Here is a 57,671-nt window from a genome sequence, read left to right on the forward strand (position 1 = left end):
TCCAGTCGTTGCCCTGTGCTCCCGGAGGCACCTCTAAGCCCAGACCATCATAGATGACCTTACCGCTATAGGTATTCTCCTGCATCAGCGAGAAGGACTTGTCCGAGATGAGCATGATGGCTGCACTCTTACCGGCTGTTTGGTTCTGGAGTGCGGACTTAATGTCTGCAATTTTGCTGTCGTATGCCTGAAGAGCTTCTTTGGCTTGTGTGGCCCGATTCAATAGATCGCCAAGGGTGAGAAGCGTCTTTCTCCAGTCTTTGGTCGCGTCCTGAAAGACATAGGTCGGAGCGACTTTCGCGTATTTATCATACGCTCCATCTTGTACCCGTACCGCGAACGGCACGATGAACAAGTCCGGTGTGAAGCTCAATACAGCTTCGGGGTCCAGGCTGACAAAGTCCAGCTTAGGTACATCCTGCAGTTGTGGCTGCAGATACTTCAGGAGCAAATCACCCGCTGACCACTGAGCGACTGGTTTGACGCCAAGGGCCAGCAGCGCGTCCTCCAGATAGGGGGCAACGATACGCTGAGGGTTGGCAGGTATGACCACGTTATTGCCCAAGTCGTCCTTGACCGTGCGGGGAGCGTTCTCCGTAGACGAATTGGTTGTTTCCGGGCTAGCTTCTGGTACCGCTGAGCTCGTAGCCTCTGTCTGCGCCGCGGTTTCCTTGGCTGCAGTAGAAGCAGGGTCTGTGTTGCTGCAGCCGTATAACGCCACAGACAAGAGTAGAACCACAGTGGCTAGCTGGAATTTTTTAATATAAAACATGCTTTCCCTCCTGAGACTGAGAATCAATATCACTCAAAACAGCATACCCGCTAACCCTGCCAACTGACCATAGTCAATGTTAGGAATTAGGATGGACGATCCAAGGAAAATAACTTGATTACTGCTCTGAGTATCCGCTCATGTCCCATCGCCGAGTAGTCGAACCACGGGTCCGGCTGGATCTGCTGTACCTGTCTATTGCGGACGGCTGTCATGTACTGCCATTCGGGCATTTGGGTAAGGTCTTGCCAAAGCGTTCTGGCTTGTGGATCGCTACCAATAGCTACAAGCAGGCGATCGGGATTAAGAGCAATCAGCTGCTCAATGGACAATATCTCGTAGGCAGGTTCGGCACTTTGCGAGTCGGGAAGCCTTAAGCCCAGGTCCCCGTAAAGCACAGCCCCTAGATTGCGACCGCCGAAGCGGTGGATTGACCCATTCAATATATGAATCGCCAGAATACTGCTGTCCCGAAGTCGCTCCTTCAGTTTGCTGCGGATCGTCGCCGCCTTGATCTCGTATTGAGTCAGCCAGCGCTCCGCTTGAACGGTCTCCCCGAGGAACTGGGCAACGATGAGTAAGTGTTGCCGCCAATCCTTCTCCCACCAAGGCACATAAAGTGTAGGAGCAATTCGTTCCAGTTCCCCCCGTCCAGCTTCGGGCAGCCAGTCACCCGCGATGATAAGATCTGGTCTGCCCGCCTGCAGTGCCTCCAGGTTGAAGAGCATATTATTCTCCATGGAAGGGTCCTTGAGGTGAACCGGAATTTGTTGCTCGTATTTGTGTTTATAGAAGAGGCAGAATTCCCGATCAAGTGGCGCCGCGTAGGGGATGTTCTGCAGTGCCAGCATTTGCCCGGTCATGGGATAGTGGAAGGCTGCGATCCGGTTGCGATCCCGCTCAGCATAGCGGGAGGGAGACATTCCCGTCGCTTGCTTGAATTGGCGGCTGAAATAGAACGGATCTTTATAACCGACCGTCTCTGCAATCTGATGGGCGGGCGCTTCAGTCTGCTCCATCAGCCGCTTGGCGGCATTGATCCGTACGGAGGTCAAATATTCTATCGGGCTTCTGCCGACAATTTTTTTGAACAACTCCAAATAGTAGGAAGGGCTGATGCCAGCCATTTCGGCAAGGCTTTTGACAGACATGACTTCTGCATAGTGACTCTCCATATACTCTCTGGTATGCTCCACTGCGGTCCTGGCATCGTGAACAGCTTGTCGGTCGATCCGGTACAGCTCATACAAAAGCTCTTGAAAGTATATCTGTCCACGGAATTGCAGCAGTGGATCATTCGCTTCGGATAGATCTACGACATGTTCACAAAGCCTTATATATGAGGCTGCCGCTGGAAGAGAAATGGACCACTTCACCGGTTTGTTTTCCTGCTCTATTAGAAAAAGGTAACCCTCCAGAGACGCCCCAGCAGATTGAAGCGAGTCGATACTTTGGGTATCTAGTACGGTAAAATAGGCTGTATTCCCTTGCCACCGGGAGGACTGGGATTTGGTAACGACAAGAAGCATGTCGACAGAAGGGTCTTGGGCTGGCAGGTTGCCCGTGGTTGCAGCCGGGTCGCCTTTTATTCTGGCAGCACGAAGCAATTTACGTAAGACGGGTGAATAATCAGGCTGTTTTTTCAAGTGAGGGCCCCCTTTCGAGATAAGCTACTAATGAATGATAATATTTCTCAATTAGCCTGTCAAAGTCGAAATTTTGTTGCCCTTGTGCGAAGTGGAATCTTCTTTCGATGAAGGGACTATGAATATATTAATTCCAATGGGAATACTGAAAATAATAATTGACATCCTTATGTCGCGATTATAATATTTCAATATAATATTAGATTATCACATGATAATAATATCGAGACTGACCTGACAAACGGAGGTCTCATTTTCCCTACGGTGGGGAGAGTGAGATCTTTTTGTTGTGTATAATTCCGATTATACAAATTAATTTAATGTATTTTGAATAGAAAGGCATGGTGATTGGATATGGGTGTGAAAGTGAATGCGGTGGAATTATTCAAAGAGGTCAGAGTACATACGCAGAAAGGCTTACGTCAGCAGAACAAAGGTGGAATATGAAAATAACTCGAGTAACGGCCAACTACTATTCCTGGCCCCGCACACGGGTGATTTCGAACGGTTCGCATACCTGGAGCGATGTGGTGCGCTGCGTACTCAAGATAGAGACGGATGAAGGCATCACCGGCTATGGCATTGGCAGCGCGTCAGATGGAGAGCGGCAGCTACGTGAAGCGTTCGCCGTACGTCTGATCGGGATGGACCCGCTGATGACGGAGCGAATCTGGTCGACGCTGTGGGACAGTAAACTGTACGGACGGCGGGGTCATGAGACCGCTGCATTGTCCTCTATTGATATGGCATTGTGGGACATTAAGAGCAAGTACGCCGGTCTGCCTTTGCACCGATTGCTTGGCGGCTACACGGACAAGATGCCTGTCTACATCGCCGGTGGCTACTATATGGACGGTGAGGGCATTACAGAATTGCAGCGAGAAATGTTGTCTTATGTTGAGCTGGGTGCACGTGCTGTAAAAATGAAAATTGGGCGCCTGACCATCCGCGAGGATGTCCAGCGTGTACGCGCTGTCCGCGAAGCCATAGGGCCGGACATTACCCTTATGGTGGATGCCAACGCCTCGTACCGTTATTTTGAGGCTATTCAGATAGCCAAACGTCTTGAAGAATACGATCTCTTCTGGCTCGAAGAGCCTGTAGCTCCCGACGATTATGCAGGGTATGAAAAGATTGCTGCGCGTACGAGCATCACACTGGCCGCGGGAGAGCAGGAATACACCAAATACGGCTTTCGGGACTTGATGGAGACCGGCGCAGTCGGCATTCTCCAGCCGGACGCCCGCTGGATGGGTGGAGTTACGGAGTTCAGGAAGGTGGCAGCTATGGCTGAGGCCAGTGGCCTAGCCATCTCGGCGCATGGCGATCACCAGATCAATCTGCCGCTGATGGCCTCGATCCCTTGCGGGATCTGGATGGAATATTATCCGGCTGCGTTCGATCCCATGCTGGCAAGCTTTTATACTGAAGGCGCCGTTCTGGATACGGATGGTTGTCTTCAAGTGCCGGAGGTTATCGGCAACGGGTGTACACCGGACGAGACCCGGCTTGCTCCTTATCGGTTGAAGCTGTGAGGTACTGACGTCTTTGGATATCTATAGGCACGATCGATCAAGATTGCAACAAGGAGGTAGATGACGCGTTACATAGAATGAGTGAATGTATGGGACTGGCATAGAATGGTTAAAATTACGCTTTTGGAGGGTGAGGAAATGAGCAAGACAGCGGCACACCGAGGTCATGAGATTGTCCGGGTGGAACCGATTTTGACCGATATGCATGCTTTTGTGGAGATTGAGACGGCAGGCGGCTTGGTCGGCGTCGGCGAGATAGGGGTATGGGCACATCTGGAGGCTGCGGCTACACTGGCAGAGAAGGCCGGACGTTACTTGATTGGGCAGAGTGCTGACCCGATTGAATATCACTGGCAAGCGTTAACAAGGTTTGGCAGCTATCATGGCTCCATTCTGATGGGGGTCGTCTCCGCGATTGATATCGCGCTATGGGATCTAAAGGGACAACGACTTGGGGTGCCTGTGCATGAGTTGCTGGGTGGAGCATTGCGCGACCGCGTCAGAGTGTACGGTCAGATCAGAGGAGCAAACCAGGAAGAAGTGATACATAATGTAACAGCGCTTAAGGCGGCAGGCTTCACCGCAGCAGGCCATCTGAATCCGTTCCTGGATGTCTCCTCGGACATTCCGCTGAACGCCACTTATGCCAAGCGGATGTCCTCGGCGCTGGGGGTGCTGCACGCTGTACGTGAAGCTGTAGGCGATGATCTTGACCTCGGTATCGAGTTACACCGCCGTTTATCGCCTGGAGAAGCGATCAGCTTCGCGCGGTCATTGGAATCCGTGCGACCGCTGTTCCTCGAAGATCCGATCCGGCCCGATTCCATAGAGGCCATGGCTGAGGTCCAGCGCGCGATCGGCGTGCCGATTGCCACTGGAGAGCGGATCTACTCGCTCCATGAGTTTCAACGGCTGCTTCAGGCAGGGGGTGCCCGCTATATCCGGCCCTGCATCGGATTATGCGGTGGCTTCACCGGACTGCGCAAGATTGCTGCGCTGGCGGAAGCTTACGATGTGCAAATTATTCCGCACAATCCGTTCTCACCGGTTATGCTAAACGCCAATCTGCATGCGGCAGCGGCGTTGCCGAATTTTCTAATCCTTGAATATCCGACGGCAAGCTATATTGACCATACCTTCGGCACGTCTCTGCGCGGCACCTCGATGGTTACTTCTGCTCCAACATTCGATGCCGGGTATGTGACCGTCCCCGTCTCACCAGGACTTGGCACGTCTCTTGCCCCGAATCTTAGGGCGGAACATCCTCCCAGAGAAATACCGATCAAGTTGCGTCATCATATCGACGGTTCGCTGGTGGAGCATTAGGATAGCGGTTAGGCAACCCATTAGCGGCGAAAGGAGGGTTGACCGTGGCATTAGGCTGGCATCCTGATCAAGTAAGATCAGCGTCTACATAGAAATCATTAAAATAACAAACAAAGTCTAGAAGCTATTTCCAAAGTGTAATTAACGGCATTTTTGTACCCTAAATACTTAGCAGCTAAGTGTTAATGGTAATTAAGTGCAATATTGTATGTTAAATCCTCTGCGTTGCCCCTTTCAGCTCTCTTTTTGGAAAATAAGATACAATAATGATCTTATTTCCTTTATCCACCTCTTTTTCGGAAATATAAGGTACAAAAATGTAGTTAGTTGAGGAGGCAGATCATTCTTCATTGTTAAGAAGACTGCATGAATCTTAAATTCACTTAATATAGACAGGTAAAGACCCATGAAGGGGATTGTCTGTCTTTGTCTTTTCACATAGAGACTTGACGGATGCATACCTGCTGTTTATGTTTAAGTCATTTGACGACGAACAGCGCCGGAACGGAGGAGGAAGCCCTACGTGAAATTACAGCAATTCAAATATGCAGTGGAGATTGCCGATAAAAGCTCTTTTAGTGAAGCCGCCAGAAGTCTGTTCATCTCCCAGCCCAGCCTCTCCAACGCTATTAAGGAACTGGAGGAGGAGATTAATCTCCCGATCTTCATCCGGACCCATAAAGGGGTGAGCGTGACGAAGGAGGGGGCGGAGTTCCTGAGCTATGCACGGCAGATGCTGGAGCATTATCAGCTCATGGAAGAGAAATATTTGCATTCCAAGCCGGCCAAGCAGCATTTTTCGGTATCTACCCAACACTTTACGTTCGCTATTAATGCATTTGTGAATCTGATCAAGGACTATGGCGCTGATGAATATGAATTCACGATTAGAGAGACGAAAACCTATGACATTATCGAGGATGTCAGAAGCCTCCGCAGCGAGATCGGGGTGCTATATATCAACACCTTCAACGCTCGTATCATCTTGAAGAATCTCAAAGAAAATGATCTGGTCTTCTCAGTGCTGTTCACTGCTCGGCCGCACATCTTTATCAGCACTCAGAACCCATTGGCCCAGCGGACAAGCGTTACGATTGAGGATTTGGAGGAGTACCCCTACTTATCCTTTGAGCAAGGCGACAATAATTCTTTTTACTTCTCGGAAGAGATTCTCAGCAATCTGGAGCGCAAAAAGAGCATTACAGTGACCGACCGGGCGGCGATTGTCAATCTACTTATTGGCCTAAACGCATACACGATTTCGACGGGGATTATTGGTGAGGAGATTCATGGCGATGATTTTATCGCGATTCCGTTGGAAGTGGATGAGGAGATACAGATTGGGACCATCAGGCATAAGAATATGAATCTGAGTCGTCTTGGTGAACGGTATTTGGAAGAGTTACAGCGCATGGTCAAAGACCTGGTGTAGCGCATGCAGAAAAGTTTAATGGCTACCGTTGCTTCAAGGTATAGCTTTTAGCTATGGATAACCATAGTAATTGGGATTTACCTTATATAGTAAAAGGCCGTCTATAATTTCTTGTACATGAGCCGCAGGCTGAAAGTTGTCTTTCGGATACTGAAGCTCGGGACGAGAAGGGATGGTACGGCATGAATAGGCAACATAGTGTAAAGGAGAAGAAGCTTGGCGTATGGACTCTCAGCGGTCTGATTATCGGCCCCATTCTGGGCTCGGGTATCCTGTTGTTACCCTCTACAATCTACGAACTGGTCGGGGAGTGGGCGATTGTTGCTTGGCTGATTATTATCGGGGTCAGTTTGCTGACGGCTTATATTTTCGGGGCGATCAGTATCCGTTATCCCGGCGATGCCGGTGTTGCCAATGCGGTGAACCGTGCGTTCGGGGGACAGATCAAGGTGCGTTCCTCCTTGTATTTGATTATGGGCGTGTCGGTCGGAGCGGCAGCTGTCTTACTGACAGCGAGTGAGTATTTGGCACAGCTTGGGTGGGGAGACCCTTTTTATATCGGATACGGTTTGACTGCGGTATGTGTGCTGCTGCTGTTTTGCAGAATTACTTTTGTCGGAAAAATATCGCTGCTGATGTCCACGGTCTCTGCCGTGGTTCTGTTCACAGGTTCAGCCGTGAGTCTGACCAATCATTCTAAGGTTTTCGCCATTACGGATGCCTTTCAGCCCCAGCCCTTCGGATATGCGGTGCTCATTCTCTTCTGGGCGGTCTTCGGGTGGGATATCATCGGGAATTACACGAACGAGGTGAAGGATATCCGCAAGACGACCAGCAGAGGAATGATTCTGAGCTTTATGGTTATTGCTGGTGTGTATCTGGTAGTGGCGGCGGCTATGCAGTGGAGTGACCCGGCCGGTGATGGGGGAGCACATTCCCTTGGAGGCATTATGTATCCGTTGTTTGGAGACCGAGGGCAGCAGATCATTGCCGGGCTTGGCGTCTTCCTCTGTGCCTCTACCTATCTGCTATACGTAGGAGGAATATCGCGGCTGACTGCTTCCTTGTTCAGAGACAGGATTTTGCCGGCTTTTCTTGGACAACGTACGAAGCATAACACCCCTTTTGCGGCTATTGGTGTCATCGGGTTGGTGAATGCAGCGGTTATTCTGTTTATGCAGCTTGGGGCTTATGATATTAGCGTGCTGGTTCTGGTCGCGAACAGCTTTCTGGGAATGAACGCGTTAATCGGGATTCTGGCAGGAATCAAGCTGCTGAAAAGCAGAGTGGTTGCTATATTGGGAACTATTCTGTCGCTATTCCTGATCGTCGTCATCGGGATGTATTCCTCCCGCAGCTTGCTGTTGATCATTAGTGTCCTCTGCGTCTTCTTCATCTACAGGGAGTGGAGGAGTAGGGGGATGCATTCTCAACACTAATTAGGGCTTGCTGAACGTTCAAAAACTCACTAAAAACCGCGTAATAACAAGGGATTTGGAACTTTAGTGTCGAAATCATATGCAAAGGAAAGCCCGGAAGTACGGCGAAAACTTTGCAGATGGAGTGACCGGCCGTACGATTCCTTACGTCGGAATTCCGATGGAAACGTTCCGTCATCATAACAAAATCTTGGCCAGCGTTTTTCAATGGATAAGCGATGGAGGGCATAAGGTCGATATTTTAGACGTGCGCAAGAGCTACCCTCCATTAATGGACTTTGATGCATGGATAAATAAGCAAGGAAAAGCGAAGGTTGAGGCCTTATTCTAAACGGAACGTACATGAGCTTGTTCATGCATTGAGTGCGCGGAAATCCAAGGGATTACGTTGAGCAGCCATGCATTTACTTACAGGACGTATCCATTAGATTTCCGCCGCACCTTCAGATCGTAAGTACAGCTTTGCCCGTAAAGCGGCGATCAATGAGTTGACGCGCCACGGTGTCGATATGCTCCCAGGATTTTTGCACCTCAATAACCGGCCGCAATTTCCCTGCTTTAACCAACCGAGCGAGCATGGCAAGATCTTGCGCAGGCGCATGGCGGTTCATTTCTTCGCCGAGAAAAAAGCTATACAGCGTCCTTCCGCCTAAACCGAGCATGTGCAAAGCAGAGGTATCTGAAGAAGAATGTCCCAGGGAAACGCAGACGCCTTGCGGGATTAATTGCGGGAAAAGAGCGGCGAGCGTAACTCCGCCAACTGAATCAATGATAAAATCATAGGGACCATTCGCGGCGATGGCTTTCGTCACGTCATCCCCGACAAGGACTTCATCTGCGCCATAAGCCATAGCTTGTTTTGCCTTGGATTCGGAACGGGCAACGCCGATTGAATAAGCGCCAGATAAGGCGGCCAACTGATGAGCGAATGCACCGACACCTCCGGTTGAACCTGTAATCAACACTCGCTTGCCTAGCAAGAGCCCTCCTTTACGCAAGGCGTATAGAGCCGAGAGGCCGGCAACCGGCAAGGTCGCTGCTTGTTCGAAGGTGATCTCGTCAGGAATTTCAGCCAATGTGAGGGCAGGTGCAACGATTTGCTCCGCCCAAGCTCCCGTAAGCAAAAAACCGACCACACGACTTCCTTTCTTTGGGCCAACGCCGTTTAAGGCCTCTTGTCGTACAATACCGGAAAAATCCCAGCCGGGCCTGCTCATTTCCTTACGCTGGATTGCGTCGACGACTTCGCCGCGATTAATCGAAAAAGCTTTAACTTCCACAATTGTCTCCCTAGGTTGCGCTTGCGGTGCCTCAACTTCCTGAATAGTGAATGGCTCTTTGATGTGCGGGTCGACAACAATCGCACGTATCATGATGATTTCCCCCTTTTCAATACATGGCGAGTTGATAAATTGCGAGTTGGTATATTTTGCAGTATATCCGCGGCCACTTCATTTCTCAAGTGCAAAACTACACCTGTTTTTTTGAAAGGGGCGCACACATGACGACATCGAATTCAAATAAAGGCGTCGCCGAACTAATACGTGTACTGGACACGATTGAACGACTTCGGATACAGCGGCAGCAGACCACGGACAGGAATTCTTCCCGGATTCAGAACAAGAAACGTTTTACTCAACAGGAATTGAATGATGAGGTTTGCGGCACATACAAAAATTTGCTAACGGGACGATCTCGGCGCATGCCCGACCGTCAGACCCTTATGGAAATTGCTGATTATTTGGAATGCACAAGCGGGGAACGCAACGATCTGCTTCTATCCGCAGGTTATGTGCCGATCCCCTTGCCTTTATCTGACCGAAAATTCGGCCGAGTACTGGAACAAGCCAGATCCATTATGCAGCAGTTGCCTTATCCGGCGATGATCGTAACCGATATGCTGGATATAGTCGGGTATAATGAGTCTTTCTGTGACTTGTTTGGACTGTCCGATTTTTCTTTTACGGCTAACCAGACTAATTTGTTTGATCTTCATTTCAACGAGGAGCTGCCGATCCGTCCGGGTTCTTCCTTTGACGAGAAGTCGCAGTCCCGCTGGGAATCCCATGGGATTGTCGGCATTCAATCCTTTAAGAACCGTCACCCGGCTCTATTCGTGGATTCTAGATATGCGCGTTTCCATGAGATGATGGAGAAATACGCAGAAATTCGCGAATTTTGGAATAGAGAGGCATGGACGGACGAGCAGGATTTGGAGACGCCGAAATACTTCTTGGCGCGGCTGCCATGCTCTGTAGAACGTAAACCCATACGTTATAACCATCTGCACCTTTCCGTGACCGATCAAGCTTACCCGCGAATCGAATTCTTTGTACCGGCGGATGAATCCGCACGGCAAGTGTTTGCCGCATGGGGTTGTGCTATTGATTGCTCATTTAAAAGTTGGCGCAGGTAAAAGGCAAATCCTAGTTGGGTCCCCTTCAGCAGTTAAAGCGTAACCATATGGGCATTACAGCAACGACTCAAATTAACAAGTTAACTACCCGGCAAGACTATGCTCATTGATGCATGCTCTTCGATGTATTGAACAGCAGGAAGGGTACATACAAAGTGAGCCCGGCAATTTTATTCAGCTATCCTTAATTAGGGCTTGCTGAACGTTCAAAAACTCACTAAAAACTGCGTAATAACAAGGGATTTGGAGCGCAGACTCCGCGTTCTTTTTCTCTTCTTTTTCGCAATGTTTTCACGCCGGCGCCTCACCCTAAATTTCGCATAAACAATCGTTCAGCAAGCCCTAACTAGAACATACTCATGCAAAAGCGTCCTCTGCAAGCAAATGCTGCCGAGGACGCCTTTTTTTCGTTACCGTTTAACCTCTGGAGAGATTGCAAGTCTGGATGCCAGCGCCAGGATCATCTCTCTGACGTCGTAATAACAAGCAGAACACTGGGTTCGGACGCCAGTGGCTTACGCTCAATTAAGCCTCGTTTCTGCATTCTCGTCAGATGATGGGATAATCGGCTCTTGGACCATTTCATAGCATCAATCAGCTCATCTGTGTCACAAGGTGACGGATCGTATTTTATTACGGATCAATCTGAAGACATTTTATCTGTCCGTTCCGCCAGCTTCGTAATCGACTCAATGTCTTGACCTGTTAAATGATCAAGAAAATATTTGCGTACTGCTTTTGCGTATACGGGACGAGAAGCATCGACTGCTGATTTTCCAGCGGGAGTGATGATGACTTGAACACCATTGCCTGTGTCTAATGGTTTCCTTAGAACAAGTCCACGTTGCTCCATCCGCGTCAGATGATGAGACAATCGACTCTTCGTCCACTCCATCGAGTCGACTAATTCCTGTTGGCGAAGGACACCATTCCCTAAATCAACTAACCTGACTAATACTCCAAAATCACCCTCTTCTGATAGTCCTGTTTTCTCGGACAAGTCTTTTACTACACGATCCATGATTTTCTTATAGTTGGATTTCCACGAATACCATAGCTGCATTTCCTCTTCATTTAGCCAGTCTTTATCCATTATCACATATCCTTTTCATTTAGTTTCGTTATGACCCATAGGGAAATTATCACTAGCGTTGCAAAAAAAGCTGAACGCATGAAGCTGTTTCATCCACTTGAAAAACGTCTAGATAGCCGGTCGTTTACGATACATCATACCGATTTTATTAACATCTAAGTCAAAACGATTCACTCTAACGCACGAAAAAGGATTCAGCACATGGACAAGGATACCCTATTTTTTTTATTTGGTAAATGGTCATTACCTATTCGGAGTTGATGTGTCAACTTAAATATATTATAGTGAACTAACCACCTGGTTGACGCGTCAACTTAGGTGTGATATAGTGAACCCATCGCCAAGGTTGACATGTCAACCTGATGATAGAGCAGATATATTACAAAGATTGCACATTGCTGCAAGAAAGGATGGTACTACAATGCATAATAATCGTGTCGCCCTGATTACCGGGGCAAATCAGGGAATCGGTCTTCAGGTTGCAAAGGAGCTTGTGGCAAACGGCCTCACAGTGCTGGTCGGATCGCGTAATTTCGAGCGAGGTGAGGCTGCAGCCAAGGAGATTGGGCCGGGTGCCATCGCACTCCAGCTGGACGTGACCGATCAGGCTTCAATCACCGCAGCAGCAGAGCGCATCCGCAAGGAGCTTGGCCGCCTCGATGTGCTCATCCAAAACGCGGCGATTTCAAATACAGGAATGGGCTCCATGTCCGCCCAGGAGTACGCTAAATTAACCCTTCCGAGCAACGTATCCCTAGATGAAGTACGTGCAGTGTGGGAAACCAACGTGTTCGGCGTCCTTGCTGTTTACCAGGCGATGGTACCGCTTCTGCGCGAGGCGCCGCAAGCAAGCATAGTCAATGTATCAAGCGGCGTGGGCTCGCTGACGAGTAACGCGGATCCGTCCTATGCCTTCCGTTCGTACTTCCGCCCCGGCTATCCTGCTTCCAAGACGGCTCTCAACGCTATGACGCTCGCCATGGCGATCGAGCTGGAGTCGACTGGAATCAAGGTCAACGCAGTCTCTCCGGGCTTCACCAAGACGGCACTCAATGCAGAGGGTACGCAGACTGTCGAGGAGGGTGCTTCCGAGGTCGTGCGTGTTGCGCTGCTCGGGCCGGACGGGCCAACAGGCACGTTCATGAGTGCAACATTTGGAACGATTCCGTGGTAATCAGTAAACCATGATTGTTACATCAAGTGCATTCATGCATAAATACAAGTAATTTGCTTCTGTGTATGAAGCACCTGTCTATTAACATCACTTAATAGACAGGTGCTTTATTTATATTAACGAAATATGCAACTGTTATTAAAATACATATCATGTACAGCTTATTGGTTAACCAATAAACGCGCCGGAGGAAGGGACGGCCACTGCTATTCATCTAGCAAAACTCAATGATAAAGGGTCAACAGGCGGTTTTTTGATGATAAGAGTAAGGATGAGTGGACCTCCAAAATGTACAAAAAAAGCTTGGATTTCCTGTGTGTGTAATCACAACTTGAGGCCTTGGCGCTCTGGTACGCTGATACGGACGATTGATTATTTATTAGGAGGATAACGATATGTTTTGTTATCAGTGTGAACAGACGCCGGACGGCGGATGTACTGTAGTGGGTGTGTGCGGCAAGAACGAGACGATTGCGAGCCTGCAGGACACGATGATTTTTGCATTAAAAGGAATTGCCGCCTACGCGACACATGCAAGACAACTGGGATATACCGATCCTGAGGTGGATCGCATCACTCATGAAGCGCTGTATATGACCCTGACCAATTCCAACTTTAATGTGCAGGAGCATCTGGAAATGGCGATGAAGGTTGGTAATGCCGCGGTACGAATTATGGATGTGCTGGACCGCGCGCATACGGATCGGTTTGGTATCCCGCAGCCGGTTACAGTCAGTCAGAATAAAATTGAAGGCCACTCGATTGTGGTGACCGGGCATAACCTGTATGCTCTCGAAGAGCTGCTGCGGCAGACAGAAGGCAAGGGAATCAACATTTACACTCACTCTGAAATGCTGCCTGCCCACGGCTATCCGGCACTGAAGAAGTATAGTCATCTGAAAGGAAATATCGGTAAAGCCTGGTATGACCAGCGCCGACTGTTCGAGAAGTTTCCGGGCGCGATTCTGGCGACTACGAACTGTGTGTTGCCGATTAAAGGGACGTATGCAGACCGCTTTTTCTCATATGAAGTAGCAGGGCTGGAAGGTGTGGAGAAAATCAGAGGGGAGGACTTCACCCCGCTGATTGAGCGTGCGCTGTCACTGCCAGCGGCAGACGTGGAGTCGGATCTTGTGCTTACCACAGGGTACCATCATGAGACGGTGCTGGGGCTTGCGCCTGAGATTATTCAGGCAGTCAAGGACGGTCATATCCGCCGCTTCTTCGTGATTGCAGGCTGTGATGCACCAGGCAAAGGGGGAGAATATTACCGTGAGCTGGCTACCTCGCTGCCAAATGATACGGTTATTCTAACCACGTCTTGCGGTAAGTTCCGCTTCAACGACGTAGATTACGGGACAGTAGGGAATACAGGGATTCCGCGTTATATCGATCTTGGTCAATGCAATAATTCCGGCTCCACTGTAAAAATCGCACTGGCCCTCGCCGATGCCTTCGGGTGCAGCGTGAACGAGCTTCCGGTCAGTATCGTATTGTCCTGGTTTGAGCAAAAGGCAGTAGCCATTTTACTAGGTCTGTTCAGTCTCGGCATTCAGGATATCCGCATCGGGCCGAAGCCGCCTGAGTTCATTTCAGAAGGTGTGCTGGATGTGCTTGTTGAAATGTTTGGGCTGAAGCTGATTACAACTGCCGAGGCAGACATGAACGCGATGCTGGCACTATCGTAAGCGTACGCCGTCTGTTTGGCAAGGCGAACTAAGGATAGAATAAGGAGTTGCTTCGCACTTTAGGGTGCGATGCAGCTCTTTTTTTTGCGGAAGAAATTCACGATTTCCATGACCTGCATGCGGGATGCCGTTATAATAGTAGAAGATTGAAGAGACAGAGGAGCGAGATTATACACATGACAGAAAAAACAGAGAACAAGACACAATTTCAACAGGTGCGTGAGTTTCACCTTGGCTTTAACTGCCCGGCCCCTGAGGCGCCGGACAAGCTATCGGACAAGCTTGCGGTTAACCGGGCCTCTTTTATTATGGAAGAAGTAATCGAGCTGTTGCATGCTACTGCCGGTAATGACGAGCGCTTTGCCGCCTTTTACGAGGATCTTATGACCCGAGCCGCTGAGTCTTATCGCAAGCAACTGCAGAAACCCTATCCTGACGACCAGTTGATTGGGCAGATGGATGCGTTCACGGATATTTTGTACTTTGCCAATGGCGGATTCGTAGAAGCGGGTGTGGAGCCCGAACCGATCTTTAATATCGTCCACGCAGCGAACATGGGCAAAATCTTCCCGGATGGCAAGCCGCATTACAACGAGGTAGGGAAGGTCATTAAACCGGATAACTGGGAGCGCGACCATGCACCAGAACCTAAAATCCAGGCTGAGATCAACCGTCAAATTGAGCTGGGTGGCAAACGGTTCGAGTAGAGAATACTTGGATGTAACATTGTGTTAACAACAGCATAGTATGCTTAGTTCCCAAAACAACAATGTATATTTCGTGGGAGGGGGTGTCTGTATGCCACAAGTCATGAGAGTGCTCAGAAACCGCTGGTTTCAATGGATAGCCGGTATTTTTCTGATTGTGATTATTGCTTTTTCCACAGTATCTTTTCTACTAGTGAACTCCGTATCTGCTGCTTATACAAAGGGAAGTATCGAGGAGAAATATGCGTTACCCGGAACGTATTCAGTCCAAACGGCGGAGATCAAGGGGAGTAAGGGAGAAAGGCTGTACAAAGTCTACTACCCGGAGTCCAAGAATACCAGACATCCATTGATTGCGTGGGGTAACGGAACGGGAGCACTGCCCAAACAATATGATGCATTGTTCCGCCATCTCGCAGGCTGGGGATTTATCGTCATTGACAGTTACAGCACAACAACCGGAACAGGAAAAGAAATTCTGGCCTCGATTGAATATCTGCTGGCTGCGAATAATGACCCCAAAAGTCAGTTCTATCACAGGGTTCAGCCCGATCGAATAGGCGCAGCGGGTCATTCCCAAGGCTCCACGGGCGTCATTAATGCCCATACGAATTATGAGCGTGGGAAAGTGATCAAAACCGTTGTATCCATCGCGCTTCCGAAGCTGGAATTTTGCGAACCAAAGGATGCTTATGATACATCTGCGCTGAAGGTGCCATTTTTAGTGCTGAGCGGCACCCGTGATTTTATCATCTCACCTGCCTCTTCCAACAAGCTGGAGATCAGCAAAGCTAAGCCGGATCTTCCGGTAATGATGGCCATGGCTAAAGGGGCTGCGCATACAGCGATTGAACAGGATGGCGGTCAGCATAGAGGTTATCTGACGGCCTGGATGAGATACCAGCTGATGAATGATGCAGAGGCCAAGCGCGCTTTTATCGGCAAGGATGCGGAGATTGTCACGAATAGCAATTGGAAGGATGTCACTTCAGCCAATATGCAGAAATGATTCAACTGGGGACGAGAAACAGAGTTATGAAATATAAGAACGGAGAGACCTGGTCTGACATGACATAGGTTTCTCCGTTTTTTTGTTAATTCAACGCTAGTGATTTGAAATCAAAGATAGATTCTCTTCTAGTAATTTCCCGACTTGTCTGGCTATATGTTCACAATCAGAATTGATTTCATCCATAACAAAGGATTCCACAATACCTAGAACGGCTGTGCTCAGGAAACGAATCGTCAGGTCTCGATCTTTATTGCTGTCTACATTAGGAATTTCTCCGCCGATTTGTTCCATAAGACAATTGAGAAGTTGTTTTCTAAAAGAGACAGTGCTTTCACTTTTAAATAAGGCATAGAAAAAATCTTTCTTTTGTTCAAAGTAATGAAACCAAATGATTGTACTTTCTATAAAATCAGTTGCTTTACTTTCGGCGCAAGTCGATTTGAGTTCTCTGATTTGTTCTTGAACGATCACATCTAATAAGTCATTTTTATCAGTAAAATGTAAGTAGAAGGTTTTTCTGCTGATATCAGCTTTTTCAGTAAGAGTCTTCACAGTAATACTATCAAATCCATCATGAAGTAGAAGTGTCAAAAATGTGGATTGAATTGCTTTTCTGGACTTTTTGGTTCTCCGATCTAATTTTTCTTCCATATCAAGCTCCGTTTCATACACAGTTTAGAATAAATGAGTATTACTACATGAATTAGTAAATGTGGTAATTGTTTTGTCCATCATTCTATTTTAAATTAAATATACAGGAGAGTATTAATACACACAAGGATCGAAATTGATTTTTGTGAAAGATACTTATTCTATTATAAAAGCAGTAATGATAAGGAGAGAAAAATATGAATAGACCTCATGTTATTTGCCACATGATGACATCCTTGGACGGGAAAATAGACGGGGATTATATGAACACAGAAGAAGCACAATCTTTGTATTTGAAATATGTAGAAATCCAGGAAAGCTATAATCCTAAGGCCTGGATGTGCGGCAGGGTGACTATGGAGGGGAATTTTGCCTTTGGAGAAAAGGTGGAATTTAAGGGAGGTATCACCTTAGCAGTACCAAGGACAGATTTCATTGCTGATGCTCATGCTGAAAGATATGTCATTGCAGTAGATCCTAAAGGGAAATTAAGATGGACTCAAAACACAATACCGACATCGTTTCAGTTAAAAGTGGAATCACATATTGTAGTGGTAATCACTGAGGCTGTAGCAGATGAATACTTAACATATTTACGCGATTTAGGGATTTCTTATATTTTTGGCGGTAAAGATCAACTGGATTTGCATGAAGTATTAAGAAAGATTAATACCTTATTAGGTGTCCAGGAAATGATGTTGGACGGGGGAGCTTATTTGAACGGTACTTTTCTAAATGAGGGACTCGTTGATGAATTAAGCTTATTAATTACTCCAACAGCCGATGGGGATACAAGTACACAAGCATTATTTGCCAAACCGGATTCTCTGGTGAAACAACCAGCGGCACGATTTACATTAAGAGAAGTTCGGAAATTAGAGTCTAACGGCATATATTTAAATTATGCGATTAATAGATAATATTCATAGCAAGAATCCACTTGAGGAGAGACTTAAGTGGTTTTTTTGCGTTAGAGTGTACAGCAGATGAATGTTGCAGAGACCAAGCGCGCTTTTGTTGGCAAGGAAGCGGAGATTGTCATGAGTAGCAATTTGGGAACGGAAAACAAACTATTCAACTAGCAAGGCAACCCATATAAATATTACATATAGGAGTATCGCTACCGCTAAAGCGCTGAGTGGAATAATCCAAATTAAATGTGTTTTGAGTGGCCGCGCTATTATTTTCAATCTTTCTCTTTTGGATAGTACACCCTTATTTGCTTTTTTGATAATTTTGGTAGCTTTTTGTTCATTAATATTAAGAAGATTATCCCATAGTTGATTGTATTGCTCTTGAACCTTATCTTTATCAGGACTTTGTTTTAATAAAACCATAGTACCCTCCCATTATTGAGGCTTCACTCGTGTCGAACCACTGTTGGGGCTATCAGAGACCATTTAATTCTACCAAAAAATTGAAATTACCGGAAGCTTGAAAAAAATGTTAGTGTAGATGATACTTATTTTGATCCTTATCAATATGAAAGGACGGAAAATCAAATGCTTAAATTAGTTTCCTTTATATTTGAATTACTCCGGTTATGTATTTTACTTGCTTTGACGCTGTTGGTTTTAGGGGGAGTGGAAAAGGTCATATATCAATGGATATTTGGCCAGCCGCTGTATCATTGGAGTATGACATTGGGGAATATGATTTTATTTTTAGTGTTATACCGAAATTATTTTCAATTTAAAGGCTGGTATAAATCAGAGAATAATAAAAAATTGAATAAGGTCTCGACAAGGAGTTTAACTTTAATCTCAATAGGGCTATTATTAATACCAATTTGGATAGGCTAGTAGAGTACGGAGAGATTATTATCATAGTATCATAGAAGATACAGATCTTTTGCGATAATACATTCGGTAAAGCAATAGTAAAAAAGTATTCCATAGGAGTGTTAATCGATGGATTTTGAAATGGTAATGCAGGAGCTTGAAGACCTGGGCAAAGAACGAACTAAGAAAATTTATCAATCCAATGGCGCACATGAACCGCTTTTTGGTGTGGCTACAGGTCAAATGAAGCCTATTTTTCGAAAAACAAAAATAAATCAAGCGTTGGCTGAGCAACTTTATGCAACAGGGAACTACGACGCCATGTATTTTGCCGGAATTATTGCCGATCCCAAAGCAATGACAGCGGCAGACTTTGAACGTTGGATCGACGGCGCTTATTTTTATATGCTATCCGATTTTGTGGTGGCGGTAACGTTGGCAGAGGCAGATATTGCCCAAGAAGTGGCTGACAAGTGGATATCAAGCGGCGATGAACTGCGAATGTCTGCGGGCTGGAGCTGCTACTGCTGGCTTTTGGGGAATCGCCCGGACGCTGAATTTTCCGAGAGCAAAATTGCCGACATGCTGGACCTTGTTGAAAATACGATCCATGACGCTCCCGAACGCGCAAAATACGCTATGAATAATTTTATCTACACAGTAGGGGTGTCCTATGTGCCTCTTCATGATAAAGCGTTCGAAACGGCTAAAGCGGTAGGTCCGGTTGAAGTTGATCTTGCGAAGAAAAAAAGCAAAGTTCTTGTCGCATCTGAACGCCTTCAAAAGGCGATAGATAAAGGGGAGCTTGGTTTTAAGCGCAAGCATGTAAGATGTTAAGTGCGTTATGAATCTCTAACCGTTACCGGGACTGAAAACGCAGAAAACATTTGCAATCTATTAATTCGAAACGCAAATAATCCATCTGGCAGTCCTGGCACAGCAGAATGGATCGGAGCCTGCCCAAGGAGGAACGTTATGAACATTACCGAAGATTTCATTGATGAAAGGTTCAAAGCGTACATTCTGGAAACCTTTTGTGCGAATCGTGAAGGGATTCTAACTAGCGATGTGGATACCATCGCATCCCTGCAGCTTGCGAATCATAAATTTTCTAGTCTGAAAGGGATTGAACATTTTGTATCTCTGAAAGAGCTGAATTGTTCATACAATACCCTGACGGAGCTAGACATTAGCAAAAATATCAACCTTGAGAGGTTGAATTGCGCGGGGAACAAATTAATCCAACTGAATCTCCATTGCAATCCTTTGCTCATAGAGCTTAACTGTAACAAAAACGAGATTCATGCCTTGGATTTGACAGGCAATGTGAAGCTGGAGACGCTGGATTGCGGGTTTAACCGGATTCGCAATTTGGATGTCAGTCATAACACCAAGTTATCCAAGCTGGACTGTTATTGGAACATCCTGTCGGAATTGCATGTTGATCAGAACACCAGTCTACATGAGCTTAACTGTGGTTACAATTCCTTGTTTGAGTTGAATATAGGGCAGAACACACAACTCACACATCTCGATTGCGGTAACAATTATTTAATCAGCTTGAACCTAACGGGCTGCTCGAATTTAGTTGAAATCCGCTGTAATCATAATCATCTCACCCATCTGGATGTGACCGGAATTCCTGCCTTGCAAAGCTTAAGATGCTTCAATAATCACATAACAGACTTGGATTTGAGTCATAATGCTCATTTAGAGGAGCTCTATTGCTCAGAAAATAAAATCTTGAAGCTGGATACCGTCCATAATCCCAAGCTGGAGCGATTGAATTGTTCGAATAATCTCATTACCCAGCCAGACCATACGGTCGGAGGGATTGGGACTTTTAGCTACGATACCTCACTCACTTGCTATACAGCAACGCTTAGTTATCAGGGGATAGAGCTTCCTGTTCAAGCGAGCATCTCCACCGAAGCCGATATGGAACGGTTGTCGCCCATCATTAAGCACGCATGGAAACACTTTGGAGAGTTGAGGGATAAAGCACTTGACTTGATTGCCCAGCTCCATCCCGATGAAGATGTGAATGAGTTAGTGCTGAGTGGGCTAGAATTTGAAAAAGACAGCACATTTCGCTTGGGCTACGATGCAGGTGATACCCCGGCAGGGCAGCTCTGCATTTACGTGAGTTTTAATGAAAATCTTGATATAAACAACGATCTTGTCTATGAAACTTATTAATAGTCATAAAAAATCAGGGTGAACCTAAGAAATGGTGATAATGCTGGCACATTCCGTCCGAATGCAGGAAGTTACACGTGCGGAGATGGCAGTGATGAATGATCGCGCTATGAGCCTGTCTACCGAAATAAATGCCGTAACTAACTTCGAGACGACAAGGATATTCCTGCGTGGGCGAAAAGTAGTGCTGCTAACGTGAAGCAAGCAGGTATTGTGCAAGGTAAAGGCGGAAACCAATTCGCCGCTCAAGACCATGCAACGAGGGCTGAAGCCGTAGCAGTGCTGTTGAAAATGTTGGGTTCAACAGGGTAAGTAAAGTAACAGAGCTCAAGCGGAGATACCGCTTGAGCTTTTTTTCAGTTGAAATATTTACAGTGAAAAAATCTAAGGCGATTTCAAATTGACAATGAATAGAATGACCGGAATGCTTTTTTTACTAAATTAACAATTATATAGAAAATTGATATACAAGCCTACTCCTCGTGACGCAGCCTTAACATACAGGAATTACACTAACTAGGACAAAGATTTCCAGTTACAAAATTTTCTAAATTAAAAGGAGGCCTCGTAATGAGTGAGCTTGATAATCAGCTCAGCTTGGCGATCCATGGAAAGCCCACAGCGGCGGTTACCTATAATCGCACGGCATCGCTGAAAAAAATGAGATTTCGGGAAAATGTGCTTGCTTATACGTTTTTAGCACCCTCTTTGTTCCTGTTTGCCATCTTTTTGTTTTATCCCATTCTAAAAAGCGTTTATCTCAGTTTGCACAGTACAGACCCAACCGGGCAGGTGGCCGCGTATGTCGGACTGGATAACTTTAAGGAGCTTTTTTCTTCCGGTTTGTTCTGGAACGGCATGAAGGTTACGGCCATGTTTTCACTGCTCACGGTTCCGACGAGCATTTTGCTAGCTTTATTACTAGCGGCGTTAACCCACAATTTACGCTGGGGAAAAAGAGGATTCCAATTTGCGTTCTCACTCCCCTTGGTGCTCGCAGTAGGAACGTCTTCGATTATCTGGAAATTTTTATTTCACCCGTCACTCGGGATGCTGAATTATTTTCTCGGGCTTGCTGGAGTAGCGCCCATTCCCTGGCTTGTCAGCCCTGAATGGGCGCTACTGTCCGTTTCCCTCATGACAGTTTGGATGAATCTAGGGTTTAATTACATCATTTTATCCAGTGGCCTGCAAGGGATTCCCGATGAGCTGTATGAGAGTGCAAAAATAGACGGTGCCGGAGCAGTCACGATGTTCCGGATCATTACGATGCCACTTTTATCACCAACCCTGTTTTTCGTAGTACTTGTTTCAATCATTAGCGCCTTTCAATCGTTTGGTCAAATCAATATCTTGACCTCCGGCGGTCCGATGGACAGTACCAGTGTATTCGTTTTCTCAATTTTTCAGGAGTCCTTTATCAATTTCCGGTTCGGAGCCGGCAGTACACAAGCCCTGATGCTGTTTCTGGTTATTCTCTTGCTTACCTATATTCAATTCAAATGGGTAGAAAGGAAAGTGCATTATCAATGAAAAAGCTTACTGCCGGACAAGCGGCTTTGTACATTGCGTTAGCCATCATGGCCGTGCTTGTCCTTTACCCAGTAATATATACCTTTTTTATGGCTGTGATGACGCCAGCTCAGGCCAGTGCTTATCCTCCATATATCGTGCCGCACTCTCTGAATTTGGCCAATTTCATTCAAGTATTTGATCTTGTACCTGTCGGCACCTTCGTTGGGAATACGTTTTTGGTTTCAGCCATCGTCATGATTGGACAATTGGTCACGGCCAGCATGGCTGCTTACGCATTTGCCAAAATGGAGTTTAAAGGAAAAGCGCTTATGTTCAGCTTGTTTGTCTCTACTATGATGATTCCATGGGAAGTAGCAATGATCCCCAATTATTTGGTTATCCGGAATCTGAACTGGTTGGATACGTACCAAGGCTTGATCGTTCCATTTCTGGCCACGGCATTTGGCACGTTCTTGCTGCGCCAGTTCTTTCTCCAACTGCCTAAGGAGCTGTTTGAGGCAGCTAAAGTGGATGGATGCGGGCACATCCGGTACTTTTTATTTCATGTGCTACCGCTGTCCCGGCCGGCGCTGGGGACTTTAGCCGTATATTCTTTTCTGAATATGTACAACTCCTATTTGTGGCCCTTGCTGATTACGAACAGTGATAAGATGCGCACCGTGCAAATTGGAATCTCCATGCTGCAGTATCAGGAATCGACTTCGTGGAATCTGGTATTTGCCGGGATAAGTATCGTGATATTGCCTTCGTTGCTATTGCTGGTGTTTGGATTGAAGCAACTTGTTAGAGGGATGGCGGCAGGGGCGCTGAAAGGCTGAAATATCCCTTAAGGAAGTCAACTGCCACTGGCGGATGATGATATAGAAAGAGCTTCAAATGGATGGACAATATGTGTTGAAAAGGAGAGATTGTGAAAATGACGGGGTTTCGATTCAAACACGGAATGGTTCTGTCGACAGCAATTCTGATGGTAGCTCTGGCCGGTTGTAACAACAGCTCAGATGCCAGCGGGTCTAATGGCAGCACGAGCAGTCCAAGCGCTGGAAGTAATAGCACCAATGCAGAGAAACCGAAAGATGATGTCAAAAAACCGGTTACGATCACCTGGTGGCACTCCATGTCCGGAACGAATGAAAAAGCAGTGGATAAAATCGTTACTGATTTTAATGCCAGTCAAAGCGATGTTCAGGTACAGGCTATATACCAAGGTACTTATGATGAAAGCTTAAACAAGCTTAAAGCTTCGATTGGCTCTAACAGCGGCCCGGATCTGATTCAGACCTACGAAATCGGCAGTAAATTTATGATTGACTCCAAAATGATCACACCTGTTCAAACATTCATCGACAAAGACGGCTTTGAGTTATCCCAATTGGAGCCTAATATCACTCGTTATTACACGATCGACGGTAAATTAAACGCTATGCCGTTCAATACGTCCAATCCGATCCTTTATTATAATAAAGATGCGTTTAAAGAAGCGGGGCTTGATCCGGAAAAACCGCCGAAAACTTATGAAGAATTTGAACAAGCTGCTAAGGCTTTGAGCAAAAATGGCAAGCCAGGCGCCTCGATTGCTATCTACGGCTGGTTTATGGAGCAGTTCTTCGCGAATCAAAACGCCGACTATGTTAATAATGGCAACGGCCGGGATTCCGCCGCAACCGAATCGCTCGTGAATTCCGAAGCCGGTGTGAAAACACTGGAATGGTGGAAACGGATGCTTGACGAAGGAGCCGTCAGCAACCTTGGACGCAAAACGGCCGACACAAACAGTGCCTTTGCCGCCGGGCAGATTGCCATGACACTCGACTCTACTGCAGGTCTTCGCAACATTGTAGAATCTGTTGGCGGGAAATTTGAAGTGGGAACCGGCTTCTTGCCTAAACCGGCGTCTGCAGACAAAGGTGGGGTAGTAGTCGGTGGGGCAAGCCTGTATATCATGAACAGCAAGCCGGAAGAACAGCAAAAGGCTACTTGGGCATTTATCCAATACTTGGCCTCTCCGGAAGTTCAGGCAGAGTGGAGCGTTAACACCGGTTACTTCCCGATCACCAAGGCTGCTTATGACCAGCAAGTGTTGAAGGACAACATGGTGAAATATCCGCAGTTTCAGACGGCCGTGGATCAATTGCATGCTTCCACGGAGTCTACAGCGACTTCCGGCGCCGTAATGGGTGTATTTCCGGAAGCGCGCCAACTCGTGGAAGGCGGGATTGAAGCCGCTTTGAACGGCCAAAAGCAGCCTAAACAGGCACTTGACGAAGTGGCTCAGCAAATCACGAAAAAAATTGCCGATTACAATAAAACCCTTAAATAAAGTACAGCTTCCAATGGAAGGGAACTAGTCAACGCCAAGGATTCTTGATGGTCCAGGGAAGCGTTTGAACATGCTTAGGTTTAGCAACTCGTTGTAAAAACCGGATCCTTAACTACAGGGGAATCCGGTTTTTGCTTTTCCTTCACGTTCTTTTCGAAAGAGGCTCCGCTAAATTTTGCCCCGGAATTTCTGTCGTCGTTCTAACGTGACTATGTATACTCCTGGTTACCGACTCGACTCATTGTTGAGAGTCTGATGGATATCTTTTACTTTGCGAAGGATTTTAGCTTCGGCGGCTCGATTGGGTGTATTGCTTTCGATTGCAGTTGTCGGTATCTTAGTATTGTTCAGTTCAATCATTGCGATAAATTAAGATCCCCTAACCCCTAAAGGAGAAAAACTAGATGACTATTATCAGCAAATTAGCAACCTCACTCAACCGCAAAGACGAAGGTCCTAATCAGGAGCTGGCGAAATATATTGCCGACCGGGAGGATAAGGAAGCTGTGAAAGAACTCGTTGATAATTTGCATAACAGAGATAAGAATATTCAAAGCGATTGTATTAAAGTTCTCTATGAAATCGGAGATATGAAACCGTCATTAGTTGTTGATTACAGCAAAGAGTTCGTAACATTGCTTGATCATAGGAACAATCGGCTTGTGTGGGGGGCTATGACCGCACTAGATGCGATAACTCTTGAAAAACCGGAAACCATTTATTTATCACTTGCAAAAATTGTTGAAATTGCTGACAGAGGATCGGTGATCACAAAGGATCACGCAGTAAATATCCTGATTAAACTTTGTTCTGTCCAACAATATGCTGATAATGCATTCAGCTTACTCATTGAACAGCTTAAGAAATGTCCGACAAATCAACTCCCAATGTATGCGGAGAATGCAATGTCCATCATTAACGATAACAACAAAGCCGTATTCATAGAGACGCTGATCTCACGATTTGACGACATTGAAAAAGATACAAAGCGAAAACGAGTGGAGAAGCTGATTAAGAAAATGAGTTGATTCTACCATGTATGTTAAAAAAACAAACATAGCTAAAAAAAAGAGAGCTTATATAAAAAGGATCGAAGTGTAATTAACGGCATTTTTGTACCTTAAATCCTCTGCAGCTAAGGGTTAGCGGAGATTAAGTGCAATATTGTACCTTAAATCTTCCAGAAAGCCTGTCCAGTGTGCTTTTTCGAAAAGTAAGATACAATAATGCCCTTATTTCCCTTATTTGGCTATATTGAAGAAAAATAAGGTACAAAAATGCTGTTAGTTGGTGAGGTGGCCCCTCTTTTCACTGTTAGGGTCAGCGCCCCCTCTATTTCTTCTTGAACCAACTAATCATCGACAACAGCAGCGATAACACGATGAACATGATAGAGATTGCCCAAGGATGCAGGATGAACACATGAGACTGCCAAGGCCACAGGTATTCACTCATAGTGCTGTCCCTGCTTTCTTGCGAATCCAGGCCACCATCAAGAGAATAGCTGGAATCACGATAAAGAGGGGAATCCATAAGTTGTAAGGAAGGATCCGGGTCCCCACGAAGATGTGATCAGTCACATTCCGTGCCATATTGCTGCCAATCCATAGTGTGGTCACGGTAACGATAAGAATCGGCAGACGTAGTGATTTGGCGGAGGTAAGCTTCTGGATAGCCAGAACAGCAGTCATCAGATGAAGGGATATTTTTAAAAAGATAGTCGTCATAAAGTACATCACGCCCAGAGCATCGAGGTTATCCAGAAAATCACTGATACTTAGCTGCCTCAACAACACCAGCAGAGGATAGATATTGCGTTGGAAGACGCCTTCGCCCAGCACCATAATCGCTAACATATCAAACACGGCGATAGTAACGCCGGTGACCAGCACGGCAATGATATTTATTCCGGCCAATTGCCCCGGTTTTCTCAGAAAGGACCATAACATCGCGAATTCAATGGTTTCGCCGAAGGTCTGCAGAATGCCAAAGGGCCAGACGGTCTTCCAGACTCGCCCCCAGCCTTCGCCCAAGAGGGGCTGAAGATTGTCGAAATGCACATTTCTGGAACCCAGTAGTAGAAGGATCTCTGCAACGAAGAGAAAGAATATAATCGGGAAAAGCAGCCCCGCGAACCTAAAGATAACTTCGACTCCACTGGATAGAAAATACATAATCACGAGCATCATGGAGCCTAGGATGACCCATGTAGGCGTACCTGGCAGCAGGGTGAGCGGGACAAGCTCCTTTAGATCGCTGATTCCCCGTCCTGCGTCATAAATAAACAGCAATGGATAGAACCAGGCAATGGGGATGCCCAGCCAAGGGCCAAATTGCTTGGGGAACCATTCAACCAAGGATAAGCCCGGCATCATGTTCATAAGAGCGATGTAGCCCAGGATCATGAACATTCCAATGAAGGCTGAGAGCAGCATCGCAATCCAGGCATCACGTCCGGCGGGAGAGGCGAACCCGAAGATCACTGTCGTTCCTAGCTGAAACAACACCGTAGTCGCAAAGAGCTGATAACCCGATACCCTGACCATCCTGATTCCTCCCTTTCAGCCGCTTACTCAAGCTCTATGGATTTATTGGTTAACCCTACCTGCGTTATTGTAATGTGTGGAGTAATGTTTATCGGTACTTCAGGAAATAGCTTCTCCCATTCCTTGGCATAGCTCTTGTTCCATTGCTTGGGGTGCTGGCGGTAGATGATATGTCCGAACCCTAGAATATCTTTTTTATAACCTAGTTGTGCCTCACGGCAGACCAATTCAATTCTGGCCTTAACATCTTCCGTAACCAAAGTTCTGACATACTCCAGATCCTTGGGACTACTCATGTCCAGCTTAGAAGTGTTCTCAAAGATAGAAACCTCCGCGTAGGGATCCACCGTTATCGTAATTCCTTTAGTGCCTGCAAGTGTATGGTATTTCGTGCTCGCTGTATGCACTTGTGCGCTGATTCGGCCGCCGCCCTTTTCCACCGGAACTTCGGCAGTTGTTACCGCATCCTTCATCCGGTTCTTCAGCCACATGGCACCTCTGGTTTCTGTCTCATTCAGCCAGCCGATCAGCTGATCCTTGTGGAACACAGCCGCACCTCTGACGGATAGACTGCTAATCTTGGATATGCCTGGATCAGACTCGCCGCTATTTTTATCTGTCTGAGCGGGGATTAGCTGTACACGGGCTGCCATGGGCGTATTTCCCGGCGATACCAACATGTCCATAAATTGCAGGAGACGGACGCTTACATTCTTTTTGGATTTCGCTTCTTCGCGCATGATTTCGGAGGACAGCTTTTCGAATACTGGATTATACTCCAAGATATCTACCGCTTTGCCCTTGGCAAACAGAATATGGCTCTTGATTTGCGATTGCTTGTACCGTTCAAAGAAATCCAGGACTGGCAGTACGCCGCTACGTGCCAGCTTCTCCCCGATAACAATGACCTTACTGTGGTAAAAAACAATCTTCCGCTGTACCTTCTGCTGAATGTACCTGTAGGCCTCCAGGATGGTCTCCCCCTCTGCGGACAGGATCCAGCCTGCTTTGGCCTCCAGCTTTTCGCCTCCGGATTGGTTGGTCACACCTAACAATCGGGGGACGGCGAGTTCCAGCGAGAGCTGGATTTTTCCTTTATCCGTCTTGTCGAGACCGACGGCAGTAACGATAGCGACATCATTTACTTCCACTTTGCTCCAGCAGCCCGTCAACAGAGGGAGAATCAGGAAGAACATCATTGACAGGATCACTGGTTTCACCTGCATTTTTCTCACCCCTCATCTTATTGTTGGAACGAAGCTTATGAATGGCATCAGAACAGAGTGCATGGTCTTGTTCTTATTCGCCAATTCCTCTGCGGCGATGAATGAGATTCCTCCAAGGTACCCGGAAGAGTGTATCCTTAAGATTATTCAAGGATAGGGGAGCTACGGGCGAAAGATAAGGTACGCCAAAGGAGCGGAGCCTAAGCAGATGGATGCATATGACCAGCAGCCCCAGGAGAATTCCGTACAGCCCCAGAGTTCCGGCCAGGAACATTAACGGAAAGCGCAGCAACCGTGCAGCGATCCCCAGGCTATAAGAAGGGAAAATAAAGGAGGCAATTCCCGTGAACGATACAATAATCACGAGGATCGCCGAGACAATGCCCGCCTGCACAGCGGCTTGTCCAATGACTAATGCACCTACGATGCTTACGGCCTGTCCAACAGGGCGGGGCATTCGGATACCTGCTTCCCGCAATCCTTCAAAGGTAATCTCCATGAGAAGCGCTTCGATAATGGCCGGAAAGGGGACCGCTTCTCGTGAGGATGCAATACTAAGCAGCAGGTTGGTCGGCACCATTTCCTGATGAAAGGTTGTTACAGCAATATAAAGAGAGGGAAAGGTCAGGGCGATGAACGCCAGCCAGTATCGTAGCCACCGGGTGGCTGTCGAGATCATGTACCGCTGATAATAATCCTCCGGCGATTGCATCAGTCCCAGAAAAGTGATAGGCAACACCAAAGCGAACGGCGTATTGTCAATCAGTAAGCTGACTTTACCTTCTAGCAGAGCTGCAGCTACCCGATCTGGACGTTCTGTACTAAGGACTTGCGGAAACGGCGAATAGGTATTGTCCTCGATCAATTCTTCAATATATCCGCTCTCCAGAATCGCATCGATTTTTATTCGGCCAAGCCGTGTGCGCACTTCATCTATTAGTTCTGTCTTGGCGACTCCGTCCAGGTACACTATGACAATGTCCGTATTGGACACATCGCCAATGGTTAGTGGCTCCATTTTGAGTTTATTCGTCTTAAGCCTGGTGCGTAGAAGACTCGTATTAGTACGCAGCTTCTCAGTAAAGCCCTCCCGGGGTCCGCGAATGGTAGGCTCAGAGGCCGCTTCTTCGACCGCGCGTGCTTCCCGCCCTTTCATGTCGAAGATCAGGGCTTCGGAAGAACTCTCCAGAATGAGTATGGTGTCACCGTTCGTTATGGCAGATACGATGGTATGCATTTCACTCTCTAGCTTGCTCTGGCAGGCAGATACAATACTTTTTTGCAAGATTGCTTGGACATTGTGATGCTTGACTTGTTCATTCAGCTTGAGTTCCAGTTGGCTGCGACCGTGCAGCAAGGGTGTAATGATGTGCATGTCCACAAGAGATACATCCACTAATCCGTCTATGAAAATAATGATGCCACGGTAACCATCGCAGACCAGCAGTTCCTTGAATACGATGTCGCTTGAACGGTCAAAGCTCTCTCTGAAGAACGCCAAGTCGGCTTCGAAATTACCGCTTAGTGTAGGACCCATCGGAGAATTCCCCCTGGACAACTGTGGGGTTGGCAGCTTTTTGTGTGATTTACGATTTCTTAAGAGCCATTTAAGCATATTTACATCCTTAGAGGGATCTGACTTGATAGTTCTATGCTATTATGCGCAATTTTCATGGAATTATATTCTTGGATAAAAAGGCGCCCTAATACTCCATGAATAGCAGCAACGGGTCGATTTTTTAGCTTGAATATGGCAAATTTTTTTAAACTCATTCTTTACAATCCATAAATTGCCACCTGTCGTTATACTAAGTAAAGATAACTGTTGGAGGAATTTATAATGATTACAGAGTTAAGAACTCAAGAATTCTATAAAATAAGGCATCTGACGGACCCCTGCAACAACATAGAGGTAAGGGCTGTTGCTGAAGGTATCAACCCGGGACGGGTATACACAGACCATCCCGATGAACCCGAAGCGGCGTTAATCTGGATTCAGGGCCAGTCAGATTTTCAGATCGTTGGAAATCCGCGAAGCCGTGGTTTTTTGCAAGGCCTTGATTCTTATATGAGAACCTATCTTGAGCCTGAACTGTTAAAGCAGAATATTCATGACGTAGAGATTGTGCCGGAGAACAGAGAGTGGGGAGAGACGATTCGTGCGATCTTTCATCCGCGCCATCTCTCCCATGATATTCAGCATGTGTTCGGGCTCATAGAGGATAATGTACCTCCGGTACTGGAAGTTGTATCATCATCACCGTTAATCATCACCAGAATGGACAAGGAGACGTTAAGACCCGGAAGATATACGAATTATGCTTTTTTGGAGCAGAAAATTCTTAACTACTGGAACTCCATAGAGGAGTTTTTGCAGCGGGGTATTGGATATATCGCGGAGTGTAATGACAAGGTGGCCAGTGTGTGTTTCTCTGGCTTCGTAGCCGGGAGTATCCATGCGGCGGATGTAGAAACTGTGGAAGAGTTCCGGGGACAGCATTATGCTGCAGGGGCAGTCAGGGCTTTTATTAAGGAATGCGGTCAACATAATCTCCAGCCTTATTGGGATTGTTCTCCTGATAACTTGGGGTCGATTCGGCTGGCTGAAGGTGCAGGCTTGTCTTTAGATTTCAGCTACCCTATATTCTGGTATAATCTTGCCCCGAATAAGGAGGAATCTGAGTTCATGGAAATTCGCGGAGAACAGGTGCTGCTGTCCAGTCTAGCTATTGATGATTTGGACTTTATAAGCAGTACATTATGCAACAAAGAGTTGTGGTATTACGAAGAGAGTGTAGATGAAAATAGGGCGGAAGTACGTGAAAAATATCGGAGCAGGATTCAAGATGCCGGGAATAAGGATCATTATGATTTTGTAATTCGTAGAGCGACTGATTCTGAGAGAACACCAATTGGGATTATAAAGCTTTGGAGTTATGTTGGTTTCCGCAGCAGTTGGGAGCTTGGTTATGCTCTGCTTCCGGAATACAGTGGGAATGGATACGGGATTGAGGCCGTGCGATTACTGCTGCAATTCGCTTTTGAACAGTTGAAAGCCCATAAGGTAGTTGGAATGTGCAATAGCCATAATGAGCGGTCGGCGGCGCTGATGGAGCGGAGCGGGTTGGTGAGGGAAGGGATTTTCAAGGAAGAGCTGAATTGGCAGGGGCGCTGGGTTGACCAGTATTTTTATTCGATCTTGGAGAAGGAATTTATACATAGTTAATAAGGACTCCTCTTTTGTAGTGATGATTGCACAATCTCATCCTGAGCAAAAGAGGTTTTTTCTGCCCTTGTGTATAACTGATAACATATGATACTATTAACATAAGTTATCTAATGAAGGGTGAATTGTAATGTCAATCAAACTGGCGATTTTGGGCATCCTGAGCTGGAAGCCATCCACTGGATATGACCTGAAAAAAATCATCGAGGACTCCTCGGCAATGTATTGGTCAGGCAACAACAATCAAATTTACAAGACATTGGTGCAACTTCTTGGAGAAGAACTCGTTACGAATGAAGTGCAGCATCAAGAAAGCTCACCTTCAAAGAAGATTTATACGATTACTGAAAAGGGCAGGGCTGAATTGAAAAGCTGGGTGCTCTCACCACCGGAGCTGCCGGAAATCAAGAAAGGGTTCCTGACCCAATTGGCGTGGGCCGATCAGTTAAGTCCTGCAGAGCTGGAAGAGCTACTGTCAGGATATGAGCAGGAGCTCATTCTGCAGATCAGTCTGGAGCAGGAGAAGATGCGTAGAGGACTCTTTTCCCCTAATCGCACATCCCGTGAAACGTATATCTGGAAAATGATTGATAAGAATATCATCGCCTCCTATGAGCAGGAGCTGCAGTGGGTGCAGCAATTACGCCAAGGTTTGACAGAACAGGCTTCAGAATACGAACAAGCAAAGGAGAGAACAGAATGAATTATCAAGTGATCAGCAACAACAATGTGGCCTATGTATCAGTCCTGTCCGCCGAGACGCCGCTGAGCAGAGAACAGGATGCATTGGACCTCATTGGCTTATGCTCAGAGCATGACACCAAACTGCTGATGCTACACAATGCAGTGCTGTCTGCAGATTTCTTCAACCTCAGAACAGGGCTGGCCGGCGGAATGATGCAGAAGCTCATTAATTATCATGTGAAATCTGCGTTGATTTTGGATGAAATGATTACAGAAGGCAGATTCAAGGAACTCGCTTCCGAATTGAATAAAGGAAACCAATTCAGAATATTTGACAATACCGATGAAGCCGAGCAATGGCTTCTCCAGCAAGCTTAGTATGGACATAAAAAAGAATCTTCAAGCATGCGTAAAGTCGCAGGGCTGAAGATTCTTTTTTTCATAAGTTATGCTTCTGAGGCAGCAGGATAAGGATTTCTGTCCCTTGGCCTAATGTTGAGCGTACCTTGATTTCACCACCATGGGCATCGACAATTGCTTTGGCAATGCTCATCCCGATCCCCGAGCCTGCGGTGGATTCTTCAGTATTGGTACCCCGGTAATAGCGTTTGAACAGATTTTGCTGAGTGATTTCATCCATTCCGGTTCCATTGTCCGCTACCTTGATGTAAGGGGCGTTATTCATTATACCTACGGTGACGTTAACCGTAATACCAGGCGGATTATGCTTCACCGCATTGGATAACAGGTTGTCCATCAGCCGCTGCAGCCAATTGTCATCTGCCTGAACATATAAGGCCTGATCTGTACCCTCATATGTAAAATCACAGTCTGACATCGTTGCATCATTCACATATTTCAGGACAGCACGGCGTACCAGCTCTTCCAGGTCCAGCTTGTGGACTTTCATGAGCGAAGCCCCATGCTTGAGCTGATTAATGAGTGAGAAGTCGGTGATCAGCTCAAGCATATAGTCGCCTTTTTCGCGGATCATCGTGCCCATAACTTGAAGCTCCTCCTGATCCCATTGTCCAGGCTGGTTCGCCAGCATGTAGCCATACCCCTGAATAGTAGCCAGTGGTGTGCGCAGGTCGTGTGATATGCCGGACATCCATTCTTCCTGCGCGTTCTCCAGTCGTTTGCGTTCTTTCTCCGTGTGTGCCATTTGTTCAGCCATATGGTAGAACGTCTGAATAACCTCGCTGTATAGCTTGTAGCTGATTTTCAATTTACCGTTTCGCTTGAAGACTTTGCGCCTGTCCTTCTCCGTCAGCACTTGATCATAATGCCCTTGGCTCAATCGTTGGAACCAACTGACGAAGAGGATCAGTGGCTGACCATAGCGGTAGCCGTGCCAGACAGAGACGGCCAATGAGAAGACAAAGATGAATATAGCCAGCCAGTAGATCGCGCGGACAAGACTCTGGACGACAGGCTGCTTAGGGATGTTCTCCACCGCATTTGGTGAGTATAACATCCAGGTTTTTGCTGTGTGCGGATCCCGGTAGACTGCAATGTTCCTATCCGTATTGGCTGGAGCCTGCTGCATTTCCAGAATTTCCAGCGTAGCCTTGTTTGGATAAAAAGAGCTGCTCTTCCCGGCACTCTGAACGGTTGTCCCGGCTTCGTCAGTGACTTGCAAATACCTTCCGCTTTCCATCAACTGAGTGGATAGTTCGGAGAGCTTGGAGCTACTAACCAGCCCATTGCTCTGATAGCTGTTGAACAGATTGATGAGCAGATCCAGGTCAGGATTCTTATAACCAAGGAGAAAAAGCTGGGTCTGTGAAAGATTAAAATCCATTTGAGAATGCACCGAGTAATCTTCGTACTTTCCTGATTCCTGTATGTTTAACAATTGGGCCACAGAGTAGGAGGAGGGAAGCGATGGGACAATGGCCGAATTAATGTCATAGATCACGTTCCCTTCCTTATTGATAATCTGCAGCCACATCCCCCGCTCCTTGAGCAGATTAATCCAGTGTGAGGGGACCTTGATCTCCCCGTTACGCATAGAGACTTCTGTTGTGATGCTGGTCAAGGCCCCGTTTGGAAAATTGCGGCGCAAGTCATCATCAATGGTTTTTTGTAGAAACATAAAGAGCAAGAACAGACCAATGGCCTGTATAAGCAGGGCATATAAAATAAACTGATAGGTAAGGTGGAAGGCAATACGCCGTCTGATTTTCATGACTCCTGCGGCCCCTTTGCCAGCTTATAACCGAGACCGCGGATGGTCAGTAAATATTTGGGGTTTCCAGGGTCAAGCTCGATACGCTCCCGGATCCGCCGGATATGCACGGGTACTGTGGAGTCATCTCCCAGCCCGTCAATCCCCCATACGGCTTCATAGAGCTGGGTGCGGGTAAAGACGATCCCCGGATGCTTGCAGAAATGGAGAAGCAACTGGAAGACCTGCGCCGGGCAGGAGACGGGTTGTCCGTCTACCAGCAGCTCACCTTCTGCTTCGTTGACGACGAAATGTCCGAACTCGTACTTCACAGCTTCAGAGCGGGGGGGAATAAGCATCACCGATGAATTCTCGGCATCCTGACGGCGCAAACGAGCTTTAATCCGGGCCACGATTTCCAGAGGATTGAAAGGCTTGGTGATATAATCATCCCCGCCCATGGCAAAGCCGGTCAGCACATCCAGGTCTGAAGCCCTTGCCGTTAGAAAAAGGATATGGGGATTGCCGTATTCTCGAATACGCGAGCAGATATCCAGCCCACTGCCGTCAGGGAGCATGATGTCGAGCAGAACGATCTCAGGACGGACACGCCGGGCGACCTCAAGCGCCTCCCGGCAGGAAGCGGCAGTATAGATGTGCTGGAACCCTTCCTTGCGCAGCACCATTTGAAGCATAGTGATAATTGAAGATTCATCGTCTACGATGACTATTTTTATATCGTTCATTATTGTCATATATTCTTCACCCACTCTCATCGTACCATATTAACTTTAACAGAACTTGAACAGTAGAGGAAAAGTAAGTACGATCGTTAATCGGACAGCTAAAGCAGAGATGATGCAATAATTATCAGGCTGCTCAGGAGCGTGTTCCACAGTCACACTAATGGAAGTTTGTCCCAAACTTCAGAAAGCTATTGCTAAAGGATAATGAACCTGATATATTGAACTCAACTCATACGTATGAGTGAACGGCAAGCAGGACAACACGAGATGAAAGCGCTAAATCACCTGCAGTAGTAGTCTTGAGCAGAATGGACGGTGCAGCCTGGCTGGCCATCCCGTGATTGCGTGTAAGGAGGCAGATATGCTTAACAAGCATGACAGTGTCCCACTGTACATCCAACTGCAGAACATTATCCGCAGCGATATCATCAATGGGAAGTTCAAAGAAGGGGGGATGATTCCTTCTGAGACGGAAATGATGAAGCTGTATCAGGTCACAAGGACCACGATCCGTAAGGCAATTGACGGTCTCGTCGATGAAGCCCTTCTGGTGAAGATGCACGGCAAGGGCACGATGGTGTGCCTGCGGGAGATGAAGCATAATATCTGGAACTTCAGCGGGTTTACCGAATCAGCGCGGAAGAAGAATGAAATTCCCGTCTCGCGTGTGCTGAAGAAGGAGATTATCAGCATGGAAGGCAACTCTTACATGCATTTGGTTCGGCTCCGGGGCACGCGCAGGGAGAGCAGTATTAAGTGGCTGACCTTAGACACTTCCTATGTTCCGTTGGCTCTTTTTCCGGATATCGATCAATATGATTTCTCCGAGCAGTCCCTGTACCAGATTATGAATCAACGCTACAGTATTTACCCGCAGAATGCAGCGCTGGCCATTCATCCCATTAACAGCAGCAAGCGAACAAGACAGCTGTTTGAATATGAGGGGGATTTCCCGCTGATCATGACCAAGGGAAGCGTAATGGATGAGAAGGGAATCGAAGTGGAAAAGGTAGAGGTTATCTACGGTCCGAGTGTCGAGTTCAAAGTGGTTACCCATATTTAATCGCCGAGTAATCTCGGCTTTATTTTAAGATCAACTCATACGTACAACCGTATGTGTATAAATTTAAAGATAGGAGATAGATTTTATGAAAAACAAAATTCTAGGTGCATTATACGGAATGGCTATTGGTGATGCGATGGGGATGCCGTCGGAGCTGTGGGGCAGAAACAAGGTGAAGGCGTATTTTGGAACCATAACCGATTTTCTGGATGGCCCTAAGGAAAATGATGTGGCATGCAACTTTACCCGTGGTCAATTTACGGATGACACCTCACAGGCTTTGCTAATCCTGGATGCTCTTATTGAAAGCGATTTCGTCCCGGAGACGGCTGTGATTGGCCGGCACTTGCTGGAATGGGCTGATAGGCTGAATGCTTTTGAGAACAACATTCTAGGGCCAAGCTCCAAGGCTGCGCTGCTCGCCCTAAAGGCAGGTAAGGATGCGACGGAGTTCACTTCCAAAGCCGAAACGAATGGGGCCGCGATGCGGATTGCTCCTGTCGGAGGACTATTCTTGCCGGCAGAGGTTCAGAAGTTATCCAAATTCGTGTACGACATCAGCAAGGTGACGCATTCTACGGATGTAGCTGTAGGTGGAGCGGCAATGGTTGCCGCAGCAGTAGGAGCCGCCATAGTCGACAAGTCCTGGGAGGATATTATGGCCCATGCGGTATTGGCCTACCTGGAAACGAAGGATTATGGTGCAGAGACGTACAGCGCATCGCTCCCTGCGCGGCTGAAGCTCGCACTGGAATACGCGGAGAAGTACGAAGGTCAGGACGAAAGATTCCTGCAGGTCATTTACGATGTCATCGGCAGCGGCGTAATCACCAGCGAATCTGTTCCAGCAGCGCTAGCTATTGCGTATTACGCCAAGGAACCGCAACGATGCAGCCTATTGTGTGCAAATTTGGGTGGTGATACAGATACCATCGGTACGATGGCAACTGCCATCTGTGGTGCCAAATCGGGAGCAGATGCCATTGATCCCTCATGGAGAGCATTGATCGACGAGGCCAATGGTGTGAATCTCAGTCAGTATGCCGATCATATTCTTGCGTTCAGAACACAGCATTAATTCATTCTGATTCATTATAGGGGGAAGAAGAACATGTCCAATTCGAAGTCTGAACTGTTTATCCCGTCTGATGAAAGAACCGGAAGTCCCAAGGAACTTTTTTTCATCTGGTTTGCTGGCAATATTGGAATTCTGGGTGTAGTTTATGGCGCACTTATTGTGAGTTATCATCTGAGCTTTATCCAGTCCGTACTGGCGGCAGCCGCAGGTGCATTGTCGTTTGCACTTGTGGGTTATCTAAGTCTGTCAGGTCTCAAGTCAGGCGGAACCACCTTCGTGCTGTCTAGAGCAGTCTTTGGCGTCAAGGGAAACTATATTCCGAATCTGCTCGGTTGGCTTAGTCTAATAGGCTGGTTAGCAGTGAACGTGATTACGGGAACGCTTACCCTAATGTCACTGTTCGGGCTGTTTGGTATCGGTCAATCAGCAGTATTGACAGTGATAAGTCTGGCGTTGTTTGTGGTACTGATTCTAACATCGAATCTCTTTGGGCAAAATGTCCTGGTCAAAGTACAGACCTTCTTCACCTATGTGTTCGGGGCATTAACCTTCCTGATCCTGGTTATTCTCATTCCCCAGACAGACTGGACAGCGTTGTTCAAGATGAGCAACGGTAACTGGCTGAATGGCTTTCTGCCGGCGCTCTCCATCATCATTGCAGGAACGGGAATCAGTTGGTCCATTGCTTCCGCTGACTACAGCGCTTATCAGAACCCGGCCAATTCCGGCAAAAAGGTATTCGCAGGTGTGACTATCGGCGCCTTTATACCACTGTTCTTCATCATGGGCGTGGGGATTCTGCTCAGTACTTCTGTGCCGGATCTGGTATCCGCTTCCAACCCAATCCAGGCCATTGGAAATGCGCTTCCGAAATGGATGACAGTCGTCTACTTCATTACAGCGCTTGGCGGCCTGATTCCGCAATGTATCATCAGCTTGAAATCGGCTCGTGTCAACATGGAGACGCTGAACATCAAGGTTAGCGATAAAACCGCTATCGCGATTCACGCGCTAATTATGATCCTTATTCCGGTCTACGTCCTGTTTATTTCAGAGGATTTCCTGATGAACTTCCAGCTGTTCCTCGGTATTCTCGGCATTGGCCTGGCAGCCTGGGCGGCGACATTTATGTTCGACTATGTGCTTCTGAGAAGCAAGACTGGCTATGATGCAGGATTGCTGGACAATGCTACAGGCAGGGCATTTAATTATAATGGCGTAATCAGCTGGATTATCGGTGTAGTTACAGGTTTTCTGTTCACTAACTCTCCGTTCTTTAGCGGCCCGTTTGCCACAGGAATTTTTAAGGATAGCAGCCTAGGTGTGCTGCTGGCCTTTGCGGCAAGTGCTGTGACAACCATCATCTTGAGTCAGGTGAATAGAAAGTCCATGCAAGGAGGAGTATCCCATGAGTGAAAATATTCTGGATCGTGTAAAATCCGATAAAAGCCGCAGAATCCTCGTGATCGGTGCAGCTGTAGTGGATGTGATCATCCAGCTTGACAGACTGCCAAGAACGGCTGAGGATGTCATGGCCGAGCATAAAGAAACCATTGTGGGTGGCTGCGCCTACAATGTGTCCAATATCCTGAACCAGCTACATGTGAATTACAGTCTGTTCGCCCCGGTGGGACAAGGAAGCTATGGCGATATCGTCAAGGCCCAGCTGCAAAAGGACGGCGTACCCGTGCTCCTGGAGGACTTGTCCGGAGATAACGGTTGGAACCTTTCCATCGTAGAACATGATGGTGAGCGCACCTTCATCACTATTCCTGGAATCGAAACACGATGGGCTGCCCACTGGTTCGAGACAATTGATCTCGCTAGCTATGACTATATCTACGTTAGCGGTTACGAATTGGAAGGACCATCAGGCCCTATTATTTTGGACGCTCTGAGCCAGCGCAAGTCAACCGGGAAGATTGTCTTCGATCCAGGTCCGCGCGGTGAATTCCTGGAGCCATCGATTCTGGAAAGAATCTTCAGCATGGGTACGATTGTGCATGCCAATAAGAACGAGATCCAGGCCATCATGCAGGAGAATGATGTTAAGGAAGCGGCAGCCAAGCTGACCCAGCGGACTGGCGAAGCGGTTGTCGTCACCTTGGGTGGAGAAGGCACCCTGTACTGTTCACGTGATGAAGAGGGGATCGCCGAGACGGAGCCGGTGAAGGTTGTGGATACGATCGGTGCAGGCGATTCGCATACCGGCGCTTTTATCGCGGGACTTGCCAGAGGCTATTCTCTACAGCAGGCCTGTGAGCTGGGGAATGTCATAGCCGGTAAAGTAGTCCAGCAGCAGGGCGGGCGGCTGCAATTGTAAAGGCCGAACACCGCGCGCCGGGAGCCGCACGCGGTGCGGAAAAACATCTTTGAAAAATCCGGCTGGAGCCTATCGCCCTGATCCAGCCGGATTTTTACGTATATAGCGTTACTTTTCCGTGTACAATTGGGTAAACTTTAAGTACAAGGATTGTCATTCTCATATAACTGGGCAAAGGAGAGCGAAGATGAGAAATGCAGTAGCGATCTGGGCGGGGAATTTCAACACTGAAGAAGAGCTTATGAGCTATACGGAGGGTTCCTCTGGTGATGGGGTGACCGGGGGTAATTTTATAGACGAAGCAGGAATAGAGGGACTGGACCAGGATTTTATGGAACGGCATTTTGCGGGAAGTGGGGAAGAGCGGCGGAGTTTGGTTACCTACTTGCGGCATGAGTACATAGAGGATAGTGCGTTTGCGGAACAATTACCTGCTGACTTGGAAGCTCGCCTCGCCCCTTACAATTCGGTGGTGCTGGTTTACGGTAATGATTCTCCCTATGGTCCAGTGAATGAGATGCTGCTGGACAACGTTGTATCGAATAATATTGCGGCATCGTTTCCGATGATACTCATAGCCCGTGTGGAGTATGAGTCACTTGGGAGGTAGCAATGAAAAACAGGCTTGCCGCGGGTCTCGTTACCCGACGGGAAGCCTGTTACGTTATTCCTGTGAACAATCATTTAGATGATTATTTCTTTGCTTTAAGGCCCATGGAATCCATCAGCTTGTGGAATACTTCAGTATTCTCGTAGATGCCTGTGAAGAGATTCGCATTTCTGCCCATAGCTGTAATCGGAATATCTACCGCTGTGTGTCCAGAGGTTGTCCAGTCTACCACAAAGTTTGCTTTGGAATTGGCAATAGCGAATGGACCGTCTTCCTTGGAGATGCCATCGCCGGACTCGTCGCTATCATTCACTTCTTCAATCGAGAAACCGCCGGTTTCATGGTCAGCTAGTACGAGAACCAGCGTATCCGGGTTCTTCTTGGCAAAATCCTTGGCGACTTGAACCGCTTTATCCAGCTCTTGACCGGATTTAATCGTCATTTTCGCATTGTTTTGGTGTGCAAATTCATCCGTACCTTCTTCCTCGACCATCAGGAAGAAGCCATTTTTATTCTTAGAAAGGGTGTCGATGGCTTTCGTAGTCATTTCTTTAAGGGAGACTACAGGGTTATAGATATCGCCTTCACCTTCAGGCTTTTGCTGGAACATTTCCTCATTAGCGAACAGTCCAAGCAGCTTGCCACCCTTTGCTTGTTGCAGTTCTGTTTTGGAAGAGACATGGGTATAGCCCAATTGCTTAGCTTTTTCTACAAGATTACCTTGAGTTCCTTTGCTCTTCTCGGAAGGGTCTTCTGCAGGCTCATCCTGGAATTTACCTGGGTTGCCTGCCGGGTACCAGAAATCCTCGCCTCCACCAAGCAGTACATCGACTTTACTCTTCGTCAGTAGTTGCAGTGCGATGTCGCTTTGCTTCGAACGATCCTCCACGTGCGCGCCAAAAGCGGCACCGGTGGCATCCGTAATCTGACTGGTCGTAACCACGCCAGTGGATTTACCAGCTTCTTTGGCATATTCCATAATAGTAGGTACCGATTTCTTGTTGGCATCCATGCCGATGGCACCGTTGTAAGTCTTCACACCACTGGCATAAGCTGTGGCAGACGCCGCCGAATCCGTAACCGGAACGGTGGAGCTTGTATGGATCAGACCCGCGTAGGGCATGGAATCCATAGCAAGGTTGCCTTTTTCACCAACAGTGGCTAACCGGATGGCATTTCGTTGTGCTGTCCCCATTCCGTCACCGACAAACAGAATAACATTCTTAGTCTTGGAAGGAGCGGCGTCCGCACGATTGGTGACTTGTGCAGTTATTACGCTTGAAGCGAACAGGGCAGTTGCCGCGGTGGCTACAACGGCAGTCTTGATTCCATACTTTTTCGGTGATTTCATATGTTCCCTCCTAATGTTTGTACTACCAAACAAATCATATAGAACTTTGATTATGGGAGTGTTTTCGGAATATACAAAAAGTATTAACTTCCATAGGAAAGCTAGCACCGGAACATCGACTGTTGATAGATTTCAACAATAGCGGTATATTTCTTCACCAGTCGACTTAATAGTGAAAGAAGAAGGGGATCCTCCTCAACTAACAGCATTTTTGTGCCTTATTTTTCTTGAAAATAAGAAAATTAGGTAAATAAGGACATTATTGTATCTTATTATTCGAAAAAGCACACTTAGTGGGGTATTTTGGAAGATTTAAGGTACAATATTGCACTTAATCTCCACTAACCCTCAGTTGCAAAAGATTTAAGATACAAAAATGCCGTTAATTAGGCTTCGATGCTACTGATATAATCTCTCTTTTGTTAGATTTGCTTTTTAATGCGTTTTATATAGGAACATGTTCAGAAATCGAATGATGTGAAAAATTCTTCAACTACAAGTGTACGTTCAGTATAATAAAAGAAACTATTATCTTTTTTTGCAGGAAGGGAAGAACAACGTGAGCAGACAACAGGTGTTTACAGGTTCCCCTTGGGAACCGGTCGTAGGATATTGCCGCGCCATTCGTGTGGGCAACGTGATTGAGGTCGCAGGCACAACAGCGATGCAAGATGGAGAAGTTATCGGCTTAGGAGATCCTTATGCACAAACGAAGTTTATTTTGGAAACCATTGAAAAGGCTCTGAACGAGTTGGGGGCTGACCTAACGCATGTAGTACGAACCCGGATGTTTGTTACAGACATCTCTAGATGGGAAGAAATCGGGAAAGCGCACGGTGAATTCTTTAAAGAGATTCAGCCGGTAGCAAGCATGCTGGAGGTAAAGGCGTTAATAGACCCGCGTCTCCTGATCGAAATAGAAGCAGAAGCTATCATTGATACAGAACAAGGCTAAGAGGTTGGGACAACATCTTGATGAAATTAAACAAAGGGGCTTATCTCAGAAGTAGATTTTTCTACGGAGGGATAAGCCCCTGTTTTTTTAAATAGTATGATAGTAGTCCCTCTTTGCTAACGGTTGACATTATTTGGATCAAGGTGTAGTCTATTATAGACCGACGGTCGGTCAATAAAGTGAATGGAGGTATCATCCAATGAGAATTACGAAAGAACCTGAAGAACGTAGAAATGAAATTCTGGATACGGCGGAGAAGCTTTTTTATACCAAAGGATACGCCGGAACGACAGTGAACGATATATTGCAGGAAATCGGGATCGCCAAAGGCACCTTTTATTATTATTTTAAATCCAAGGAAGAGGTTATGGATGCGGTGGTTATGCGTTTCATCGAGGCAGGGGTGACATCAGCGAAGCAGATTGCAGGCAATCCCGATCTGACTGTCCATGAGAAGCTATTGTCCATTATTATGGCCCAGAAGCCAGATGAGACCCTAAAGGAACATATGATTGAGCAGTTCCACCAGCCGGACAATGCCCAGATTCACCAGAAAAGCCTGGCCCAGACCATTCTTCACCTGACACCTGTGTTAACAGAGGTCATAGAGCAAGGAATACGGGAGAAGCTGTTCCATACACCGTATCCCAAGGAATCGGTAGAGTTCCTATTGACCACCTCGGAGTTTCTGTTCGATGAAGGGATCTTCCACTGGCAGCCGGAGGAGATCACGCAGAAGATTGGGGCGTTCATCTATATCATGGAGACGATGCTGGGGGCGGATAAAGGCAGCTTCTCTTATGTAGCGCAGATGTTTGCACAACGGCCCAAAGGATGAGGAGATGAGAACGTATGGAGAGAGCAAGCCATAAGTCGTTTAGACCCTTTCTGATCCTGTGGACGGGGGAGTGGATTTCCAGTATTGGCAGCGGTCTGACTGCCTTTGCACTCAGTGTTTATGTCTATCAAATGACTGGTACAGCCACCAGTGTAGCGTTGGTGACGCTTTGTGCTTTTCTCCCGTCTATCTTGCTTGGACCGATCGGCGGGGTGCTCGCAGACCGATTTGACCGCAGACTGCTGATGATGGCGGGTGATCTGTTCTCTGCTGTTGGCCTTGTCTTTATTCTGGTGGCAATGCTGCTGGGTGATCCGCCGCTATGGCAGATCTGTGTGGGTGTAGCCTTTAGTTCAATCTTTGTGTCTCTGCTCGATCCCGCCTACAAAGCAACCATCACGGACCTTTTGACCGAAGAGCAATTTGCCAAGGCCAGTGGTCTGGTCCAGCTTGCGGCATCCTCCAAGTATCTTCTTTCCCCGGTGATCGCCGGAATTCTACTGTCTCTGTTTGACATCAAGGTCGTGCTGTTGATCGACATCTTCACGTTTCTAGTGACGTTTCTGACGATACTGGCTGTGAAAAGAACCCTCGGGTCAACCCTTCAGGTCAAGGAACCATCGTCTTTTGTCAAGGAATTGAAGGAGGGATGGAGTGTCTTGACTTCCACCAAGGGCGTGCTCTCTCTGACCTTTATTCTGACGATGGTAACCTTCTACATTGGTTTTCTCCAGACTTTATTTACTCCCATGCTTTTACCTCTCACAGATTCAGGAACACTTGGCACGGTAATGTCTGTAAGTGCCATCGGAATGCTGGTTGGAAGTCTGATCATCGGGATCTTCAGTATGAAGAGCAACTATATCCAACTGCTGGGGATCGGGCTGGGGGTAGCCGGGTGGTTCTACGCTGCGGTGGGTTTGACGACGAACATTTATTTTATCGCTGGAGCGGCCTTTCTCTTCTTCGCAGCGATTCCCTTCATTAATACAAGTGCTGATGTAATGATCCGCTCGAATATTCCGAATGAAGCTCAGGGCCGGGCCTGGGGGATTATTGGCATCTTGTCCCAGCTAGGTTATGTGGCAGCTTACACACTGGCCGGGGTGCTTGCGGATCGTATCTTCAACCCGATGTTACGGGAAGGGGGATTCCTGGTTACTACGGTCGGGAGATTGATAGGTATTGGGGAAGGACGGGGGATCGGTCTGTTATTTATCGTGTGCGGCTTGCTGATTGTCGTCCTTGCCTTCTTGATTCCCAGTATTAAATCTATCACTTCACTGGAGAAGCCATAGCTGATTTTATTCAAAGAGAGGAGGGGATATGGAGACATGCTGTTGAAGATTGCGATAAAAGATTTTCAGCGTAATAAAATTGTGACGATCGGACTCTTCCTGTTTATTATGCTATCGGCCTTACTTGTGGCCAGTGCGTCCCATATCATCATGGAGTTATCGGGGTCTTTGAACCATTTGCTGCTTAAATCGAACGCTCCCCACTTTGTTCAGATGCACCAAGGTCCAATCAATCACACAGTGATCCAAAGATTCGTATCGGCCAATCCCATAGTGAAGAAACAGCAGACGGTAGAGATGCTGCGTATAGACGGCTCGAATATCACGCTAGGCAATCAATCCAAGACAGAACTCAATAGTGTGATGGATATTGGCTTTGTGAGACAGAATCCATCGTTTGATTTCTTGCTCAATTTGGAGAATGAGGTGATTCAGCTATCAGAGGGCGAAATCGCTGTTCCCATCTACTACAGACAGCAGAACCATTTGAGCATTGGAGATCCCGTCACCATAACTGCTGGGACCAGGCAGTCTACGTTCACCATCGTTGATTTCGTCCGGGATGTGCAAATGAATCCGGCCCTTGTTAGCTCCAAGCGTTTTGTGGTGAGCGACAGAGACTATACAGTTCTTAAGAGATTCTTCAAGGATTCTGAGTATTTGATCGAGTTCCAACTCACCGACCGGAGCAAACTCAGTGAATTTCGGAGTGCTTATGAGGCTTCAGCGTTACCCGCTAAAGGTCCGACGGTCGACTATGCATTATTTAAAACTTTAAATGCCTTGACCGATGGTGTCATCGCACTTGTTATTATTCTAGCCAGTATTCTGCTAATGATTATTGCCCTGTTATGCCTTAGGTTCACGATGATTGCCGCGTTAGAGGAGGATTACAGGGAGCTTGGGGTCATGAAAGCCATCGGGATTCCACAGTCTGAGATCAGAGCTATCTATATGGCAAAATACATCGTCATGGCAGCATCGTCTTCGCTGCTGGGATATTTGGCCTCTTTAGCTGTGATACGGATTTTTACGGCCAACATCAGCCTGTATCTGGGAACAGCTTCACCAAGCTTGCTGCAGTATCTGGTTCCTGTTCTGGCAGTGGCTATTGTATTTGGCGCAGTTGTACTCTTCTGCAAGCTGATGCTGAGAAGACTGAACGGTATCACGGCGGTCGAGGCATTACGGTCCGGCACTGCCGGGGCGGCCAAGCTTAACACTGCTATGATTCCGCTAAGTCGGCGCAAATGGATGAACGTGAATATTTTTCTCGGGATTAAGGATGTGGTGGGACGCTTCAAAATGTACGGATTATTGCTCTTTATTCTTATGATCTGCACGTTCATCATCATTGTACCAGTGAATCTGCTACATACACTTCAGTCTCCGAAGTTCATTACCTATATGGGTATAGGGCAGAGCCATATTCGGATCGACCTGCAGCAATCGGGATCTACAGAGCGCAAGTTTGAATCTATGCTAAGAACGCTTGAAAAGGATCAAGACATTGCGAAGTTCTCGCCACTGGTGACCTCACGTTTTAAGGTGCTGGGTAGTGATGGAGTATGGGAGAGCTTAAATGTTGAGAGTGGGGATTTCTCTATTTTCCCGTTGTCATACATTGAAGGTACGGCTCCCGAAAAGAGTAATGAAATTGCACTTTCGGATCTGAATGCCAGAGACCTGGACAAAGGATTAGGGGAAGAGCTGCTATTGGCCGCGGGCGGAACCCAGCTAAAAATGACCGTCAGCGGAATCTATCAGGATATCACGAACGGTGGCCGAACGGCTAAAGCGCGACTGCCCTACGATCCTAAGACTGCTATGTGGTATGTAGTGGCTATAGATGTCAAGCCGGATGTTGAGGTAAGCGCGAAGGTGGATCAATATGCCAAACTCTTTTACCCTGCTAAAATCACACATCTGGACAGCTATCTATCCCAGACCCTAGGGAGTATGATTGCACAACTTCGGCTCGCAACTCTCTTGATTATTGCAATTTCTCTAGCTATATCCGTGCTTATTACTTCACTGTTTCTGAAAATGCTGTTGGCAAAAGATGCCTCGCAAATATCCATTCTGCGTAGTATTGGGTTCTCGCTCGGGGATATTCGTCGTCAGTATATGGTGCGCATGCTGCTGATAGCAGGGCTGGGTATTACTCTAGGAACTATTGCGGCAGGGACCCTTGGTCAAGGTGTGGTTCGGGTGATTGGATCGATGATGGGGGCTTCAAAGATTCAGTTTGTGATCCAACCGATGACAGTGTATGGGTGGCTTCCGCTAGTCTTTGTTCTGGTTGTCGGAGTGACAACATTCGTGAGCACAATGTCCATCAAAAAATCCGGTATTGCGGTACAGATGAGTGAATGAGAGGAATAGCGGGATGTACAGGATCAGAGGATAGCGGGCTTACAGAATGAAAGGGGATGGCGAGATGTACATATTAGAAGCCAGCGGATTATCTAAAGCGTATTCCTCAGGACAAGGTGCCAAGCAATTGGTGTTGCGAGAGATCCAGCTTCAGATAGCGCAGGGAGAATTCGTGGCGGTTATGGGGCCTTCCGGGTCAGGCAAATCCACGTTACTGTATACGATCAGCGGTATGGATGGAATTAGTGCGGGACGGGTGGTTTTTAAGGGGCGAGAGATCAGCAGCCTTGCGGAGGAGGAGTTGGCGAAACTCCGATTGCACGGGATGGGTTTTATTTTTCAGCAAATGCATCTGTTAAAAAACCTGAATATCCGTGATAACATCATCCTGCCTGCTTACCGGGCGAACAAGAACAGACGTGGAAGTATCAATAAAAAAGCCGCTGAGTTAATGAAAAGAACTGGCATTGCGGCACTGGCAGAACGTGATATCACGCAAGTGTCCGGAGGCCAAATGCAGCGGGCAGCCATCTGCCGGGCCCTGATCAATGAGCCGGATATCCTCTTTGGCGATGAGCCCACAGGTGCGCTCAACTCTAAGGCAGCTGGTGAGATTATGGAGATTATTGCCGAGATCCACCAGACAGGAACAACGATTCTGCTGGTCACGCATGATACCAAGGTTGCTGCCCAGGCAGAACGAGTGCTGTATATGCTCGATGGCAGCATAGCCGCAGAACACCGGCTCGGCAGGTACGAGAAAAGGAACAATGACCTTAAGGCGCGGGAAGAGAAGCTGACTGCTTGGCTAATGAACATGGGCTTTTGAACAGTGGATTATTGCAGAAGACCGTGGAGGGGCGATAAGGCCGGTGGATGAAGGGGAACTTTGGAACTGTAGCGACCGGGTTTTATTCAGCTTTGAAAATACTCTGCCTATCAATGTTGAGCTGTGCAGAGGTGAGGTGAATCGCGCCTTCCTCCACAGATGATAGAACCCCGGCAATACATACCGGCCAGAATACCATTGGATTCTGCAGGATGAGGTAGAGTGGCGGTGCTAGAAAAAGAAGCCCCCCAGTCAGCTTGTTTCCCCACGTATGCAACATAACCCATGAATGATATTTGTAAGCTGCGATGACGGCGTTTGCTATACGAATCAGGGCGATGATAATAATCCATGGCAAAAAGATCAGCGTGTCAGGGCCGAGCCAGATTGCGGTAAATACGATGATCAGTATGTAAAACAACAAATCCGCTGCTGTATCCAAACGGGCTCCAAATTCACTTTGGGTGCCTGTTTGGCGCGCGATATATCCATCAAGCACATCACTCAGCCCGCTGAGCAGATACAACAATGTGAAGAGCCATACGTGGCTGAAGGAGAACAGCATGCATAACGTAAGCAATACCCGGCTTAATGAGATGAGATTAGCAGTATACTTCATGCCGCTAAACCTCCTTTTTGGAGAATGTTGTTAAGTAACTAACCGGGACCGTTCGGATTATTCTATTTGCTGGTCACGCGGTTGTCTTCGTAATGATCCTGTGAAGCAGATGAAATTCCAACGTTAAACAGACAAATTTCCACCTGGAAAATCTCATTCTCATAGGAGATATTCCATATCCCGCCGCTTTCATCCACCATCTTTTTAACACTTTTCAAGCCCAGCCCATGGAGTTGCTTATCCTTTTTAGTGGTTGTCAGTTCTCCGAATTGATTTTGGCGTATTTGATGTTGATATGGATTTTGAATTCTAATGAACAATGTCTCATTCAAATAGTGCAGCTGGAATTTGATATAGGGCTTCGTCACACCTTGCTGCTTGGTGGCCTCAATGGCATTGTCGAGCGTATTCCCCAAAATAATGCTGAGCGTGCCGGCCTCCAAGTCCAGATGGGGCGGAATGCGGATGTCGGATTCAAAAGCAATGCCCAGCTTCTCGGCTACTTGCTGTTTGTAATTGACAATGGAGTCGATCAGGATGGTCCCGGTGTTGCAGCATCCGGGTGTATCTTCTATGCGCTCCAGAAGCTTTTCTACCTCGCGTAGTCCTGCTTTTTTCTCCCCGGATTGTAGCTGCGCCCGTAGGCCCAGTAAAATATTTTTGAAGTCATGTTGAAACGCGAAGACTTCTTCTTGTCGTTCTTTGGTCAGCAGATACTGATTGATATAATAGATATTTTGTTGTTCCAGTAGCGAGTTTTTGTGTTGCGCCGATTGAATGGTAAGCACCCGATCGCATAAAAGAATCATCAAGAACTGAATGGCCAGCATGCCACTGGAAAAAATCGAGTACAAGACAGGGGAGCCATGGTAGGTCAGGTTGCTCGTCAATCCCGCAATTCCGAGGATGCCAATGAATGGGAAGCAGAATAGTCCGCCCCAATACCAGGGACTTAGATCGCCCTTGCCAAAAGCTCCAGTAAAGTGAAGCGTCATCCGGACCAATAAAAACATCATCAGTTTCGACAGAAACAGCGAGAGGATATAACCACCCGAATTCTGAATGACACCTATGGCAACATCCGTAAGTAGAATGAGGGAGACGATGAATAAACCGGCGCCGATGCGCCATTTTGCCTGACCATGGTAGAGAAAGGACAGAAGTATAATAGAGCCTGCATTGAGTGCAAGCATCCAGATGCCGGGTAATGAACTGAAGTGCAGCAGAGTTACGAAAATATAATAGATTGTGTAAATCGCAGCGAGATACAGCTTGGATTCCACGCGGCAGGTAAAGTAGTGGCTGTAAAAATAATGAATAATAAACGGGAGTGCGATCAGCGTAATTTGATAAAACAATTCATCCAGAATGATACTATTCAATCAGACTCCCCCTGAACTTCAAATAGTTCATTTTCACTGCGGCAGCTTGTTTTTCGCTAATGGGTAATTCTTCACCGCTGGTTAAGATCATTCTTCTGGCTAAGATTTGCTTTACATAAAAGAAATTCACAAGATACGACTGGTGTATGCGAACGAACTGTTCGGAGGGAAGCTTGCTTTCTTCTATGGATAATGTACTGTAGTATTCCAATTGCTCGTCGGTGGTTCGCAGAATGACTTTGCGGCGATCGCTGGCCAGATACATAATATTACGGATCGGAACGAGCGTTTCACTCCCTTTTTGGTTAACAGGCAGCAATCTTGGCTTACTTCGCTGGCGTTTGCGCTTGATGTTCTGAATAAGGGAGATCAGCTTCTGTTCGAAGGAAGCCCGGTGTAAGGGTTTCTTGAGAAAGCCCGAGGGCCGTACATCAAACAGCTGCACATGGTACTCTTCGTGGCTAGAGACATAAACAAGCTGCACCCTGTCGTTATCACAATCTGCCCGCAAAATATGCCCCGCAGTAACTCCGCTAATCCCTTCCATTTCGATATCCATAAATACAAGATCAAAGTGACAGCTGTGTTGAATCGCTCTCGTGAAGCTTTCACCTGAATAGAAGATGGAGACATCGAGCTTTTCGGTTCGATATATGGGATTATTAAGGATCATGTCCTCCAGCTGTTCCGTTGTTGGTTTGTCATCATCACAGATGGCGATATGTATCATGCGATTCTTCCCCTTTGGCTGTATACGTTAATCATACATTATTTAGGAGGTCGGGCAACGGCAGAAGTTACAATAACTGTCCTGTTTGTTACATCTGACAGGGGACAGCCTCGTTTATATGCTAGATTGATATCCAAGTATAACCAACAAAGCTACAAAGGAGCGAGGTATGAATACAACCATCTTTCAAGCTGAAGGAATTAGTAAGCATTATGGGAATGTAGCTGCACTTGAGAAAATCAACATGGCGATTACAGAAGGTGACATCTACGGATTTGTTGGTGAGAATGGATCAGGCAAAACGACTTTGATGAAAGTGATCAGCGGATTAATCCATCCGACTCAGGGGTCTATTACGCTGATGGGGCGAAGCAAAGGGAGGGAGCTGGCACAGGCCCGAAAACAAATAGGAGTTCTGATTGAGCACCCGGCTCTTTATCCACATATGAATGGTGAAGAGAATTTGAGCTTCTATAGCAGGATTCATGGATTATCGGATGCTCATAGAATTGAAGAGGTGTTGAGTCTGGTCGGATTGACTGACACTCGTAAGAAGAAAACCTCGGATTACTCACTGGGAATGAAGCAGCGGCTGGGGCTGGCTGTCGCGTTGCTCCATTCACCGAAATTTCTGGTGCTGGACGAGCCTATGAATGGGCTTGATCCTGGCGGAATCGTTGAGATGAGACACGTATTAACGAGACTAGTTAAGGAGCAAGGCGTAACGATCCTGATCTCCAGTCATATTCTGAGCGAACTGCAGCTGATCGCTACCAAATTCGGGTTTATACATAAAGGCAGGCTAATTAAGGAGGTCTTGGCTGAAGAGCTGTTGCAATCGGCGAAGACAGAGATTTGTATTCAGACGCCGGAGACTCGCGCTGCAATACATGTGCTGGAAAATGTGCTGAATATCCATTCATTCATACGGTCGGGTGCTAACGAAATCCGGGTTCCCAAGTCTGCGGCGGATCTGGAGCAGCTCATGACGGTATTCATAGAGCAAGGGATGCCCATTGAGGGAATCCACTTGTCTGCAGCGAGTCTTGAGCATTATTACATGGATCTGATTGGAGGATAAGACGATGCGGAATTTTCTGAAGGCGCAAGCTTATTTTATAAAAAAGGATACAATGTTCCGCGGAATTTCTCTAATGTTCTTAGTGGCAAGCGCTGTGCTGGCGTTCTGGGTGGGCGGCAAAAATAACTTCGAGGTCATCAACCCCGCACAGCCATTGATCCTGTTAACGCAATTATCGCTCTTTCTTTACTTTGTCATACCTACGTATGTCTGCTTCTTTGCGACCGAAGGATATGAATATGGCTCCATCAAGCTTGTCCTTGCTTCAGGTCAGAGCAGATTTGCTTATATTACGGGAAAATATATTTCTGTCCTAAACTTCATTTTTGTGTGGTTAATTCAGTTTTTCGGTGTCTATTATGTGTGTTATATGGCGGCAGCCTTGTTCACTGGAAGTGCCATCGGCAATGACGGGCTGAAGACGGACATGCTTCAGATTATCCGTGTACTGGGGCTGAATGTGCTATACTTGTCCGCTTATGCGGTGCTGATCCTCATGGTTGGGATATTTATTAGAAGAACAGCCTCGGCTGTAGTTGCTACTTTACTCGTCATCTTCGGTGACTTTATTTTCTCCGGATACTGCCGAGAGGCTTCCTCTTTACTGCTGCGTGAGTTATCGGGATATACGCTGACGACCCAAATTATGAAATTCTCGGGTGTCTATGTTGTCAATTCACAGCAAGTTGTCCTGTCAGGGATGAAGAGTGTTGTTGAAGTGCTTGTTATTCCATTGGTGATCATCGTCATCTGCATGTCTATTACCTATTTTTCGTTTGGGAGAAGAGATATTCATGCGTAAATCAAACAAGAGGCTCATTATGGCGGGGCGTTGGTCGTTGTAATAGTTGGCTGTCTAAAGATAATAAAGTTCTAGACTGAGAAAATAATGTATTAGAATGACGATGCTTCATTAAGCTAACGGGTAGGTTTTGGGATTAGCAACCCATAAGAAACAACCCAAGTTGAATTCTGCTAAAATGTAGTTAATGTATAATGTAGATATCCCTCATGAACAAAGGAGAACTGAAAATGAGAAAACTCGTTCTATTTCTTCACGCATCGCTTGACGGTTTTGTAGAAGGGCCGAATGGTGAAATGGACATTGGCTGGGTTTCCTACGATGCTGATTTGGAGAAACATGCGAAAGAAATTCTGAGTTCTGCCGACACTGTCATTTGGGGACGTGGGACTTATCAGATGATGCACAGTTACTGGCCATCTGTACCTTCAAACCCATCAGCTTCGCAGCATGAACGGAATCATGCTGAGTGGATCGAAAAGACAGCCAAAATCGTTTTTTCCACGACGCTGGAGAAAGTCGAATGGAATAATTCCAGACTCGTGAAAGAAGATGTCGAGGAAGAGATCAATACCCTCAAACAGCAGCCAGGCAAGGATATGGTCATCCTTGGCAGTCCTAGGTTCGCACACCACCTTATGCAGCTTGATTTAATTGATGAGTATAAAATTACGGTTTCTCCTGTCCTGATCGGTGAGGGATTGCCGTTATTCCAAGGTCTCAAGGAGAAGATCAATCTTAAACTAATCGAAAACAAGACCTTTGATTCTGGAGCCATAGGTCTCGTTTACCAGACGGTAAGATGACCTTGTTACTTAAGAGGATTACGCTAACGGGGAAGGTTAGTGGAAACGACAACAGCGGCAGTCTAAGACTTTATTTATCAAGTCTTGGTCCGCCGCTGCTTCTTTTAATGGATCAGTCTAAAACTTATTTTTCAAAAGCTGACAATTTTCAATTCAAAAACCGCGTTAAATCAACGACTCCAGTCTAATACTTTATTTTCACCAAATATTTGCTGCGTGATGTTTGTTGGCATTGAAGTAGGATGAATATCGTTGGGATCCTCATGAATGTCTTCATTGGAGTTGGAGCGCTTGGTCGGTTTATCTTTAGAAAAGACGAGAGGACTTCCAGGGTAATATTGAGAATCCATACGATTTACCTTGTGATTAATGGGATATCAATAGCTTTTCATGTTTGATCCATGCTGCAAATAGTGATAATAACGCTCTGGAATACTGCGCCTTAAACATGATATTAATCCGCTCTGGGAAGAAGGGAATGGTATCCAGCTTATGACAGGAAGTGCAGCAGCTTTATCATATCAGTCTGGAGAAGGCCAGCAGACGAATGGTTTGCTATCCTCTGTTCGAGCAAGTGATCTACAATTCTATTTTATAGTAGAATAATTTAATTTTTGTATTCACACATTTGTGAAATTTATCACGTAGTTATGATTAATTTTTAATATATAATTAATTCATAAAAAGAAATAAGGGGGAATTGAAATGAAACTTTTAAAAAGCGTGTTGGTAGCAGGGGTAGCGGCTGTATTGTTGGCGGGTTGTGGAGCGAAAGAAGAGACGGCGGTCAATAAACCGGCTGCTGAACAAACCGATGCAGTAACTACCGCTTCGATCGTTGATGAAGGTGCAGCATTCACGAAGGCTGTGAGCAAGGACGGCAATTGGATTATTGCTATTTTAAAAGATGTAGCTATTGATCAGGATGTGGTTGTAGCTGGTGAATTCCGTGATAAAGGTGCCGCTGATGGCAAAATCTACCGCAAGATCGCTCTGTATGCACAAGATGCAGATCATAATATTACAGACAACTACACACTTACAGTACCTAAGCTGACTGTACAAAGTGAGAATTTGAGAGTGCAAGGCGGTACAATCAAAGGCGATGTATATGTAGAAGCTAAAGGCTTTAACCTGCATGAATCGGCAACCATTGATGGCAATCTGTACTTTGCCAGCGAAGATGTGAAAGCATCGGCTGCTATTGACGGTAAAGTGACTGGAGCTACCGAAGTTAAATAAATTCCGTAATTGCAACAATAGCATTATCTCTGGTGAGCCTGTAGACTAAAGCCCATTGCGGCCTTACTTTACAGGCTTTTTTATTTGAGAACGAGCAGTAAAAATAATTATTTACCGATCGTTCCCGATATGTTAATATCATTTTTGAGAGGAGGCAAGCTAGAGATAACTAAAGAAAATATAAAAAAATTTTACTCTATATGAGAATGAACATTCTCAATTAAACTGGTATTCATAATAAAACTACACATACACAAAGGAGAGAATAATAATGGGTAAACTGGATGGAAAAGTAGCATTGATTACAGGTGGAAATAGCGGTATTGGATTGGCTACGGCAAAACTGTTCATCGCAGAAGGAGCCAAGGTTGTAATCACCGGGCGCAATCAGGCAACATTGGACGCGGCAGCAGCAGAGCTGGGTGAGAATAGTCTAGCTGTTCAAGCGGATGCAGCAGATCCAATAAGTGGCGAGCAATCAGTAGCTGCAGCAGTGAAGAAATTTGGTCAATTGGATATTGTATTCGCCAATGCCGGTATTTCCGCACAAACCCCAACAGGTGGGACTGAACTCTCCGTCTTTGAAGAGGTACTAAAGGTTAACGTTACGGGGGTCTTTTTTACCGTTCAAGCGGCTGTACCTCACCTAAAAGATGGGTCTTCCATCATCTTGAACAGTTCCGTGCTTGCTACAGCCGGAAGTCCTGGATATGCCGCATACGCAGCCAGCAAAGGGGCGGTAAGCAGCTTGGCAAGAGTATTGGCTTCCGAATTGTCACCACGCGGAATTCGTGTGAACACCATTTCTCCTGGCGCAACACGTACACCAATCTGGGGACAATCTACTGCAGAGGGTATGGCACAACTGGAATCCGTACTTTCCCGTACAATCCCGCTGAACCGCCTGGGTGAGCCACAGGAAATTGCCAACGTTGCTTTGTTCCTTGCTTCTGACGACTCCTCTTTCATCCAGGGTACAGAAATCAGCGTAGATGGCGGTGCGGCTGGTTCACCGTTCGGCGCTCCAATCTATCTGAAAAAGTAAGGACTGCTTCATCTAAACTTACAACTGGACTAAGGCTGTTTCCTTGTTTACAGGGAAGCAGCCTTTTTGCTTTAGATGCTGAGATAAGCGAAATGAGGGCGAAAGTAGCATCTGTAATTTAGGGGGAAAACTCTCGTGATTGACCTGTCGGGAGGCTGAGGCCTTTTGGCATGTTTTTGTAGTTCTGATGTTGGATTTTCCCGAGGTGTCTTTCTACTATTGATAGCGTTATCAATGCTTGATTTACCTGGGTTTTTCACAGGAATTTCGGCGGAGAAAGATCGCAAAAGCCGCTGGAAAGCAGGTTAAAAAATAAAAATTGAGTCCGATATTAGTATAGCCAAATAATTTTTTTGGTGGGATATATTACTAGGATAGAGGAGAGAAGTTATGTTGTATTCGTACCACAGGAAGAGGAAAAGCACTTTGAAAAAGGCGGTCTGTGCAGGATTGATCAGTGTGCTCGCAGTTACAGGCTCCTTCGATCTTCAGCCACACCTAGTGCAGGCACAAGCAGTACATAAGCAAGTAGAGCAGGCGGATTATCTCATGTCATTAAACCGTCCTGTATATGCCTCTTCATCATCAGGTGCTCACACGCCTGATCTGGCTGTTGACGGCGACAAGGACTCCAGATGGGAAAGTATCTGGGGTGTGGACCCGCAGTGGATCTACATAGACCTTGGGGCAAGCGCTTCGATCTCACGTGTCACCATCGACTGGGAGGGCGCTTATTCCAAAGCATTTGAAATTCAGGTATCTGATGATGAGAAGACCTGGACATCTGTCTATTCCACTAAGAACAATCAGAGTACAAAGACGGATGAGTCCTTCTCTGCCAAGGGACGTTATGTGCGCTTATTCAGCACAGAGCGGTCACAACCGGCCTATGGTATTTCGATTTTCGAATTCCAGGTATACGGAACGGGTGGAGTCAATTTACCTCCCAAGCCTGCTGCACCCAATATTGCTCTTAACAAACCGGTAACGGTATCCTCGGAAGAGAATGTTGAGAAGGGCAAGGAGGGTTTGCCAGAGAAAGATTACCTGAAGAATAATGCAACCGACGGGAGCCGTGATACACGCTGGTCTTCCAAGCATACGGACACGGAATGGATCTACGTGGATCTGGGTCAGAAAAGTGAAATCGGCAGCGTCGTTCTGGATTGGGAAGGAGCTTCCGGACGCGCATATGACATTCAGGTGAGCGATGATGCGGAGAACTGGACCACCATCTACCGTCAGATGAATGGTTTCGGCGGCAAGGAAACGATTGACCTCTATGCCGATGCACGCTATGTGAGAATGCTCGGGCATGCCCGCTCCACAGAGTTTGGCTACTCTCTGTTTGAATTCGAGGTGCATGCATACCGCGAAGGGGACCCTAAGCCAGTGCATGAGATTCCCGAGATTCTGGCTCCATCGGCCGTCAAGGTAGGTGCGGGAAGCTACGAGATTAACGATATTACACAATTGTCACCAAGATCTCCGAAGTACCGCACTGCGGATATCCAGTCTCCAATCCCGTCTAACGACTGGTGGCAGAGTATTCTGATCTCTAATCTGGGCGATGGCAACAGCCTCATTACGCTTCCTTTTAAGAACAATTACACGAAGCAGGGCTTGGCGATTTTGAATCCTGGTGCCGGATTTACTTCTAGCGATGGCGGCTCGATGAATGCGGACGGGGATCCGGATCTCTATCTCAGCACCAATACCATCAGCCCGGCGAATATGAAGACCAAAATCTCCGGCTACGGTGATTATTCGGCGAGCGTGATTCTGAGTGATGACGAAACGGCCAAAATCAAAACGACCTTCGTCAAAGGTTCGCCTTATATTTACAACACTTTCGAGAACCCGGATGCCGTTATTCTTCAGTCACCGGCAATTACAGGTCTGTTCGATGACCAGGGTC

The 57,671-nt window shown here is 46.8% G+C and carries 54 protein-coding genes (2 of these 54 cut by a window edge); 37 read left to right on the top strand and 17 right to left on the bottom strand.

Features of this window, described 5'->3' with window-relative positions:
- Together HPT30_RS16640 and HPT30_RS16645 are read right to left on the bottom strand one after the other, a co-directional pair.
- Positions 1–772, bottom strand: the 5' portion of a protein-coding gene (locus HPT30_RS16640) for an ABC transporter substrate-binding protein (RefSeq protein WP_175372479.1). Its footprint begins 248 nt before the window's first position; 772 of the gene's 1,020 nt are visible here — the first part of the coding sequence; it begins with the start codon at positions 770–772; its stop codon lies beyond the left edge, outside the window.
- 86 nt (positions 773–858) lie between these two features.
- Positions 859–2,418 carry a helix-turn-helix domain-containing protein gene (locus HPT30_RS16645; RefSeq protein WP_175372480.1) on the bottom strand — a complete coding sequence of 520 codons (1,560 nt, stop codon included), beginning with the start codon at positions 2,416–2,418 and terminating at the stop codon, positions 859–861.
- 443 nt (positions 2,419–2,861) lie between these two features.
- Here HPT30_RS16645 and HPT30_RS16650 point away from each other — a divergent pair, with 443 nt between their 5' ends.
- The 4 genes from HPT30_RS16650 to HPT30_RS16665 all read left to right on the top strand — a co-directional run bounded on the left by HPT30_RS16650 (position 2,862) and on the right by HPT30_RS16665 (position 8,150).
- The gene (locus HPT30_RS16650) at positions 2,862–3,953 is read left to right on the top strand and encodes a mandelate racemase/muconate lactonizing enzyme family protein (RefSeq protein ID WP_175372481.1); all 1,092 of its coding nucleotides are present in this window, start codon (positions 2,862–2,864) and stop codon (positions 3,951–3,953) included.
- Positions 3,954–4,091: 138 nt separating this feature from the next.
- A complete protein-coding gene (locus tag HPT30_RS16655; protein WP_175372482.1) occupies positions 4,092–5,279 on the top strand; it encodes a mandelate racemase/muconate lactonizing enzyme family protein in 1,188 nt (395 codons plus the stop codon).
- A gap of 523 nt (positions 5,280–5,802) precedes the next feature.
- Entirely contained in the window at positions 5,803–6,711 is a 909-nt protein-coding gene (locus HPT30_RS16660; RefSeq protein ID WP_175372483.1) for a LysR family transcriptional regulator, read from the top strand.
- Between the two features lie 182 nt (positions 6,712–6,893).
- On the top strand, positions 6,894–8,150 hold the full coding sequence (locus HPT30_RS16665) for an APC family permease (RefSeq protein ID WP_175372484.1): 1,257 nt from the start codon (positions 6,894–6,896) through the stop codon (positions 8,148–8,150).
- A 443-nt stretch (positions 8,151–8,593) separates the two neighbouring features.
- On the opposite strand, the gene HPT30_RS16670 is transcribed toward HPT30_RS16665, so the two are convergent.
- Positions 8,594–9,523, bottom strand: coding sequence for a zinc-binding dehydrogenase (locus tag HPT30_RS16670; RefSeq protein WP_175372485.1), 930 nt, complete (start codon positions 9,521–9,523; stop codon positions 8,594–8,596).
- A gap of 128 nt (positions 9,524–9,651) precedes the next feature.
- Between HPT30_RS16670 and HPT30_RS16675 the strand changes: the two genes are divergently transcribed.
- Positions 9,652–10,566 (top strand): MmyB family transcriptional regulator, encoded by a 915-nt coding sequence (locus HPT30_RS16675; RefSeq protein ID WP_175372486.1) that lies wholly within the window; start codon positions 9,652–9,654, stop codon positions 10,564–10,566.
- A gap of 460 nt (positions 10,567–11,026) precedes the next feature.
- Here the strand turns inward: HPT30_RS16675 and HPT30_RS30435 are convergent, their stop codons facing one another.
- The gene (locus HPT30_RS30435; RefSeq protein ID WP_312876347.1) at positions 11,027–11,200 is read right to left on the bottom strand and encodes an ArsR family transcriptional regulator; all 174 of its coding nucleotides are present in this window, start codon (positions 11,198–11,200) and stop codon (positions 11,027–11,029) included.
- Positions 11,201–11,206: 6 nt separating this feature from the next.
- Positions 11,207–11,659 carry a MarR family winged helix-turn-helix transcriptional regulator gene (locus tag HPT30_RS16685; protein WP_175372488.1) on the bottom strand — a complete coding sequence of 151 codons (453 nt, stop codon included), beginning with the start codon at positions 11,657–11,659 and terminating at the stop codon, positions 11,207–11,209.
- Positions 11,660–12,080: 421 nt separating this feature from the next.
- Here HPT30_RS16685 and HPT30_RS16690 point away from each other — a divergent pair, with 421 nt between their 5' ends.
- The 4 genes from HPT30_RS16690 to HPT30_RS16705 all read left to right on the top strand — a co-directional run bounded on the left by HPT30_RS16690 (position 12,081) and on the right by HPT30_RS16705 (position 16,237).
- Positions 12,081–12,833: an SDR family NAD(P)-dependent oxidoreductase gene (locus HPT30_RS16690; protein WP_175372489.1), complete on the top strand. Its 753-nt coding sequence runs from the start codon at positions 12,081–12,083 to the stop codon at positions 12,831–12,833.
- A 395-nt stretch (positions 12,834–13,228) separates the two neighbouring features.
- Positions 13,229–14,521: a hydroxylamine reductase gene (gene hcp, locus HPT30_RS16695; protein WP_175372490.1), complete on the top strand. Its 1,293-nt coding sequence runs from the start codon at positions 13,229–13,231 to the stop codon at positions 14,519–14,521.
- 176 nt (positions 14,522–14,697) lie between these two features.
- A complete protein-coding gene (locus HPT30_RS16700) occupies positions 14,698–15,228 on the top strand; it encodes a pyrophosphohydrolase domain-containing protein (protein ID WP_175372491.1) in 531 nt (176 codons plus the stop codon).
- A gap of 91 nt (positions 15,229–15,319) precedes the next feature.
- The gene (locus HPT30_RS16705; protein ID WP_246317188.1) at positions 15,320–16,237 is read left to right on the top strand and encodes a poly(ethylene terephthalate) hydrolase family protein; all 918 of its coding nucleotides are present in this window, start codon (positions 15,320–15,322) and stop codon (positions 16,235–16,237) included.
- Between the two features lie 96 nt (positions 16,238–16,333).
- Here the strand turns inward: HPT30_RS16705 and HPT30_RS16710 are convergent, their stop codons facing one another.
- On the bottom strand, positions 16,334–16,891 hold the full coding sequence (locus tag HPT30_RS16710) for a TetR/AcrR family transcriptional regulator (RefSeq protein WP_175372492.1): 558 nt from the start codon (positions 16,889–16,891) through the stop codon (positions 16,334–16,336).
- Between the two features lie 197 nt (positions 16,892–17,088).
- Between HPT30_RS16710 and HPT30_RS16715 the strand changes: the two genes are divergently transcribed.
- A complete protein-coding gene (locus HPT30_RS16715) occupies positions 17,089–17,811 on the top strand; it encodes a RibD family protein (protein ID WP_175372493.1) in 723 nt (240 codons plus the stop codon).
- 150 nt (positions 17,812–17,961) lie between these two features.
- On the opposite strand, the gene HPT30_RS16720 is transcribed toward HPT30_RS16715, so the two are convergent.
- Positions 17,962–18,228 (bottom strand): hypothetical protein, encoded by a 267-nt coding sequence (locus tag HPT30_RS16720; protein ID WP_175372494.1) that lies wholly within the window; start codon positions 18,226–18,228, stop codon positions 17,962–17,964.
- Between the two features lie 573 nt (positions 18,229–18,801).
- Here HPT30_RS16720 and HPT30_RS16725 point away from each other — a divergent pair.
- From HPT30_RS16725 to HPT30_RS16760, 8 genes are all read left to right on the top strand, one after another.
- A complete protein-coding gene (locus tag HPT30_RS16725; RefSeq protein WP_175372495.1) occupies positions 18,802–19,509 on the top strand; it encodes a DNA alkylation repair protein in 708 nt (235 codons plus the stop codon).
- 138 nt (positions 19,510–19,647) lie between these two features.
- Positions 19,648–20,871, top strand: coding sequence for a leucine-rich repeat domain-containing protein (locus HPT30_RS16730; protein WP_175372496.1), 1,224 nt, complete (start codon positions 19,648–19,650; stop codon positions 20,869–20,871).
- Between the two features lie 31 nt (positions 20,872–20,902).
- Positions 20,903–21,070, top strand: a complete 168-nt coding sequence (locus HPT30_RS16735; RefSeq protein WP_175372497.1) for a hypothetical protein — start codon at positions 20,903–20,905, stop codon at positions 21,068–21,070.
- Positions 21,067–21,183, top strand: a complete 117-nt coding sequence (locus HPT30_RS30985; RefSeq protein ID WP_376767043.1) for an S-layer homology domain-containing protein — start codon at positions 21,067–21,069, stop codon at positions 21,181–21,183. Before HPT30_RS16735 ends, HPT30_RS30985 begins: the two co-directional genes overlap by 4 nt.
- A gap of 258 nt (positions 21,184–21,441) precedes the next feature.
- On the top strand, positions 21,442–22,404 hold the full coding sequence (locus HPT30_RS16745) for a carbohydrate ABC transporter permease (protein WP_175372498.1): 963 nt from the start codon (positions 21,442–21,444) through the stop codon (positions 22,402–22,404).
- On the top strand, positions 22,401–23,225 hold the full coding sequence (locus HPT30_RS16750) for a carbohydrate ABC transporter permease (protein ID WP_175372499.1): 825 nt from the start codon (positions 22,401–22,403) through the stop codon (positions 23,223–23,225). Before HPT30_RS16745 ends, HPT30_RS16750 begins: the two co-directional genes overlap by 4 nt.
- Before the next feature lie 98 nt (positions 23,226–23,323).
- The gene (locus tag HPT30_RS16755; RefSeq protein WP_175372500.1) at positions 23,324–24,727 is read left to right on the top strand and encodes an ABC transporter substrate-binding protein; all 1,404 of its coding nucleotides are present in this window, start codon (positions 23,324–23,326) and stop codon (positions 24,725–24,727) included.
- A gap of 404 nt (positions 24,728–25,131) precedes the next feature.
- Positions 25,132–25,755: a hypothetical protein gene (locus HPT30_RS16760; RefSeq protein WP_175372501.1), complete on the top strand. Its 624-nt coding sequence runs from the start codon at positions 25,132–25,134 to the stop codon at positions 25,753–25,755.
- Positions 25,756–26,059: 304 nt separating this feature from the next.
- Here HPT30_RS16760 and HPT30_RS30440 read toward each other — a convergent pair whose 3' ends face one another.
- The 4 genes from HPT30_RS30440 to HPT30_RS16775 all read right to left on the bottom strand — a co-directional run bounded on the left by HPT30_RS30440 (position 26,060) and on the right by HPT30_RS16775 (position 30,036).
- A complete protein-coding gene (locus tag HPT30_RS30440; protein ID WP_281364505.1) occupies positions 26,060–26,182 on the bottom strand; it encodes a hypothetical protein in 123 nt (40 codons plus the stop codon).
- Complete coding sequence (locus HPT30_RS16765) at positions 26,179–27,273, bottom strand: GerAB/ArcD/ProY family transporter (protein WP_175372502.1); 1,095 nt, start codon at positions 27,271–27,273, stop codon at positions 26,179–26,181. Before HPT30_RS16765 ends, HPT30_RS30440 begins: the two co-directional genes overlap by 4 nt.
- A 23-nt stretch (positions 27,274–27,296) precedes the next feature.
- Positions 27,297–28,499, bottom strand: coding sequence for a Ger(x)C family spore germination protein (locus HPT30_RS16770; RefSeq protein ID WP_175372503.1), 1,203 nt, complete (start codon positions 28,497–28,499; stop codon positions 27,297–27,299).
- 73 nt (positions 28,500–28,572) lie between these two features.
- A complete protein-coding gene (locus HPT30_RS16775) occupies positions 28,573–30,036 on the bottom strand; it encodes a spore germination protein (protein WP_175372504.1) in 1,464 nt (487 codons plus the stop codon).
- A 303-nt stretch (positions 30,037–30,339) separates the two neighbouring features.
- Here HPT30_RS16775 and HPT30_RS30020 point away from each other — a divergent pair, with 303 nt between their 5' ends.
- From HPT30_RS30020 to HPT30_RS30030, 3 genes are all read left to right on the top strand, one after another.
- Positions 30,340–31,725, top strand: coding sequence for a GNAT family N-acetyltransferase (locus HPT30_RS30020; protein ID WP_246317196.1), 1,386 nt, complete (start codon positions 30,340–30,342; stop codon positions 31,723–31,725).
- A 130-nt stretch (positions 31,726–31,855) separates the two neighbouring features.
- A complete protein-coding gene (locus HPT30_RS30025; protein WP_246317197.1) occupies positions 31,856–32,428 on the top strand; it encodes a PadR family transcriptional regulator in 573 nt (190 codons plus the stop codon).
- Positions 32,425–32,787, top strand: a complete 363-nt coding sequence (locus HPT30_RS30030; protein ID WP_246317198.1) for a DUF4180 domain-containing protein — start codon at positions 32,425–32,427, stop codon at positions 32,785–32,787. The genes HPT30_RS30025 and HPT30_RS30030 overlap by 4 nt, the downstream gene beginning before the upstream one ends.
- Before the next feature lie 61 nt (positions 32,788–32,848).
- On the opposite strand, the gene HPT30_RS16795 is transcribed toward HPT30_RS30030, so the two are convergent.
- Positions 32,849–34,600 carry a HAMP domain-containing sensor histidine kinase gene (locus HPT30_RS16795; protein ID WP_175372505.1) on the bottom strand — a complete coding sequence of 584 codons (1,752 nt, stop codon included), beginning with the start codon at positions 34,598–34,600 and terminating at the stop codon, positions 32,849–32,851.
- Positions 34,597–35,325 carry a response regulator gene (locus HPT30_RS16800; RefSeq protein ID WP_175372595.1) on the bottom strand — a complete coding sequence of 243 codons (729 nt, stop codon included), beginning with the start codon at positions 35,323–35,325 and terminating at the stop codon, positions 34,597–34,599. Before HPT30_RS16800 ends, HPT30_RS16795 begins: the two co-directional genes overlap by 4 nt.
- A gap of 361 nt (positions 35,326–35,686) precedes the next feature.
- Here HPT30_RS16800 and HPT30_RS16805 point away from each other — a divergent pair, with 361 nt between their 5' ends.
- The 5 genes from HPT30_RS16805 to HPT30_RS16825 all read left to right on the top strand — a co-directional run bounded on the left by HPT30_RS16805 (position 35,687) and on the right by HPT30_RS16825 (position 40,399).
- Positions 35,687–36,388 (top strand): GntR family transcriptional regulator, encoded by a 702-nt coding sequence (locus tag HPT30_RS16805; RefSeq protein WP_175372506.1) that lies wholly within the window; start codon positions 35,687–35,689, stop codon positions 36,386–36,388.
- Between the two features lie 85 nt (positions 36,389–36,473).
- Complete coding sequence (locus tag HPT30_RS16810) at positions 36,474–37,466, top strand: ADP-ribosylglycohydrolase family protein (RefSeq protein ID WP_175372507.1); 993 nt, start codon at positions 36,474–36,476, stop codon at positions 37,464–37,466.
- 33 nt (positions 37,467–37,499) lie between these two features.
- Entirely contained in the window at positions 37,500–38,882 is a 1,383-nt protein-coding gene (locus HPT30_RS16815) for a purine-cytosine permease family protein (RefSeq protein ID WP_175372508.1), read from the top strand.
- Positions 38,875–39,789 (top strand): PfkB family carbohydrate kinase, encoded by a 915-nt coding sequence (locus HPT30_RS16820; protein ID WP_175372509.1) that lies wholly within the window; start codon positions 38,875–38,877, stop codon positions 39,787–39,789. The genes HPT30_RS16815 and HPT30_RS16820 overlap by 8 nt, the downstream gene beginning before the upstream one ends.
- 187 nt (positions 39,790–39,976) lie before the next feature.
- The gene (locus tag HPT30_RS16825) at positions 39,977–40,399 is read left to right on the top strand and encodes an immunity 22 family protein (RefSeq protein ID WP_175372510.1); all 423 of its coding nucleotides are present in this window, start codon (positions 39,977–39,979) and stop codon (positions 40,397–40,399) included.
- A gap of 82 nt (positions 40,400–40,481) precedes the next feature.
- On the opposite strand, the gene HPT30_RS16830 is transcribed toward HPT30_RS16825, so the two are convergent.
- Positions 40,482–41,750, bottom strand: coding sequence for an alkaline phosphatase (locus HPT30_RS16830; protein WP_175372511.1), 1,269 nt, complete (start codon positions 41,748–41,750; stop codon positions 40,482–40,484).
- Between the two features lie 559 nt (positions 41,751–42,309).
- Here HPT30_RS16830 and HPT30_RS16835 point away from each other — a divergent pair.
- From HPT30_RS16835 to HPT30_RS16855, 5 genes are all read left to right on the top strand, one after another.
- Positions 42,310–42,705 carry a RidA family protein gene (locus HPT30_RS16835; RefSeq protein ID WP_175372512.1) on the top strand — a complete coding sequence of 132 codons (396 nt, stop codon included), beginning with the start codon at positions 42,310–42,312 and terminating at the stop codon, positions 42,703–42,705.
- Positions 42,706–42,904: 199 nt separating this feature from the next.
- Positions 42,905–43,543 (top strand): TetR/AcrR family transcriptional regulator, encoded by a 639-nt coding sequence (locus HPT30_RS16840; RefSeq protein ID WP_175372513.1) that lies wholly within the window; start codon positions 42,905–42,907, stop codon positions 43,541–43,543.
- A gap of 14 nt (positions 43,544–43,557) precedes the next feature.
- Positions 43,558–44,841 carry an MFS transporter gene (locus HPT30_RS16845; RefSeq protein ID WP_175372514.1) on the top strand — a complete coding sequence of 428 codons (1,284 nt, stop codon included), beginning with the start codon at positions 43,558–43,560 and terminating at the stop codon, positions 44,839–44,841.
- A 36-nt stretch (positions 44,842–44,877) separates the two neighbouring features.
- Entirely contained in the window at positions 44,878–47,217 is a 2,340-nt protein-coding gene (locus tag HPT30_RS16850; RefSeq protein ID WP_175372515.1) for an ABC transporter permease, read from the top strand.
- 64 nt (positions 47,218–47,281) lie between these two features.
- Positions 47,282–48,046: an ABC transporter ATP-binding protein gene (locus HPT30_RS16855; protein ID WP_175372516.1), complete on the top strand. Its 765-nt coding sequence runs from the start codon at positions 47,282–47,284 to the stop codon at positions 48,044–48,046.
- An 82-nt stretch (positions 48,047–48,128) separates the two neighbouring features.
- Here HPT30_RS16855 and HPT30_RS16860 read toward each other — a convergent pair whose 3' ends face one another.
- From HPT30_RS16860 to HPT30_RS16870, 3 genes are all read right to left on the bottom strand, one after another.
- Positions 48,129–48,665 (bottom strand): CDP-alcohol phosphatidyltransferase family protein, encoded by a 537-nt coding sequence (locus HPT30_RS16860; RefSeq protein ID WP_175372517.1) that lies wholly within the window; start codon positions 48,663–48,665, stop codon positions 48,129–48,131.
- 62 nt (positions 48,666–48,727) lie between these two features.
- Positions 48,728–50,047: a sensor histidine kinase gene (locus tag HPT30_RS16865; protein WP_175372518.1), complete on the bottom strand. Its 1,320-nt coding sequence runs from the start codon at positions 50,045–50,047 to the stop codon at positions 48,728–48,730.
- Positions 50,040–50,777 (bottom strand): LytR/AlgR family response regulator transcription factor, encoded by a 738-nt coding sequence (locus tag HPT30_RS16870; RefSeq protein WP_175372519.1) that lies wholly within the window; start codon positions 50,775–50,777, stop codon positions 50,040–50,042. The genes HPT30_RS16865 and HPT30_RS16870 overlap by 8 nt, the downstream gene beginning before the upstream one ends.
- A 169-nt stretch (positions 50,778–50,946) precedes the next feature.
- Between HPT30_RS16870 and HPT30_RS16875 the strand changes: the two genes are divergently transcribed.
- From HPT30_RS16875 to HPT30_RS16900, 6 genes are all read left to right on the top strand, one after another.
- Complete coding sequence (locus HPT30_RS16875) at positions 50,947–51,858, top strand: ABC transporter ATP-binding protein (protein WP_175372520.1); 912 nt, start codon at positions 50,947–50,949, stop codon at positions 51,856–51,858.
- Between the two features lie 4 nt (positions 51,859–51,862).
- Entirely contained in the window at positions 51,863–52,660 is a 798-nt protein-coding gene (locus HPT30_RS16880) for an ABC transporter permease (protein ID WP_175372521.1), read from the top strand.
- Between the two features lie 230 nt (positions 52,661–52,890).
- Complete coding sequence (locus HPT30_RS16885; protein WP_175372522.1) at positions 52,891–53,466, top strand: dihydrofolate reductase family protein; 576 nt, start codon at positions 52,891–52,893, stop codon at positions 53,464–53,466.
- A gap of 705 nt (positions 53,467–54,171) precedes the next feature.
- A complete protein-coding gene (locus HPT30_RS16890) occupies positions 54,172–54,708 on the top strand; it encodes a polymer-forming cytoskeletal protein (protein WP_175372523.1) in 537 nt (178 codons plus the stop codon).
- A 271-nt stretch (positions 54,709–54,979) separates the two neighbouring features.
- A complete protein-coding gene (locus HPT30_RS16895; protein WP_175372524.1) occupies positions 54,980–55,753 on the top strand; it encodes an SDR family NAD(P)-dependent oxidoreductase in 774 nt (257 codons plus the stop codon).
- A gap of 426 nt (positions 55,754–56,179) precedes the next feature.
- A protein-coding gene (locus tag HPT30_RS16900; protein WP_246317201.1) for a discoidin domain-containing protein crosses the window boundary here: on the top strand, positions 56,180–57,671 show its beginning. The gene runs 3,059 nt beyond the window's last position; 1,492 of the gene's 4,551 nt are visible here — the first part of the coding sequence; the start codon lies at positions 56,180–56,182; its stop codon lies off the right edge, out of view.

It is taken from the genome of Paenibacillus agri, assembly GCF_013359945.1.
In the GTDB taxonomy this organism is placed as follows: Bacteria; Bacillota; Bacilli; order Paenibacillales; family Paenibacillaceae; genus Paenibacillus_AQ; species Paenibacillus_AQ agri.

Coding starts and splice junctions, on each gene's coding strand:
- HPT30_RS16650 (WP_175372481.1), top strand. CDS start 2,862: ATGAAAATAACTCGAGTAACGGCCAACTACTATTCCTGGCCCCGCACA.
- HPT30_RS16655 (WP_175372482.1), top strand. CDS start 4,092: ATGAGCAAGACAGCGGCACACCGAGGTCATGAGATTGTCCGGGTGGAA.
- HPT30_RS16665 (WP_175372484.1), top strand. CDS start 6,894: ATGAATAGGCAACATAGTGTAAAGGAGAAGAAGCTTGGCGTATGGACT.
- HPT30_RS16670 (WP_175372485.1), bottom strand. CDS start 9,523: ATGATACGTGCGATTGTTGTCGACCCGCACATCAAAGAGCCATTCACT.
- HPT30_RS16675 (WP_175372486.1), top strand. CDS start 9,652: ATGACGACATCGAATTCAAATAAAGGCGTCGCCGAACTAATACGTGTA.
- HPT30_RS16685 (WP_175372488.1), bottom strand. CDS start 11,659: ATGGATAAAGACTGGCTAAATGAAGAGGAAATGCAGCTATGGTATTCG.
- HPT30_RS16690 (WP_175372489.1), top strand. CDS start 12,081: ATGCATAATAATCGTGTCGCCCTGATTACCGGGGCAAATCAGGGAATC.
- hcp (WP_175372490.1), top strand. CDS start 13,229: ATGTTTTGTTATCAGTGTGAACAGACGCCGGACGGCGGATGTACTGTA.
- HPT30_RS16700 (WP_175372491.1), top strand. CDS start 14,698: ATGACAGAAAAAACAGAGAACAAGACACAATTTCAACAGGTGCGTGAG.
- HPT30_RS16705 (WP_246317188.1), top strand. CDS start 15,320: ATGCCACAAGTCATGAGAGTGCTCAGAAACCGCTGGTTTCAATGGATA.
- HPT30_RS16710 (WP_175372492.1), bottom strand. CDS start 16,891: ATGGAAGAAAAATTAGATCGGAGAACCAAAAAGTCCAGAAAAGCAATT.
- HPT30_RS16715 (WP_175372493.1), top strand. CDS start 17,089: ATGAATAGACCTCATGTTATTTGCCACATGATGACATCCTTGGACGGG.
- HPT30_RS16720 (WP_175372494.1), bottom strand. CDS start 18,228: ATGGTTTTATTAAAACAAAGTCCTGATAAAGATAAGGTTCAAGAGCAA.
- HPT30_RS16725 (WP_175372495.1), top strand. CDS start 18,802: ATGGATTTTGAAATGGTAATGCAGGAGCTTGAAGACCTGGGCAAAGAA.
- HPT30_RS16730 (WP_175372496.1), top strand. CDS start 19,648: ATGAACATTACCGAAGATTTCATTGATGAAAGGTTCAAAGCGTACATT.
- HPT30_RS16735 (WP_175372497.1), top strand. CDS start 20,903: ATGGTGATAATGCTGGCACATTCCGTCCGAATGCAGGAAGTTACACGT.
- HPT30_RS16745 (WP_175372498.1), top strand. CDS start 21,442: ATGAGTGAGCTTGATAATCAGCTCAGCTTGGCGATCCATGGAAAGCCC.
- HPT30_RS16750 (WP_175372499.1), top strand. CDS start 22,401: ATGAAAAAGCTTACTGCCGGACAAGCGGCTTTGTACATTGCGTTAGCC.
- HPT30_RS16755 (WP_175372500.1), top strand. CDS start 23,324: ATGACGGGGTTTCGATTCAAACACGGAATGGTTCTGTCGACAGCAATT.
- HPT30_RS16760 (WP_175372501.1), top strand. CDS start 25,132: ATGACTATTATCAGCAAATTAGCAACCTCACTCAACCGCAAAGACGAA.
- HPT30_RS30440 (WP_281364505.1), bottom strand. CDS start 26,182: ATGAGTGAATACCTGTGGCCTTGGCAGTCTCATGTGTTCATCCTGCAT.
- HPT30_RS16765 (WP_175372502.1), bottom strand. CDS start 27,273: ATGGTCAGGGTATCGGGTTATCAGCTCTTTGCGACTACGGTGTTGTTT.
- HPT30_RS16770 (WP_175372503.1), bottom strand. CDS start 28,499: ATGCAGGTGAAACCAGTGATCCTGTCAATGATGTTCTTCCTGATTCTC.
- HPT30_RS16775 (WP_175372504.1), bottom strand. CDS start 30,036: ATGGGTCCTACACTAAGCGGTAATTTCGAAGCCGACTTGGCGTTCTTC.
- HPT30_RS30020 (WP_246317196.1), top strand. CDS start 30,340: ATGATTACAGAGTTAAGAACTCAAGAATTCTATAAAATAAGGCATCTG.
- HPT30_RS30025 (WP_246317197.1), top strand. CDS start 31,856: ATGTCAATCAAACTGGCGATTTTGGGCATCCTGAGCTGGAAGCCATCC.
- HPT30_RS30030 (WP_246317198.1), top strand. CDS start 32,425: ATGAATTATCAAGTGATCAGCAACAACAATGTGGCCTATGTATCAGTC.
- HPT30_RS16795 (WP_175372505.1), bottom strand. CDS start 34,600: ATGAAAATCAGACGGCGTATTGCCTTCCACCTTACCTATCAGTTTATT.
- HPT30_RS16800 (WP_175372595.1), bottom strand. CDS start 35,325: ATGAACGATATAAAAATAGTCATCGTAGACGATGAATCTTCAATTATC.
- HPT30_RS16805 (WP_175372506.1), top strand. CDS start 35,687: ATGCTTAACAAGCATGACAGTGTCCCACTGTACATCCAACTGCAGAAC.
- HPT30_RS16810 (WP_175372507.1), top strand. CDS start 36,474: ATGAAAAACAAAATTCTAGGTGCATTATACGGAATGGCTATTGGTGAT.
- HPT30_RS16815 (WP_175372508.1), top strand. CDS start 37,500: ATGTCCAATTCGAAGTCTGAACTGTTTATCCCGTCTGATGAAAGAACC.
- HPT30_RS16820 (WP_175372509.1), top strand. CDS start 38,875: ATGAGTGAAAATATTCTGGATCGTGTAAAATCCGATAAAAGCCGCAGA.
- HPT30_RS16825 (WP_175372510.1), top strand. CDS start 39,977: ATGAGAAATGCAGTAGCGATCTGGGCGGGGAATTTCAACACTGAAGAA.
- HPT30_RS16830 (WP_175372511.1), bottom strand. CDS start 41,750: ATGAAATCACCGAAAAAGTATGGAATCAAGACTGCCGTTGTAGCCACC.
- HPT30_RS16840 (WP_175372513.1), top strand. CDS start 42,905: ATGAGAATTACGAAAGAACCTGAAGAACGTAGAAATGAAATTCTGGAT.
- HPT30_RS16845 (WP_175372514.1), top strand. CDS start 43,558: ATGGAGAGAGCAAGCCATAAGTCGTTTAGACCCTTTCTGATCCTGTGG.
- HPT30_RS16850 (WP_175372515.1), top strand. CDS start 44,878: ATGCTGTTGAAGATTGCGATAAAAGATTTTCAGCGTAATAAAATTGTG.
- HPT30_RS16855 (WP_175372516.1), top strand. CDS start 47,282: ATGTACATATTAGAAGCCAGCGGATTATCTAAAGCGTATTCCTCAGGA.
- HPT30_RS16860 (WP_175372517.1), bottom strand. CDS start 48,665: ATGAAGTATACTGCTAATCTCATCTCATTAAGCCGGGTATTGCTTACG.
- HPT30_RS16870 (WP_175372519.1), bottom strand. CDS start 50,777: ATGATACATATCGCCATCTGTGATGATGACAAACCAACAACGGAACAG.
- HPT30_RS16875 (WP_175372520.1), top strand. CDS start 50,947: ATGAATACAACCATCTTTCAAGCTGAAGGAATTAGTAAGCATTATGGG.
- HPT30_RS16880 (WP_175372521.1), top strand. CDS start 51,863: ATGCGGAATTTTCTGAAGGCGCAAGCTTATTTTATAAAAAAGGATACA.
- HPT30_RS16885 (WP_175372522.1), top strand. CDS start 52,891: ATGAGAAAACTCGTTCTATTTCTTCACGCATCGCTTGACGGTTTTGTA.
- HPT30_RS16890 (WP_175372523.1), top strand. CDS start 54,172: ATGAAACTTTTAAAAAGCGTGTTGGTAGCAGGGGTAGCGGCTGTATTG.
- HPT30_RS16895 (WP_175372524.1), top strand. CDS start 54,980: ATGGGTAAACTGGATGGAAAAGTAGCATTGATTACAGGTGGAAATAGC.